General features: G+C 44.4%; 46 protein-coding genes (2 of these 46 running past the window's edge). 28 read left to right on the top strand and 18 right to left on the bottom strand.

Annotated features, from left to right (window positions below):
- Positions 1 to 81, top strand: the end of a protein-coding gene (locus DXN05_RS19120; protein ID WP_147313994.1) for a hypothetical protein. It extends 1,194 nt beyond the left edge of the window; the window shows 81 of its 1,275 coding nt (coding positions 1,195-1,275); the start codon falls outside the window, past its left edge; the stop codon is at positions 79 to 81.
- A 286-nt stretch (positions 82 to 367) separates the two neighbouring features.
- Here the strand turns inward: DXN05_RS19120 and DXN05_RS19115 are convergent, their stop codons facing one another.
- Positions 368 to 1,813 carry an undecaprenyl-phosphate glucose phosphotransferase gene (locus DXN05_RS19115; protein WP_116848887.1) on the bottom strand — a complete coding sequence of 482 codons (1,446 nt, stop codon included), beginning with the start codon at positions 1,811 to 1,813 and terminating at the stop codon, positions 368 to 370.
- Positions 1,814 to 2,120: 307 nt separating this feature from the next.
- On the opposite strand from DXN05_RS19115, the gene DXN05_RS19110 reads away from it, so the two are divergent.
- Together DXN05_RS19110 and DXN05_RS19105 are read left to right on the top strand one after the other, a co-directional pair.
- The gene (locus DXN05_RS19110; protein ID WP_158559341.1) at positions 2,121 to 4,391 is read left to right on the top strand and encodes a right-handed parallel beta-helix repeat-containing protein; all 2,271 of its coding nucleotides are present in this window, start codon (positions 2,121 to 2,123) and stop codon (positions 4,389 to 4,391) included.
- A gap of 140 nt (positions 4,392 to 4,531) precedes the next feature.
- Positions 4,532 to 5,227 (top strand): response regulator transcription factor, encoded by a 696-nt coding sequence (locus DXN05_RS19105; RefSeq protein WP_116848885.1) that lies wholly within the window; start codon positions 4,532 to 4,534, stop codon positions 5,225 to 5,227.
- Between the two features lie 263 nt (positions 5,228 to 5,490).
- Here the strand turns inward: DXN05_RS19105 and ruvB are convergent, their stop codons facing one another.
- Entirely contained in the window at positions 5,491 to 6,525 is a 1,035-nt protein-coding gene (ruvB, locus tag DXN05_RS19100; protein ID WP_116848884.1) for a Holliday junction branch migration DNA helicase RuvB, read from the bottom strand.
- Between the two features lie 163 nt (positions 6,526 to 6,688).
- Here ruvB and DXN05_RS19095 point away from each other — a divergent pair, with 163 nt between their 5' ends.
- The 3 genes from DXN05_RS19095 (at position 6,689) to DXN05_RS19085 (ending at position 9,624) form a co-directional block, all read left to right on the top strand.
- Positions 6,689 to 7,282 (top strand): thioredoxin family protein, encoded by a 594-nt coding sequence (locus tag DXN05_RS19095; RefSeq protein ID WP_116848883.1) that lies wholly within the window; start codon positions 6,689 to 6,691, stop codon positions 7,280 to 7,282.
- A 118-nt stretch (positions 7,283 to 7,400) separates the two neighbouring features.
- A complete protein-coding gene (locus DXN05_RS19090; RefSeq protein WP_116848949.1) occupies positions 7,401 to 8,861 on the top strand; it encodes a RapZ C-terminal domain-containing protein in 1,461 nt (486 codons plus the stop codon).
- Positions 8,862 to 8,907: 46 nt separating this feature from the next.
- On the top strand, positions 8,908 to 9,624 hold the full coding sequence (locus tag DXN05_RS19085; RefSeq protein WP_116848882.1) for a nucleotidyltransferase family protein: 717 nt from the start codon (positions 8,908 to 8,910) through the stop codon (positions 9,622 to 9,624).
- Between the two features lie 55 nt (positions 9,625 to 9,679).
- Here the strand turns inward: DXN05_RS19085 and DXN05_RS19080 are convergent, their stop codons facing one another.
- Together DXN05_RS19080 and DXN05_RS19075 are read right to left on the bottom strand one after the other, a co-directional pair.
- Positions 9,680 to 10,069, bottom strand: coding sequence for a GxxExxY protein (locus DXN05_RS19080; protein ID WP_116848881.1), 390 nt, complete (start codon positions 10,067 to 10,069; stop codon positions 9,680 to 9,682).
- Between the two features lie 61 nt (positions 10,070 to 10,130).
- Positions 10,131 to 11,285 carry an acyltransferase family protein gene (locus tag DXN05_RS19075; RefSeq protein WP_116848880.1) on the bottom strand — a complete coding sequence of 385 codons (1,155 nt, stop codon included), beginning with the start codon at positions 11,283 to 11,285 and terminating at the stop codon, positions 10,131 to 10,133.
- Between the two features lie 247 nt (positions 11,286 to 11,532).
- Between DXN05_RS19075 and DXN05_RS19070 the strand changes: the two genes are divergently transcribed.
- The 22 genes from DXN05_RS19070 to DXN05_RS18965 all read left to right on the top strand — a co-directional run bounded on the left by DXN05_RS19070 (position 11,533) and on the right by DXN05_RS18965 (position 40,630).
- A complete protein-coding gene (locus DXN05_RS19070; RefSeq protein ID WP_116848879.1) occupies positions 11,533 to 13,950 on the top strand; it encodes an SLBB domain-containing protein in 2,418 nt (805 codons plus the stop codon).
- 245 nt (positions 13,951 to 14,195) lie between these two features.
- Positions 14,196 to 15,344: a glycosyltransferase family 4 protein gene (locus DXN05_RS19065; protein ID WP_116848878.1), complete on the top strand. Its 1,149-nt coding sequence runs from the start codon at positions 14,196 to 14,198 to the stop codon at positions 15,342 to 15,344.
- The gene (locus DXN05_RS19060) at positions 15,341 to 16,801 is read left to right on the top strand and encodes a flippase (RefSeq protein ID WP_116848877.1); all 1,461 of its coding nucleotides are present in this window, start codon (positions 15,341 to 15,343) and stop codon (positions 16,799 to 16,801) included. Before DXN05_RS19065 ends, DXN05_RS19060 begins: the two co-directional genes overlap by 4 nt.
- Positions 16,802 to 16,806: 5 nt before the next feature.
- Positions 16,807 to 17,844, top strand: coding sequence for a hypothetical protein (locus tag DXN05_RS19055; RefSeq protein WP_116848876.1), 1,038 nt, complete (start codon positions 16,807 to 16,809; stop codon positions 17,842 to 17,844).
- 159 nt (positions 17,845 to 18,003) lie between these two features.
- Positions 18,004 to 19,023, top strand: coding sequence for a glycosyltransferase family 2 protein (locus DXN05_RS19050; protein ID WP_116848875.1), 1,020 nt, complete (start codon positions 18,004 to 18,006; stop codon positions 19,021 to 19,023).
- Between the two features lie 548 nt (positions 19,024 to 19,571).
- A complete protein-coding gene (locus tag DXN05_RS19045) occupies positions 19,572 to 22,016 on the top strand; it encodes an SLBB domain-containing protein (RefSeq protein ID WP_147313992.1) in 2,445 nt (814 codons plus the stop codon).
- A gap of 92 nt (positions 22,017 to 22,108) precedes the next feature.
- The gene (locus tag DXN05_RS19040; protein ID WP_116848873.1) at positions 22,109 to 23,170 is read left to right on the top strand and encodes a lipopolysaccharide biosynthesis protein; all 1,062 of its coding nucleotides are present in this window, start codon (positions 22,109 to 22,111) and stop codon (positions 23,168 to 23,170) included.
- A gap of 33 nt (positions 23,171 to 23,203) precedes the next feature.
- Entirely contained in the window at positions 23,204 to 24,634 is a 1,431-nt protein-coding gene (locus DXN05_RS19035; RefSeq protein WP_116848872.1) for a flippase, read from the top strand.
- A 7-nt stretch (positions 24,635 to 24,641) separates the two neighbouring features.
- Positions 24,642 to 25,940 carry a glycosyltransferase gene (locus DXN05_RS19030; RefSeq protein ID WP_116848871.1) on the top strand — a complete coding sequence of 433 codons (1,299 nt, stop codon included), beginning with the start codon at positions 24,642 to 24,644 and terminating at the stop codon, positions 25,938 to 25,940.
- The gene (locus DXN05_RS19025) at positions 25,933 to 27,213 is read left to right on the top strand and encodes an EpsG family protein (protein WP_158559339.1); all 1,281 of its coding nucleotides are present in this window, start codon (positions 25,933 to 25,935) and stop codon (positions 27,211 to 27,213) included. Before DXN05_RS19030 ends, DXN05_RS19025 begins: the two co-directional genes overlap by 8 nt.
- On the top strand, positions 27,210 to 28,394 hold the full coding sequence (locus DXN05_RS19020; protein WP_116848869.1) for a hypothetical protein: 1,185 nt from the start codon (positions 27,210 to 27,212) through the stop codon (positions 28,392 to 28,394). The genes DXN05_RS19025 and DXN05_RS19020 overlap by 4 nt, the downstream gene beginning before the upstream one ends.
- Positions 28,391 to 30,145, top strand: coding sequence for a DUF4091 domain-containing protein (locus DXN05_RS19015; protein ID WP_116848868.1), 1,755 nt, complete (start codon positions 28,391 to 28,393; stop codon positions 30,143 to 30,145). Before DXN05_RS19020 ends, DXN05_RS19015 begins: the two co-directional genes overlap by 4 nt.
- Before the next feature lie 48 nt (positions 30,146 to 30,193).
- Positions 30,194 to 30,991 carry a glycosyltransferase family 2 protein gene (locus tag DXN05_RS19010; RefSeq protein ID WP_116848867.1) on the top strand — a complete coding sequence of 266 codons (798 nt, stop codon included), beginning with the start codon at positions 30,194 to 30,196 and terminating at the stop codon, positions 30,989 to 30,991.
- 2 nt (positions 30,992 to 30,993) lie between these two features.
- A complete protein-coding gene (locus DXN05_RS19005; protein WP_116848866.1) occupies positions 30,994 to 31,584 on the top strand; it encodes a DapH/DapD/GlmU-related protein in 591 nt (196 codons plus the stop codon).
- Between the two features lie 58 nt (positions 31,585 to 31,642).
- Entirely contained in the window at positions 31,643 to 32,479 is an 837-nt protein-coding gene (locus DXN05_RS19000; protein ID WP_211330101.1) for a glycosyltransferase family 2 protein, read from the top strand.
- 96 nt (positions 32,480 to 32,575) lie between these two features.
- Positions 32,576 to 33,691 (top strand): GDP-mannose 4,6-dehydratase, encoded by a 1,116-nt coding sequence (gmd, locus tag DXN05_RS18995; RefSeq protein WP_116848865.1) that lies wholly within the window; start codon positions 32,576 to 32,578, stop codon positions 33,689 to 33,691.
- Positions 33,692 to 33,705: 14 nt separating this feature from the next.
- Complete coding sequence (locus tag DXN05_RS18990) at positions 33,706 to 34,638, top strand: GDP-L-fucose synthase family protein (RefSeq protein ID WP_116848864.1); 933 nt, start codon at positions 33,706 to 33,708, stop codon at positions 34,636 to 34,638.
- An 11-nt stretch (positions 34,639 to 34,649) separates the two neighbouring features.
- Complete coding sequence (rfbB, locus tag DXN05_RS18985) at positions 34,650 to 35,702, top strand: dTDP-glucose 4,6-dehydratase (protein ID WP_116848863.1); 1,053 nt, start codon at positions 34,650 to 34,652, stop codon at positions 35,700 to 35,702.
- A gap of 69 nt (positions 35,703 to 35,771) precedes the next feature.
- A complete protein-coding gene (rfbC, locus tag DXN05_RS18980) occupies positions 35,772 to 36,332 on the top strand; it encodes a dTDP-4-dehydrorhamnose 3,5-epimerase (protein WP_116848862.1) in 561 nt (186 codons plus the stop codon).
- Between the two features lie 27 nt (positions 36,333 to 36,359).
- On the top strand, positions 36,360 to 37,217 hold the full coding sequence (rfbA, locus tag DXN05_RS18975) for a glucose-1-phosphate thymidylyltransferase RfbA (RefSeq protein WP_116848861.1): 858 nt from the start codon (positions 36,360 to 36,362) through the stop codon (positions 37,215 to 37,217).
- A gap of 243 nt (positions 37,218 to 37,460) precedes the next feature.
- Complete coding sequence (locus DXN05_RS18970) at positions 37,461 to 38,924, top strand: capsule assembly Wzi family protein (RefSeq protein ID WP_158559337.1); 1,464 nt, start codon at positions 37,461 to 37,463, stop codon at positions 38,922 to 38,924.
- 38 nt (positions 38,925 to 38,962) lie between these two features.
- Positions 38,963 to 40,630: a capsule assembly Wzi family protein gene (locus tag DXN05_RS18965; RefSeq protein ID WP_158559335.1), complete on the top strand. Its 1,668-nt coding sequence runs from the start codon at positions 38,963 to 38,965 to the stop codon at positions 40,628 to 40,630.
- Here the strand turns inward: DXN05_RS18965 and DXN05_RS18960 are convergent.
- From DXN05_RS18960 to DXN05_RS18895, 14 genes are all read right to left on the bottom strand, one after another.
- Positions 40,627 to 41,703, bottom strand: coding sequence for a hypothetical protein (locus DXN05_RS18960; protein WP_116848858.1), 1,077 nt, complete (start codon positions 41,701 to 41,703; stop codon positions 40,627 to 40,629). The two genes, DXN05_RS18965 and DXN05_RS18960, sit on opposite strands and share 4 nt — an antisense overlap.
- A 3-nt stretch (positions 41,704 to 41,706) precedes the next feature.
- Positions 41,707 to 43,989, bottom strand: coding sequence for an SLBB domain-containing protein (locus DXN05_RS18955; RefSeq protein ID WP_158559333.1), 2,283 nt, complete (start codon positions 43,987 to 43,989; stop codon positions 41,707 to 41,709).
- A 25-nt stretch (positions 43,990 to 44,014) separates the two neighbouring features.
- A complete protein-coding gene (locus DXN05_RS18950) occupies positions 44,015 to 45,676 on the bottom strand; it encodes a capsule assembly Wzi family protein (RefSeq protein ID WP_116848856.1) in 1,662 nt (553 codons plus the stop codon).
- On the bottom strand, positions 45,666 to 47,066 hold the full coding sequence (locus tag DXN05_RS18945) for an undecaprenyl-phosphate glucose phosphotransferase (protein ID WP_116848855.1): 1,401 nt from the start codon (positions 47,064 to 47,066) through the stop codon (positions 45,666 to 45,668). Before DXN05_RS18945 ends, DXN05_RS18950 begins: the two co-directional genes overlap by 11 nt.
- Positions 47,067 to 47,133: 67 nt before the next feature.
- Positions 47,134 to 48,117 carry an NAD-dependent epimerase/dehydratase family protein gene (locus tag DXN05_RS18940; protein WP_116848854.1) on the bottom strand — a complete coding sequence of 328 codons (984 nt, stop codon included), beginning with the start codon at positions 48,115 to 48,117 and terminating at the stop codon, positions 47,134 to 47,136.
- Positions 48,117 to 48,884, bottom strand: coding sequence for a WecB/TagA/CpsF family glycosyltransferase (locus tag DXN05_RS18935; protein ID WP_116848853.1), 768 nt, complete (start codon positions 48,882 to 48,884; stop codon positions 48,117 to 48,119). The genes DXN05_RS18940 and DXN05_RS18935 overlap by 1 nt, the downstream gene beginning before the upstream one ends.
- A gap of 15 nt (positions 48,885 to 48,899) precedes the next feature.
- Positions 48,900 to 49,892 (bottom strand): NAD-dependent epimerase/dehydratase family protein, encoded by a 993-nt coding sequence (locus DXN05_RS18930; RefSeq protein WP_116848852.1) that lies wholly within the window; start codon positions 49,890 to 49,892, stop codon positions 48,900 to 48,902.
- On the bottom strand, positions 49,889 to 50,971 hold the full coding sequence (locus DXN05_RS18925) for a glycosyltransferase family 4 protein (protein ID WP_116848851.1): 1,083 nt from the start codon (positions 50,969 to 50,971) through the stop codon (positions 49,889 to 49,891). Before DXN05_RS18925 ends, DXN05_RS18930 begins: the two co-directional genes overlap by 4 nt.
- A complete protein-coding gene (locus DXN05_RS18920; RefSeq protein WP_158559331.1) occupies positions 50,968 to 52,023 on the bottom strand; it encodes a glycosyltransferase family 4 protein in 1,056 nt (351 codons plus the stop codon). Before DXN05_RS18920 ends, DXN05_RS18925 begins: the two co-directional genes overlap by 4 nt.
- Positions 51,998 to 53,296, bottom strand: coding sequence for an O-antigen ligase family protein (locus DXN05_RS18915; RefSeq protein WP_147313990.1), 1,299 nt, complete (start codon positions 53,294 to 53,296; stop codon positions 51,998 to 52,000). The genes DXN05_RS18920 and DXN05_RS18915 overlap by 26 nt, the downstream gene beginning before the upstream one ends.
- Before the next feature lie 155 nt (positions 53,297 to 53,451).
- Positions 53,452 to 54,375: a glycosyltransferase family 2 protein gene (locus DXN05_RS18910; RefSeq protein ID WP_116848848.1), complete on the bottom strand. Its 924-nt coding sequence runs from the start codon at positions 54,373 to 54,375 to the stop codon at positions 53,452 to 53,454.
- A 12-nt stretch (positions 54,376 to 54,387) separates the two neighbouring features.
- Entirely contained in the window at positions 54,388 to 55,353 is a 966-nt protein-coding gene (locus DXN05_RS18905) for a class I SAM-dependent methyltransferase (protein ID WP_116848847.1), read from the bottom strand.
- A 31-nt stretch (positions 55,354 to 55,384) separates the two neighbouring features.
- Positions 55,385 to 56,314, bottom strand: a complete 930-nt coding sequence (locus DXN05_RS18900; RefSeq protein ID WP_158559329.1) for a glycosyltransferase family 2 protein — start codon at positions 56,312 to 56,314, stop codon at positions 55,385 to 55,387.
- 1 nt (position 56,315) lies between these two features.
- Positions 56,316 to 57,671, bottom strand: partial view of a flippase gene (locus DXN05_RS18895; protein ID WP_116848845.1) — the 3' portion only. It continues 81 nt past the right edge of the window; the window shows 1,356 of its 1,437 coding nt (coding positions 82-1,437); its start codon lies beyond the right edge, outside the window; the stop codon is at positions 56,316 to 56,318.

Genomic DNA, 57,671 nt, shown 5'->3' with positions numbered 1-57,671 from the left:
TATTTGTCGCTGTGGATTTTGCTGGCGTTTCCTTACTTCTATGACAGGATGAGTTTTACGTACCAGACGAGGTATCGATGAAGCTTTTAGCTGATAGCGATTAGCTGGAGATTGAGTGCGAAGATTGGAGGCGAAGGTTTTGAACCGCAAAGGGCGCGGAGACTTTACGCTAAGTGCGCAGAGACTTGCGGCGAGTTAAAGGCGTATGGGGTGACACAGACGCCGGCAATAGGATAAGCACAAAGGGCATAGGACACAGATGCTGGTGATATACGATATACATAAAAAATCACCGCAAGCTGCGGTGATTTTTTTATCGTTAGCGGTTCGGTTCGGTATAATAGAATAGGTAAGTGTCAGTGTAAAGTTAGAATGCCATTTCTTCTCCTTTAAATACGTTGAATACGGTTTTGAATATGATCTTCACGTCGAGCCAGATGCTCCAGTGTTCCATGTACCAGATATCGTGTTCCACTCTTTTTTCCATGAGGTCGTTTGTTTCAGTAGCACCCCGGAAGCCTTTTACCTGTGCCCAGCCGGTAATGCCCGGTTTAACAAAGTGACGTACCATGAATTTGCTGATGATAGAGCTGTATTGCTCTGTGTGTGTAAGCATGTGCGGTCTTGGGCCAACCACGCTCATATCACCGAGTAAAACATTCACAAACTGAGGCAATTCATCCATACTGGTTTTGCGTAAAAAGCGGCCCAGTGCGGTAACACGCGCATCGTTAACGGTGGCCTGTTTGGAATCGCTTTCCTTGTTCACCGTCATGGTGCGAAATTTATAACACCAGAAAGGTTTGTTATCCTGGCCGGAACGCAGCTGTTTAAAAATAATTGGTCCGCGTGAGCTGATTTTAATGAGTAAGGCCACAATCGGAAACAGCCAGCTCATCACAAAAACAAGCACGGCTGCACTGAACAGGATATCGAAGAAGCGTTTGAATAACTGGTTGCGGGTATCTTCCAGCGGCTCATCGCGCAGGGAGATAACCGGGAAATGATTCATGTAGTTGATATGGTAGGGCGACTGCAGGATGTGCGCAAAATCGGGTACGAATTTAATACGCAGGCAATGTTGGTCAGCCACATTTACCAGGGCTTTGACTTCCTGGTTATCATCCGGCAGCAGGGTAGAGTAAATTTCACGCACATCGTTTTTGATGGCATAGCTCATAATATCTTTTACAGAACCTTTAATTAATTGGTTGAGATTGCTTTTGGGAGCAGTAACACCGGGTGCCCCGCCTGGTGTAATCTGCGGTGTTAAAGCCTGTATGCGGGTGATTTCATCATCAAAAAAACCGCTGAATTCAAAAGCGGTCTTCTGTCCTGAGAAATATTCTGCCAGTTTTTTACCTGTTTCATTGAAACCGATAATGGCAATCTTCTTGCGGTTACGGGTATTTTTAACAAAATGCTGGATGATTTTCTTGAGTAACAACCTGCTTACACAGATACATACAATAAACTGTAACATGAAATACCAGGAGAAGCCTAAAGTAATTTCATCCTGTTTTACAATCACCTGGTATAAACCAAAGAACAGCACAAATACCAGTAAGGCATTAATGGTGGTGTTTTTCACGTGAGAGTAACGGCCGGTAGATCTGTAATTGTACATCTTTAAAATGGCGGTCATAGACAACCATATCAAATTCACAATGTATATGAGGTTGATTCTCGTGTCTGGCTGCATCAGGTTGTAAGAATCAAAAATCTTAAAAGCAGTGAATAGTGCGCCGTTCAGCAATATGAAATCCAATAACAATAGTGATATCCGCACTATGTAATCAAATCTTGAACTCATGGTAAGGGGCTTTTACTGGAAATAAATAGGCGGGCTTAGCGTTAAAACCAAGTATTAAAGCGCAAGGACTGTGCCTAAATTTTAATCTGTGTATATATGCTTGTAAATCATGTTGTTATTTGTTTTTCAGTGTTTGAGCACTGAAAAAAGTGAAGGAATAAATCAGGCTGCAGGCGGCTTGTTTAATATTCTGTTAGAGATTGCTGGTATAATTATCGCATACTTAATCAGCAAACGGATACAGTTTATGCAGGGATATTTACGGAAGCATTCATATGTAGTTTTATTGGTATGTTTATTTCTCTCCATGGGTTTGCAGGCCCAGAAAGCCAAAAGGGTCAAGCAGAAATCACTACAGGCACAGCACATGGATGGCGCGGATTCAAACCGCGTAATAATTGTGCATTCTATTGAAGACATGCAGCAGCTGGCCGATTCTTCCCTTGCCGTATTACTCACCGATACCCTGCGTGGCGGATTATTTTATTATTCGGCTGATACAACTACCGATGGGGGTACGGCGTTTCGCTCGGTACTGCCCGGTGCAGGCAGCTGGAAAAGACAATACGAGAAAACAGGCGGCATCAATGTTCGTTGGTTTGGTGCACGTGGTGATGGTGTTACCAACGATGCACCTGCCCTGCAGCAAGCCATTAACAAGGCAGCTGCACAGCTAACGCCGGTGCTGGTGCCGGATGGTACTTATTTCATACCGGGTTATATTACCCTGCTGCTGCCTTCGAATACTTACCTGAAGGGGCAGGACAAAGAATCTACCCGTTTTGTTACAGATACTGTTTACACTGATGCTGCGCCCATGATGCTGAAGGGCAAGGGTAATCATATTCATATTGCCAATATCGGTTTTGATGGTGGCCGCCGCGGTACACGCAGCACACAGCATGCAGGCCGCTACTCTATCGTTAACCTGAATTTTGATACAGAGCCTGCCAATGATATACTGATTGAACATTGCGGCTTTGCCAATGTATTTGGTCGTGCGTTGTTGTACAGGGCATCGCAGGTGCGTATTAATGATTGTGATTTTGAGCATATTGGTCGCTACAATATTGACTTTGCTACGGTGGACGGCGCTATCAGCAATTTTGCACGCGAGGGCTGTTCAGATGTATCTATCACCAACTGCCGTTTCAGGGATATAGGTACGCACTGCATTTCTTCTTATAAAATAAGCGGGTTAACCATTGCAGACAACAAGCTGGAACATATTTCGGGTATAGGCATGGCTAACCAGGAATGTGAACACGTAAAAGTTACAGGCAATGGGGTATACTACTCCGGCGATAACGGTATGGACTTTCAGCGCTGTAAGCAGGTGCTGATCAGTGATAACTATTTTTTGAATGCAGGCGATAACAACGCAGGCCGTATTGGTTCGGGTGCTGCCATATTCTTTGGTGATGATTACAGTACCGCCAATGCAAGCAATACCGTTATCAGCAACAACTTTATCCGGGGTAGCTTCTCGTACGAGCATCTTGGCGATACGGCTGCCACGTTTCAAAACTGCGGCATGTATATCATTGATGCCAACCACGTAAAAATAAGCGACAATAACATACAGGGCATTGGCGAACCGCGTAAAAACATGCAGCAGCCGCTGTCTATTGAAGATGGCAATGGCATTATGATCATCAATACGGCCAAGGGAGAAAGCCACGATATACTGGTGCAGGGCAATACCCTTACCAATCTTAAGTGCAATGCCATTTACATCAATGGCCAGTCGCGCGAGATCAAGATCAAAGACAATTACATCAACACCTTTGGTTTGCATGGTGTATATATGTGTGCGGTGGGCACCAACCTGTACAGCCAGATAGAAGGTAATACCATTATTGATGGCAAGAACATTTTCAGGCGTGACGTGGCTGCTGATATCTTTATTAAGGCAGAGAATGCCTGGATCACCAATTTCAGTATCACCAATAACCAGATCCGCAACAACCGCAGGGCCAACTACCAGTCGCGCAACGATACGGTATTCACCACGCACGGCATTTATTTTACGGCAGACGGGTTTGGCAAGTTCAATAACCTCATTGTATCGAACAACCAGATACATGGGCATATGAAAGACGAGATCGGCTTTTCGGACAAGATTTCTGAATACAGCATTCTGAAGGATACCTACTTTCCGGCAGTATCGTTTAACAACAATTACTCGGGCAGTACCGATGATTACCCGGGTGTAATTATACCGGGTTTAAACCAGGCGCGCAAGCCGCGTATTGTTACCGAGAGCTTTAGTGAACATGAGCCGGATTATGGAAATTATACGGCGGGCTCTATTATCCGCAACATTTATCCCGGTAACAGTGTTTATGCATGGGTGGCCACCAATTCAGGGTTTGCTGCTACGGCCCGCTGGCACTCGGGTGCGGTATATACCGATGGACAAACGGTGTATTATGATGCCGATGTGTTTTTGTGTAAAAAAGGCGGTGTGAGCGGCCGGGAAGTACCCAGGGCTTCAGACAAGATGATTAATGATGGCTCGGTGCAATGGCAATACATGGGGAAAAAAGTGTATTTTAAAGAACTGCATTTGCGGTGAACATTGCCGGTGCCGGGTTACAGGACAGCAAAACATGCGGTTGCCGTTTTATTGTAAGGCGGGGTAAATTATGCCGTCTGCAACTATTGTGATATCTTTTGTAATTAATCTTATATTTTAGTCTAATAAATTATAAACACATGGAAGGAAAGAAATACAAGATTCTGCTTTGTGAGGATGATCAGAACCTGGGAATGGTATTGAAAAATTATCTGGAACTGAATGATTACGACGTAACGCTTGAAAGGGATGGCCGCCTGGGGCTGGCTGCTTTTCAGCGTGAAAAGTTTGATATATGCCTGCTCGATGTAATGATGCCCAATATGGACGGCTTTACACTGGCAGAAGAGATCAGGGATATTGACCCTGAGGTGCCGCTGTTTTTCCTGAGCGCCAAAACCATGAAAGACGATATCATCCAGGGGTATAAACTGGGTGCTGATGATTATATCACCAAGCCGTTCGACAGCGAGGTGCTGCTGATGAAAATCAAAGCCATCCTGAAACGCAATGATGAAATTACCAAGGAAAACGAGAACGTGGAGTTTGACCTGGGTAAGTACCACTTTAACCCCAAGCTGCGTGAATTAACCCACGATGGCAAAACGCAAACGCTTTCTCCCAAAGAGAACGAGTTGCTGAAGATGCTGGCAGAACACAAAAACGACCTGCTGCCCAGGGAACGTGCGCTGAAGAAGATATGGGGCAGCGATACGTATTTCAACGGCCGCAGCATGGACGTGTATATTGCGAAGCTGCGCAAATACCTTAAAGATGATGAGCACATCGAAATAGTAAACATACACGGCAATGGCTTCCGTTTGGTGGCGCCTTAGTTGGTGTGTGGTGTAGGTAAAAGGCTGGCCCATTGGGCCAGCTTTTTTGTTTGGAACATGCCGTCAGGCGTGAGTCGTGAGTGATCTGAGCGAGCCTGATTTACCTGCGCTGCCCATGCCGGTGTCTCCACCGGCATGCTTCAAACTTGCGGCTGTGAAGGCACAGCCGCAGGCAGGACGCATCGGCTACCCCGGGGAAATTTTATTCTCCCCGGTTCTTTGCAGTGATCATTTTGCGTATGCCGGTGGCAATGGGCCTTTGACTAAACGCCGCCAAACAAATCGGGTGTGCCACCCAGCGGTTTTTTACCGAGATGGTCGTAGGCTTTGCGCGTTACTTCCCTGCCGCGCGGGGTGCGTTGCAGGAAGCCCTCCTGTATCAGGAAGGGTTCATATACTTCTTCTAGGGTGCCGGGCTCTTCGCCTACGGCGGTGGCAATGGTGGTGATGCCTACGGGGCCGCCCCTGAACTTTTCGATAATGGCATTGAGAATACGGTTGTCCATTTCATCGAGGCCGTGCTCATCTACATTCAGGGCTTTTAGGCCATGCTGGGTAATGCCGAGGTCGATGGTGCCATCGTTCAGCACCTGGGCAAAGTCGCGCACACGGCGCAGCAGTCCGTTGGCAATACGGGGTGTACCGCGGCTGCGGCGGGCTATTTCAAAGGCCGCATCTGAGCTGATGCTGGTATTGAGTATGGCTGCGCTGCGTTCAATGATTTTACGCAGGGTTTCTGCATGATAGTATTCGAGGCGCGATTTAATGCCAAAGCGCGACAGCAGGGGCGCTGTGAGCAAACCGCTGCGGGTGGTGGCGCCGATGAGCGTAAAGGGGTTGAGGTTAATTTGTATGCTGCGCGCATTGGGGCCGCTGTCGATCATGATATCGATGCGGAAATCTTCCATAGCGGCATACATATATTCCTCCACCACGGTGCTGAGGCGGTGAATTTCATCGATAAACAATACATCATTCGGCTCAAGCCCGGTAAGCAAACCAGCCAGGTCGCCGGGTTTTTCAATTACCGGTCCGGATGTTTCCTTGATATTTACCCCCAGTTCATTGGCCACAATGCGGCTGAGGGTGGTTTTACCCAATCCGGGAGGGCCGTGAAACAGCACATGATCCAGGGCTTCGCCACGCATTTTGGCAGCGCGTATAAATATGGTCAGGTTTTCAATTAATTGCGACTGTCCTGAAAAATCATCGATCTCTTTCGGGCGTATATTGTTCTCGAACTCCTTCTCAGAAGCACTCAATTGCGCCTTTTCATTCTGTAAATTGGGATTGGACATGCTGTAAAATTAGCATTCGCGGGCTAAAACGCCAGCTCATAAAAAGACTATATCTAAATTGATCATTTTCAATGTAAATACGCTTAATATTTAGTAAAAGTTAATGTAATGATATGCCGGGAGATAGGCTGAAATAACTAGATTTGTGTTGCAACAATGAAACATGGAAAAAACGATTTCTGCTAAGTTCGATGAAAAAGCACTGACCTATCATTCCTACCTAACCTTACTGAACCAGCTGTTAACAGAGGGCAAAACTACGGGCGCCTACCAATCGCCCGAGTTAACGGAGCATGCCCGCTTAAACATCGGCCGTATGCAGAATGTAATGCAGACGGTGGCGATTGTTCCTGAAATCAAAGAAAAGATAGCGGCCATTACCGGTCCGCAAACCTGGTACGTACTTACCGAAGGCTGGTGCGGCGATGCTGCTCAAAGCATACCCGTAATGCATGCGATTGCCCAGCTGAACCCGAATATTACCTTCAAACTGCTGCTGCGCGATGAGAATCCGGATATCATGGATTGTTACCTGCAATACGGCAAGAGCCGCAGCATTCCCAAGCTTATTGTATACTGCCGCAACCACAACCGCGAGCTGTTTAACTGGGGTCCGCGCCCGGTAGCTTTACAGGAAATTTATGACGACCTGCGTGAAAGCCAGGCTCCGTTTGAAATTATCGCAGATAAGATACACAGCTGGTACGCGGAGGACAAAACGCATTCTATTCAGCAGGAGCTGTTTGAGCTGCTGTAAGCTGCGTGGTGCCCGCGTTTCGCGCCTAATGATAAAATAAAGGCTCAACCTTTGCTGAAACGGTTGTTTTACAATTATTTTGGCACGTAATCCTTTATTTTTACCCGAAATCTTTTGCATGGAGCAGGTTATTGAAGCTATCAGGGAATTGTTTCCGTCTTTCAGCAACGCAGCAATACAAAGAATAGAAAAGCTGCCCCAATCGGGCAGTGACCGCATTTATTTCCGCATTTATACAACAGCGGGCGACACCTTTATTGCCACCTATAACCTGAATGTAAAAGAGAACAACACGTTTATTTACTACAGCAATCACTTTGGACTGCACCAGTTGCCGGTACCCAGGATATTTGCCTGTAACGAAGCGCAGGATCTATACATCCAGGAAGACCTTGGCACCGAATCGCTGCTGAACAAACTGGAGCAATATGGTCACAATGACTATACTTACGGACTGTTTAAAAAAAGCCTTGCACAGCTGGCCAGGCTGCAGATAAAGGGGCATGCCGGGCTTGATTACAACTACACACTCACAGCCCGCGAATTTGGCAAGCAAGCCATTATGAGCGATCTGCTGTACTGCAAATACTATTTCCTCGACACGCTGAAACTGCCATACGACAAGCAAGGCATGCTGGACGATTTCGAGGCTCTCAGCACCTACCTTACCCGCACCGAATACAAATACTTTATGTTCCGCGACTTCCAGAGCCGCAACATTATTGTAAACAACGATGAGGTGTATTTTATCGATTACCAGGGTGGTATGCAGGGTGCATTGCAGTATGATGTTGCATCGCTGTTATGGCAGGCCAAGGCAGAGCTGAGTGATGAATGGAAAACCAGCCTGCTTGATTATTACATGGATGAGCTGGATACCTTACTGGAAAACCCGGTTGACCGGGTGAGCTTTGTTAGTCAATACAACGGCTACGTGCTGATACGCCTGCTGCAGGTGTTGGGTGCTTACGGGTTCAGGGGGCTGTTTGAAAGGAAAGCGCATTTTCTTGCCAGTATTCCGCTGGCGCTGCGTAACCTGAAATGGTTTGTAGAAAACAAACGCATTGGCATTACCCTGCCGGTATTTGACAAAGTGCTGCGCACCATTGTACAGGAAGATATCATCAGCCGGTTTGAAACAACTGTGGCAGATGAAAACACGCCGCTGGTGGTAAAGGTGAACAGCTTCTCGTACAAAAAGGGCATACCGGCCGATACTTCTGCAAACGGCGGCGGTTTTGTGTTTGACTGCAGGGGTATTTTAAACCCCGGCCGTTTTGATGAATACAAACCACTGAGCGGCCAGGACAAGCCTGTGCAGGATTTCCTGGAACAACGCACCCGCATGAACGAGTTTTTGAACAGCGTATTTGATATTGTTGATATAAACGTGGAAGATTATATCCGCCGTGGTTTTGACAGCCTGATGATTAACTTCGGCTGTACCGGCGGCCAGCACAGGAGTGTGTTTGCAGCAGAGCAAACGGCCCGTCACCTGCGCAATAAATACAAGGTGAAAGTAGTGCTGGAGCATACCAACAGTAAGAACTGGGTAGGCGGTGCAGGCAGTGAATTGTAGTGTGTAAGTCCATCTCTGCGCGCAGCGCATCCAAAAAACTGAACAGATGAAAGCAATGATATTTGCTGCCGGTATCGGCAGCCGTTTAAAGCCGTGGACAAACCATCACCCCAAGGCGCTGGCGCTGGTAAACGGGAAAAGCCTGCTGCAGCGCAATGTGCAATACCTGCAGCAGTACGGTATCAGTGATCTTATTATCAATGTGCATCATTTTGCAGACCAGGTGCTGCAGGCCATTGATGCAGCCAAAGGCTGGGGCAGCCATATTACTATCTCCGACGAAACCGGCGCCCTGCTTGAAACCGGCGGTGGACTGAAAAAGGCGGCCGGCTTTTTTGCACCGGGTGAGGACTTTGTGGTGCTCAATGCCGATATTTTAACCGACCTTGACCTGCATGCGATGATTGCATTACACGAGCATACCAAGGCGCTGGCTACACTGGCCACGAGTAACCGCAGCAGTTCGCGTTATTTTTTGTTTAATGAAGCGCAGCAGCTGTGCGGCTGGGAGAATGTGACTACCGGTGAGCGGAAGATAGTACGTGTATCGGAGCAGTTGCAGCAGAAGGCTTTCAGTGGTTTGCATGTGATTAACAGCAGGCTGTTGCCAATGATTGCGCAAACAGGCAAGTTTTCGATGGTGGATGTGTACCTGTCGCTGGCTGCGGACAACGCCATACTGGCTTTTGACCATTCGGGAAGCAGGTTTATAGATGTAGGCAAGCCGGAGAGTGTAGCGAAGGCTGAGGTGTTGTTTGCGTAGCGCTTTTTTAAACCGCAAAGGGCGCTAAGATTTTACGCAGAGATCACTGAGCTTTTTAAAGGTTATTGACTACTCTTCTAATGCCGGATTTCAACAGTAGCACATTGAAATTGATCAGGAGACCTAGCTTGTAGTTGCCCAATTTAAGATAGGTAAGTGTTTGCGCCAGGTGAATATCATTGAGCGTGTCAACACTTTTTATTTCCAATACCAATTTATTCTCAACTATAATGTCCATCCGGTATCCACAATCGAGTTTTACTTCTTCAAAGATCAGGGGCATAGCCTGTTCCTTTGTTGCGAATAATCCATCTTTCAGAATTGAATAATAGAGGCATTCCTTATAGGCGTTTTCTAATAAGCCAGGCCCCAATTCTTTGTGTACATGAATGGCTTTGCCAATTACCCTGGCGGCCAGGTCATTTTCGTTTAGTTGGATGTTCATGGTTAGCTTTTTTGCGTCCTTTGCGTAAAATCTTGGCGCACGTTGCGGTTAAAATACAACTTTACACCTTGATATAAATTTTCTTTTTATCCAGCACATAGCCAATAAACCAATAGAAGGTTACGAGTATAATAGCATACAGCAGTGAGCCGTTGCGGGGATCGGCGGAGATGTTTTTGCATACATGCTCGTAGAACCAGCTGAATGGCGAGTTGTACAAAGGCTTGCCATCGGGCGCTATGCCGGCAGGTATGCGGATGAGGCCGAGCAGGCGTGGCAGGAAGCCGCTCAGTACAAAAATGAATAAGGGGTTTTTTCCGAATACATCAAATACACGGCTCCATTTGCCCTGCGCCTGCTTAAACTCGATGAGGTAAATTAACGTGGCAAGACAAAGCATGGCCATGCCTGTGGTGTGTATAACAAAACTGCTGGTCCATATTTTTTTGTTGAGCGGGAAGTTCATATCCCACCAGTAGCCCGCCAGCAGCAGCATGGCGCCTGCTACATAAAGGTTCGAGAGCATCTCGTACGTTTTGCCTTTTTGCTGAATATACTGCCCTACAAAATAACCAAACACCACCTGTGTAATGGCAGGCAGTGTACTGGCGAGCCCTTCAGGGTCAAAAGCAATACCCTCACCGTGGTACATATGACTTTCGCCCAGTATGGCAAGATCAAACGAGGTGCCGAAAAAGCCGTTAAGGCTGTAAGGGCTGCCCGGTGTGCCCAGCCACCAGCAAAGAAACCAGTACAACAGCAGCAGCGTTACACTGATAACAAACGCCCCCCTGGTTTTAAAGAAATAAATAAGGCAGGAGCCGAGGAAATAACAGAGTGAAATACGCTGCAGCACACCCAGTATGCGCACATTGTGCCAGGGCTTGCCTACAAGCATGTCGCCATCCCATTTCACAAAAGGCATCCAGTTTAAAAAAAGTCCGATCGCAAAAATGAGTACTGTTCTGCGGATCACCTTTTTCAGGAATGCCGCGGTGCCGGCCTGCTCAAAGCGGGGCATCACAAAAGCGAGGGCATTACCTACTGCGAACAGGAAAAACGGGAAAACCAGGTCGGTAAGGGTGCATCCATGCCAGGGAGCATGTTCCAGCGGGGTATAAATGGCATTCCACGAGCCAGGGTTGTTTACAAGTATCATTAGGGCTACCGTAGCGCCACGGAACACATCGAGGGAGTAATAGCGGGCATTGCTCATGCTTGCAATATTTTGTATTGTAGGGGTTTGTACCGGCAAAAGGTAAAAAATAAAATTACAATTAAGTTTTTCCTGATATGCAGGCGGCGATAAATAAAATATATATTTGTCCAGAGCACGTAATTATCCCCCTCAGACAGTTCTAAGCCAGCCACCTTATCCTCTTAAAAACCGCCGCCAATCCTTACAAAAATCTTATAGGATCATCCCCCCGTTTTGAGCTGAATGCTATAACACACCTCATTGTATGATGCAACCGAAACTGTTTTTGGTGCTATTGGCAGTGCTATTGTATTGCTATACGTACGCCCAGGAAATCGTAAAAAACACTGACCTCAGCCAGATTGAGGTAGACCAGCTCACTGATGAACAAATAATGCAATACCACCAGAAGTTTGTGGCATCGGGTTTTACAGAAGAACAGGGGCTGGGAATGATGGCATCGCGCGGGATGCCGCAGACCGAACTGGACAAGTTAAAAGCACGCCTCCGGCAGCTGGCTACTGCAGGTGACCGGTATACCGGCACACGTACCAGGGATTCATCTATGCAGGATAATATGCTCAAAAAAACATCCCTATCACGCAAGGAAGTAAAGGAAGGGCCACAGGTATTTGGTGCAGACTTATTCAGCTCGCACAGCCTCAGTTTTGAACCGGATATGAATATGGCTACCCCCTTGAATTATATACTGGGTGTAACCGATGGACTGCAGGTTACCATTTACGGAACGCAGGAAGCCAATTACAAGTTGCAGGTATCGCCTGAAGGTGGTGTTTATATTCCCAATGTAGGCATGGTACAGGTGGCCGGGCAAACGGTTGAAGCGGCTACGCAGCTCATCAGGCAGCGTATGGGCAGTACGGCTTATCCTACCCTTAAATCAGGCAGCTCCAGCCTGTCGGTAAGTCTCAGTAAAATCAAAAGTATTCATGTAACCATTGTTGGTGCGTTTAAGCCGGGAACTTATACCGTATCGTCGTTAAGTACGGCATTTAACGCCTTGTATGCGGCGGGCGGGCCTGCCGGCAACGGCAGTTACCGGGAAATAGAACTGCTGCGCAATAACAAGGTTTTTCATTTGATAGACCTGTATCGTTTTTTGCTGAAAGGAGACCAGTCTGATAATATTCATCTTGAAGACAATGATGTAATCCGCATACCGGTTTACCGCACACGTGTTTGTGTGAACGGTGAAGTAAAACGTCCCGGTATTTATGAAATGCTGCCGGGTGAGCACCTGAACGATTTGATTGATTTTGCTGCAGGTTTCAGCGACAGTGCATTCAGGGCTTACATTAGTGTAGTGCAGCTGAATGGGGTGGAGCGTGCCATGCACGATGTGTATGAAACAGCATACACCGCATACATGCCCCAATCGGGCGATGTGTTTACGGTAGGTAAAATACTCAGTCGCTTCAGCAACAGGGTTAGCATAGAAGGGGCAGTGTACAGGCCAGGTGCCTATGAGCTGGTGCAGGGCTTAACACTGGCTGGTTTAATCAGGAAAGCATACGGGTTAAGGGAAGATGCTTATGTAATACGCGGGCAGCTGATACGCAGGCAGGAAGATTTAACGCAGATGATGATTCCCTTCGATGTAAAAGCTGTGCTGGCAAACGGTTCAGTTGCTGATATGGCTTTACAGCGGGAAGATAAAGTGCTGATAAGTTCGGTAAATGATTTGCGCGACAGCTTTGTGGTAACCATACAAGGTGAAATACGGCATCCCGGTGATTTTCCTTATGTGGACAGTATTTCGCTGAAAGACCTGATTATACAGGCAGGTGGTTTTACGGATGCTGCATTGGCGCAGACCATAGAAATAGGGCGTATTATCAAACGAAGCAACCTGCGCGATTCAGATATACAGATAAGCCAGGTAATGGAAATAAGCAGCGGTGACGATCTTGCCGTTGGCTCTGCCAACCTGCGGCTGAAACCTTTTGATGTGGTAACCATACGCCGCAAACCCGGCTACCGCAAAGTGGGTGTTGCAACAGCTACAGGGGAGGTACAGTTTCCTGGTCCGTATGTAATTGAAAAAGCAGATGAACGCATCAGCAGCCTGATGAAAAGGGCGGGTGGTTTTGCACCCTTTGCATATGCAGAAGGTGCCTATCTCAAACGCCTGCGGCCGGTAACTACAACCAGTGAAATAAAGCAGGAGAAGGCGATAAAAATTGAGCAATCACTGAAAGACACCTCGGGTGCTGTTGCGGCGTCGGTTACGAGGGCGTATGACCAGATTCCGTTAAATCTGAAACATATTGTGGCGCATCCCGGTCAGGACGATGACCTGATGTTGCAGCAGGGTGATGAACTGTTTGTGCCCAAGCAGGATGCGCAGGTGCATATAACGGGTGAAGTATTATCGCCTACGCAATTGCCTTATAACCCCGATTATTCCATGGATGATTATATACGGGCTGCAGGGGGTTATACCGATGATGCACGGAAGAAAAAAACGTATATCCTGCTTGCCAATGGCAAGGCACGTACATCGCATGGATTTATTTTCAGAAGCAGTCCCAAACCCGAACCAGGATCGGAGATAATTGTTCCCAAATCGAAAACAAGACGGGGATTATCTACCGGCGAAATAGTGGGCTTTTCCGGCATAATTATATCGCTTGCGAGCGTAGTTGTGGCTTTACTGCGCTGATATTTTAAAAAATCAATATTTCAGGATTAAATCTGGCAATCCGGTCAAAACCAGCATGGTATTTGTTTACGGGGGTAGGGGATTTTGTGTATATTAGCTGAAATGCCTCCAATCATCCTTTTCAAGCCGCCTGCCTATTGAAAAACCTGCATCTGGGTAAAAAGATGGGCCCTTAACAACTTTAAAAACAATGGCGCTGTTATACATTGCAGCCTGCCATCGCCCTGTAATTTAACCAGACAAGTATGAAGATCGCGATTGATGGGGCCGGATTTCCGAGAAACCCCACCGGTGTAACCAATATTACTATTTCTATTGCCAATGCGCTGGCAACGGCCAACCCAGACTGGGAAATTTACCTGTTAACCAATGGTGAAGTGCATGCTGATGTGCAGAAGATGATACATAAACTGCCCAACCTTACCCTTATTGTTGAACCGCTGCCTGTATTACAATCCTACGCCATTTTCTGGTCGTTGTTTAAAGTGAACCTGCTGGTAAAAAAAATAAAGCCCGATTATTTTATAGCGCCCAACTTCCTGGTATCGCCATTTTTCTTTCAGCATAAAATACCAACGATTGTATTTGTGCACGACCTGGTGCACCGGAAGTTCAGGGATACCATGAAACGCATCACCAAACTGCACATGGATTCGCTGTTTAAATATTCCCTGCGTAAAACAAACGTGATCTGGTGTAACAGCAATTATACCAGCAAGGAACTGAGCAATCATTTTGCGCGTATTGTTAAACGCAAGAAAGTATTCACCGGGAGTGCGCTGAACGACAGTTTCCTGGAGAAGGTGAAATTGTCGCACAACAACGAAAGTTATATTGAACGAATAACCAGCAAACGCAAGCCCTACCTGTTGTTTGTGGGTACACTGGCACCGCGTAAAAACCTGATATTTTTGCTGCACCTGTATAAAAAACTCAGTGAATCATTTACACTGGTAATAGTAGGTGCCAAAGGCTGGGGTGCAGCTTCAGATGAAATCATCAACCTGTTGAAAGAGCCTGGTTATCCAAAAGATGATATAGTTTTTCCCGGTTATGTTACCGTGGAGCAACTGATTAATATTTATAAAAACGCCTTCCTGTTTATTTCTACTTCACTGGATGAAGGACTGGGATTGCCGCAGCTGGAAGCCATGGCCTGCGGTTGCCCGGTTATTTCACCGCATAACTCGGCTATGATTGAAGTAGTGGAAGGCGCAGGTATTACGGTGAGAGGATGGGAAGAGGCAGACTGGCTGCAGGCCATAGAAACCATTAAAGCAAACCGGGAAATGTATAAGCAAAAAGGATTTGAACGCGTGGCTGCTTACAGCTGGACGGAAGTGATTAACCGTTTTAAACAGGATGTACTGGAGGATCAGGAGGCGATAAAATGATCAAGAAGAACCTGTTTTATAATTCGCTTCTTTCTGTAAGTCAGCTCCTGTTTCCGCTGATCACCTTTCCCTATGCATCCCGTATACTGGGGCCGCATGGCATTGGTACGGTAAATTTTATCGACAGCTTTACGCAGTATTTTATCTTGTTTTCGGCACTTGGCATCCCGGTTTACGGGGTACGCGAAATTGCAAAAAGCAAGCACGAGCCTGATGGCAAACTGTCGAAAACATTTAATGAAATATTTACGCTGCACGTACTGTCTGCATGCGTGTTTTCGGTGCTGTACCTGGTTTTGGCGCTATCGCTGCCATCCCTGCGCAAGCACTTTGATATTGTACTGGTAGGCATTGGCATGCTGCTTTTTTCTGCCGGTTCTATTGAATGGTTTTTCCAGGGAATGGAGCAGTTCGGGTTTATTACCGCACGTTCCATTACCGTAAGAAGTATATCGGTGATAGCCTTGTTTGTGTTTATGCACGCAGGTGCACCGCCCGTTGTTTATTATAGCATATCGGCAGGCGGTTATATACTGAACAGCATCTGCAACCTGTTTTTCCTGCGTAAGTATGTGCAGGTAAAGCCTGTGCTGAATATTAAGCAGCACATCAGGCCATTGGTAGTGATACTGGGGTCGAACCTGGCGATTAGTGTGTACCTGTTCATGGATAACATTATCCTGGGTTTTATAAAAGGTGAAACTGCGGTAGGCTTTTATTCACTCGCCGTGCGTATTGTACGCATTCCCTTTGCGGTGCTCAATGCAGCCGGTGCGGTAATAGTGCCGCAGGTTAGCCAGGCCTACAGCCGTGGTGATATACCTGCACTGAATTCGCTGGCTGACAAATCGTTCAGCTTTACCTGTGTGGCAGGTATACCTATTGCAATGGGGCTTTTTGTGGCATCACCTTTTTTGGTGCATTTATTTGGTGGCGACAATTTCAGTGAATCGGTAATCGTGCTGCAGTTGTTATCGCCCGTGATTATTATCATTGGTTTAAGCAGTTTGTTTGGCATGCAGCTGCTTACACCTATGGGAAAAGAGAAATACCTGTTGCGTGCGGTGGTAGTGGGTATGGTGATTAGCCTGGTAGTGAACCTTTGTATCATCCCTTTTTTCTCGTACAAGGGTGCGGCTGTAACCAACCTGTTAACCGAATGTGCGGTAACCGCCACTTCATTTTATTTTGTGAGACGATATGTGAAACTGCAAATGCACCTGAACATATTTTTTCAATGCCTGCCAGGTGCCTTGTTGTTTATCCCGATAGCATGGGGTATGCGCGCGCTGCCCATTAATTATACTTTACGCGAAATACTAATTATTGCTGCCTGTATGCTAACCTATGGGGTGTACGTATGGTTTTTTGTACGTAACCAATATATAACCAGTGCCAAGCAAATGGTGCTGCAAAAAATACCGGGTAAACTGAATTTCTTTTATAAACAGCATTAACTTTTATGAGTAACAAGTACCAGTTTTGTATCCGCTTTTTAAATACAACTACCAATAGTGCCGCTACCAAGGCAATTATTGATTGTAATAATATATTCAGTGCTGCAGGGTATAAAGATTATACCGTTACTGTATGGGATAATGCCAACCGGGCAAAGTATTTCCCGCATTTGTTCAGCCAGCTGCTGAAATTTTACCGTAGCATTCAGCGTGGTTCAACGGTAATTATACAGTACCCGTTATTAAGCATCAATAATGTATTCGGTCCTTATTTTATCCGGTTGCTGCGGATGAAAAAGGTGAAATTTTATTGCGTGGTGCACGATATTGAATCGCTGCGTACAGGCGGTAAAGACAAGGCTGCCATTGATAAGGAAATCAGCAACCTCAATTACTACGATGCGGTGATTGTGCACAATCCTTCTATGCTGAGCTGGCTGAAGGAACATGGTGTTACAACCCGCATGATTCCGCTGATGCTGTTCGATTACCTGGTGCAAACGCCTGCCAATGCTGCTGCACCCAGACCGTTTTCGCCCAAAATTGTATTTGCAGGTAACCTGGCTAAAAGCAATTTTATATACAAGGTAAAAGAAATTAACTGGGATTTTAATGTGTACGGCCCCAATTTTAAACCGGAACAATCTTTAAACGGAAACCTGGTTTGGCGCGGGGAGTTTTCTGCCGAAGAAGTGGTGCACAAAATGGAAGGCAGCTTTGGCCTGATATGGGATGGTGAAAAAATAGATTCGTTTGATGAGGTACTGGGTAATTATCTCAAATTTAATAACCCGCACAAATGCTCACTGTACCTGGCTGCCGGGCTGCCGGTAATTGTGCCCAGGCAGTCGGCCATTGCAGCATTTGTACAGGCCAATAATGTCGGCCTGCTTATTGATAACTTATATGATCTGAATAACTTCCGGGTAGATGAAGCATCGTACGCTACCATGCAGCAGAATGTGCTGAAAGTGCGTGACCTGATAACCGGGGGAGCTTACCTGCAGCAGGCATTACAGGCTGCTGAAAATGCCGGGCATTAAATAGTATAAACAACATTTGTACCCGCACACACCCTTTTAAAATACAGGCTGAACATGCGTCTGTGCTGAACTGTAAAAAGAGCGGTACAGGGAAATGGAACAATTGACAGGCTGATACGAAAAACACAGATAACGTTCACAAACGAATATAGTCCTCCTATGCCGAGAATAAGCGTAATATTACCCGTATACAACGGTGCACTGTATATTGGAGAAGCTGTGCAAAGCATACTCAGTCAATCGTACAGCGATTTTGAACTGATTGTGATCAACGATGCTTCTACCGATAAAACACTGGAAGTGCTGGGGAACTTTACCGACCCCAGGCTGCGTATAGTTACCAATGAACAAAACCTGCGCGTGGTAAAATCCCTGAACAAAGGCATGGCACTGGCCCAGGGTGAGCTGGTAGCCCGCATGGATGGCGATGATATTGCCCATCCGCTGCGCTTTGAAATGCAGGTAGCCTATCTTGATGCACATCCTGAAGTTGATTTCTGCGGTACCTGGGTAGAAGTGTTTGGTGCACAGCAAATGATTTCAAAATGTTCAGAGAAACACGATTTGATTAAAGCGCATTTGTTTTTTCTCAACAGCATCTACCATCCCTCAGTCATGTTCAGGCGCCAGCGTTTTGTAGAGCACAACCTGCAATACGACGAATCGTTTACCAATGCAGAAGACTATGGTTTGTGGGCAAAAGCGATAGACGTAATTCAACTGGCCAATGTACCCAAAGTGTTGCTGAAATACCGGGTGCACGATTCAAATGTGTCGGTGCTGAAAGACAGCAATCGCAAGGTGCTGGATGAAATACATTACCGGGTATACAAAGATTTCCTGGATAAACTGAAAATTAACTACAATGAAAGCGACCTGGCAACGCACCGCGCACTGGCCATTCGCGAGGTTGATGTAAGCACTGAGGAACAGCTGCTCACGTATCTGCGCTGGATGGAGAAGGTATACAAAGCCAACCAGGCAACACATTACTTTAATAAAACCGCCCTGCAGGTAGTGCTGATGGGCTGTTTTAATGAACTGATGAAACGCTCGAAGTCATCTTTCCGTAAAAGCCGTATGGTGTTGCGGAGTGCGCGGTCTATATTCAGTCCGGCTGATTATGTAAGCATCTGGCGGTATAAATTATCATTGAAATTTACTTCGGGGAAAGTGTAACCTGAGTGGGGCTGCGGTCCCCATCGTTTTCCCGGGTTGTGCGCATGTTATTATCAGTAGCGCATATATTACCAGCTTAGCAGCACGCCAGTGCTGCTTTTTTGTGTGCTGCAGGCAGAGCAGTGCCGGGCAGGCCTACCCCAAGCCTTCTCCGGTAAACAGGGGCTATTTACCAGGGAATCCCGGACAAAAATCCAGCCGGTATACAAGTCAGGCAATGGCGTTTAATTTGCCTGTTATTCTATTTATCAAAGAAATCTGTAACCGAACTCACATTAAGGCTCCAAAATGCGTATTATAGTAGGCGAATAAAATGAACGTAATCTGCCTCAAAAACAATCAATTGGCTGATTATCAGTTATTTGAATATGTTTCTCCATTTGGATAAGGTTAAATTTGCAATTGCAGGGCTAAGGTATATATTTGCGCAATTTAAGTTGGGGCTTAATATGCCCTGATCTAAAGTGCTTCTCTCATAAGCACTTAACTGCTTGGCCACATATGTGGGTGAGGTGGCGGAGCTGTATAAATTTGAAACTACTGAAGTAATGAAGATGATTAAATGTTTGCGCTATCTAATTATAGTGGCGATGATCGTGTTTTCGGTGGAAAGCAAAGCGCAGGATATCCTGAAGATGAATGACTTAACCCAAGTACATGTTGATCAGCTTTCTGATGCGCAGATACAGCAGTTGCAGCAGCAGTTACAATCTTCAGGTTATACACTTGATCAGGCATTGCAGATAGCTGTAGCAAAAGGACTTCCTTCTGCAGAAGCCAATAAACTCAAAGCACGTCTTTCCCAGGGTGCTATTGGAACAAATGGAACCCAGAAACAGGGAAAAACAGATAGCTTGTCTAATCGTCATCGTCGTAACAATAATTATGATAGTTTGTACCGCGACACTTCGGTACGCACTTTCATTGATCCTAAAATATTTGGTGCAGAACTTTTCAATAATACCTCTCTGACATTCAATCCTAATAGCAACAGCATAGCTACACCTTTTAATTACATCTTGGGCCCGGGCGATGATATGGACATTACAGTTTATGGTGTCCAGGAAACTTCCATCAGCACCGAGGTTACCAAGGAGGGAAATGTAAAAATTCCGAATGTAGGCCAGGTGAGAATAACAGGATTATCTATTGAGGAAGCTACTGCTAAAATTAAGCAGATAATGGAATCTACAGCTTATGGAAGCCTGCGTTCCGGCAGCTCTAAGCTGGCGGTAAATATTGGTGGCGTGCGGGGATTGCATGTAACCGTGATCGGCGCTAATATTCCTGGTAACTATACCCTGTCTTCACTCAGTTCTGTGTACAATGCGTTATACCTGGCTGGTGGTCCTAATAAAAACGGCAGTTTCCGCAAAATAGAACTGGTTCGTAATAATAAAGTGGAACGTACCATTGATTTATACCGCTTTCTCGTGAATGGCGACCAAAGTGATAATGTGCGCTTAAAAGACAATGATGTTATTCGCATTCCTGCATATACTACAAGAACAGAGTTGAAAGGTGAGGTTAAACGCCCCGGATATTTTGAAGTACTTCCTGGCGAATCGTTTGCAAGATTGTTGGAGTTCGCTTCAGGTTTTACAGATACTGCGTATAAGGCATCGGTTACGGTGAGCCGGTATACTGATAAGGAGCGACAGATTAAGGATGTACTGGCAGCGGATTATGCTTCGTTTATGCCTGCGGCAGGCGACGTATATGAAATTGGCAAAATTCTTAAACGTTTCAGCAATCGTGTAACCATACAAGGTGCTGTTTTCCGCCCCGCTTCATATGAATTGAAACCTGACATGCATGTGGCGGACTTGATTCGTCGTGCAGACGGCCTGAAAGAAGAAGCTTTTAGCGGCAGGGGGCAGGTTGTTCGCCTGAAGGAAGATTTTTCAAAAGAAGTAATCACCTTCAACATTAAGGCGGCATTGAATGGCTCAGCAGCAGACAATGTGGAATTGAAAAGGGAAGATGAGGTGATTATCTCTTCAATTTTCGACCTGCGCGATGAGTACAAAGTAACCATCCTGGGAGAAGTTCGTGTGCCCGGTGTATATGGATATGGAGACAGCTTAACACTGAAAGATCTGATTGTACTGGCAGGTGGCTTTACCGATGCAGCTTACCCGCAGCGGATAGAAGTAGCGCGTTTACTGCGCAGGGACACACTTACTGCCAGTGATGTGAGAGCCAGTGATATTATAGAATTAAACAATGGCGGCGACTTAAGCGACCAAAGTAAAAACGTACAGCTGAGTCCTTTCGATATTGTAACCATCCGCCGCAAGCCTGGTCCAAGAGAGCAGGAGTCGATAATCATGTCCGGACAAATTCAATACCCCGGGCCTTATGTAATTGCCGACCGTTCTGAACGTGTAAGCAGTGTTATTAAACGTGCAGGTGGTTTTACACCCGAAGCTTACGTGGAAGGAGCCTATCTGAAACGTTATCCTACTGAGAAAGAGCGTGAGCTTAAGAGGATGAAAATTGCCAAATTGCAACAGGCTTTGCTGGATACTTCAAAACGCGCACTGATTGAAGACGAATTTGATCAGCTGCCACTTGATTTGCCTGCAATTATGGCGAAACCCAACTCGACCGAAGACATCGTATTAAAGCCCAGGGATGAGATTATTGTACCCAAATTTGATGCAGAAGTGAAAGTGAGTGGTGGCGTATTGCTGCCAACACAAATTCCTTACCGCAACAATTATACGGTGAAAGACTACATTTCATCTGCCGGCGGTTTGGCCCCTGATGTAATACGCCGGAAAATTTATGTGCTGTATGCTAATGGAAGCGCCAAGGCTACCAAACACTTCCTTTTTATTAAGACTTATCCAAAAGTTAAACCAGGATCGGAAGTGGTGGTACCGCGTAAGCCGCCGCGCAAAAATAATTCAGGTGAGCTGATAGGCATTGCCAGTGCGGTTGCGTCTATTGCTTTGGTGATCGTAACATTAATCAATAACGTTCATTAACAAGCCCTATAATATCATTTCATCGAATTAACTACCCTAAACAGTTGGCTTGTTTACCGGCATAACCGCGTAGGGCAAACATTTATAAATATATGAAGGCAGAGCAAGATGAAGTTTCTTTGAAAGACCTGCTGCTAAAGATCATTAATGTAGTTCGCTATTTGTTGTCTAAATGGGTGGTGTTTTTGATTTTCGGCATTATAGGCGGCGGCCTGGGAATAGTCTATGCGGTATTGCAAAAACCTGTTTATACGGGAGGACTAACATTTGTACTGTCGAATGATTCAAAGCCTTCAGGCGGCCTGGCAAGTTTGGCAGGCCAGTTCGGTCTTGATATGGGAGCGCTTAGCGGTGGCAATGGCGCTTTTGAAGGCGAAAATATTATTGAGCTGCTGAAATCGCGCAGGATTATTAAAGGGGCCATTTTTAAAACAGTTCCCGAAGCCAATGAGACACTTATTAATATTATAGGTGAAAAAGGACCTTTCTTTAAAAAATGGGCAAAAGATAAATATCTGCAGCAGTTTATTCCGTTTCCACGATCTGCTGATAGCGTAAATGGAGTTCAGGATAGCTTAGTTACCGTAATCCATACTTATATAGTAAAGCAATATCTTACCATAAATAAACCTGATAAAAAGCTAAGTTTTTACCAGGTTACCACAAACTCTCCTGTTGAAGCAGTGTCTATACATTTAACCAAAAATGTAGTGGATGAAGCCGCCAAAATGTACATCGAAACCAAAACAAAAACTGCTCACGATAACCTGGCTATGTTGCAACACGAAGCAGACAGTTTGCGTGAAAAGCTTGGAGGAGCCATCTACTCATCTGCTAACAAGGTAGATGAAACATTTAATTTGAACCCTGCGTTACAGGTGAGGAGAGCGCCCATTCAGCAGGGGCAGGTACAAACCCAGGTATTGGGAACTGCTTACGGAGAAGTGGTTAAAAACCTGGAAATAGCAAAAATTACACTGCAAAAAGAGATGCCTTTATACCAGGTAATAGATGCTCCGTCCCAGCCGCTCGTTAAGGTAAAAACAAGTAAGGCTAAAACAGGAGCAATAGGAATATTGCTTGCATTAGTTTTAACTGCCGGCTATCTTTTAATGCGCAGAATGTTTACTATCGATACAAAGGAGACCATTTAACAGAATTTGCATTATTGCAGGGAGACATAAACTGTGGCAACAGTAAGAAAAAACTTCGTTTACAATACCATACTAACTACAAGTAATATTTTATTCCCCATCATTTCTTTTCCTTATGCGTCGCGCATTTTAGGACCCGAAGGAATAGGAAAGGTTCAATTTGTATCAAATTTCGTTCAGTATTTTGTATTGGTGGCTGGTTTAGGTATTCCGGTATATGGGATTAGAGAAGTAGCGAAACGGCGTGAAAATGCTGCTGATTTAAACAGCTTTATTTCTCAGCTGATTATCCTGAACATTGCCACATCACTGGTTATGTCGATGGTTTACCTGGCAATTGTGTGCATAGTACCATCGTTATTCAAAGATTTTACCTACTACCTGATTGCCTGTGCAACACTTGTTTTAAGTTTTTGTAATGTGGACTGGCTCTTTTCAGGATTGGAGAAATTCCGCTTTATCACCTTACGTTCGGTAATTGTAAAAGCAATATCGTTGGTTGCTTTATTTTTTCTTGTTAGAACAGGAAATGATAAAATCAACTACCTGTGGATTATCGTTGGTACTGTGGTATTAAACAACTTATGGAATATATGGTCTGCACGGGCTTTCCTATTCAGGTCGCCCATTGTAATCAAAGACATTAAGAAGCACTTGTTGCCGCTGTTTTTTATATTCAGCACTTTTGCGGCAGTGAGCATTTACACAATTTTAGACACCATCATTCTTGGGTTTCTTACCAATGATGAATCTGTAGGGTACTACACTGCTGCCAGCAGGTTGAATAAATTAGTTATTCCATTATTGATATCGCTGGGTACCGTATTAATTCCACAAATTTCACAGGCGTTTAAAGAGAATCAATTAGCTGAGGCAAAAAGACTGATAAAGGAAAGTTTAAATTTCATCATCCTTGCAGGTATTCCAATAACCGTAGGTTTAATAGCAGTTGCTCCTGAGCTGGTTGTCATTTTTTCGGGTGCGCAGTTTGTTCCGGCTATAACAACCATGCAGCTTTTTGCGCCTGCAATATTGATTATTGCGTTGAGTAATGTTTTGGCATTGCAAACATTAACGCCTGCAGGCCGCGACAAATACGTTACTGTTTCGGTATTGGGAGGGGTTGTTTTTAGCCTGATCGCCAATTTTGTACTGATCAGATTTTATGGATTTAATGGCGCAGCAGTAGCCAATGTGCTCACTGAAATAATAGTATTGATCTGCCTGTTCTTTTTTACAAGGAGAGTGATAAAAATTGATTTCGATTTCCGGCTCTTTATACAATCACTGCTTTCATCATTACTGTTTTTTCCCATTGCCATATTAAGCCGGATGATTGTAAAGAATATTTTCTGGGGATGCGGTATTACTATAATCGCCTCGGTTGTAGTGTATGGCGTATTGCAGCTGTTTGTTTTCAGAAATGAAAACCTGGTAAGATCCGTTAACATCAGAAAAAAATAAGCAGGGTATGATTATAAGCGAGCCAATAATTTCTGTAATTACCATTGTTTACAACGATGTTAAAAATATAAAGGCAACACTGGATAGTGTTTTAAACCAAACCTACAAAAACATTGAATATATTGTTATTGACGGTGGTTCAAAAGACGGAACAGCCGATGTAATCAAAAGCATATCGAACCAGCTTGGTTACTGGGTGAGCGAGCCGGATAAGGGCATATATGATGCAATGAATAAAGGCATTGCTAAAGCCACTGGAAACTGGATTATATTCATGAATTGCGGAGATACATTTTTTTCACCCAAAACTGTTGAGCATGTATTTGGCAACAGCAGTTTTGATGAAAGGGATTTTATATACGGCAGCTCCAAATATTATAAGGCAAACGGGAATATATTTGATAAGCACGTGCCTTATGGGATGGATGATATATGGAGAGGACCCAATTTCAGGCATGGCGCTTTATTTGCGCCAACTGCAATTATGCAGGAATATGCTTTTGATGTAAGCGACAAGAATTTAAAAGTATCTGCTGATTTTGACTTTATCTATAAAAGTTATAAGCGTGGGCATAAGTTTGTAGAAGTAAAAGAAACGATACTGCTGTTCCAGGAAGACGGTGTATCAAACAATTATCTCAAATGCTTAAACGACAATCTCTACATAATTAAAAAGTATGGAGATGCAACACCGTCGAAAAGAGCTTACTATTCTAAATTAAAATTTAAACTGTACACAAAGAACTTTCTGAAAAAAAGTTTTCTTGCGAAGCCGCTTCATTTTATAATACAGTTTATTTATAGTTATTTCCCAAATTATGTGCTGAATGTTGTGCCATTTTATTCGCTGCGGCATTTTTATTACCGCCGTATACTCAAAATAAAACTGGGGCAAAATTCAAGCATACACCTGGGGGTACAGGTTTTTGGCAGGCAAATAAGCATTGGATCCAATACCACGATAAACAGAAAGGTACATTTAGACGGCAGAGGCAAGCTGCAGATTGGCGATAATGTTTCTATATCACAGGATTGTTTTCTGATCACCGCCGACCACGATTATAACACTGCAACATTCAGCTACAGATCCGGAGAAATTCAGATCCAGGATTATGCCTGGCTGGGCACAAGGGTAACTGTTTTACCCAATGTGGTAATAGGGCAGGGAGCAGTTGTATGCGCAGGGGCGGTTGTAACCAAGCCTGTTGAACCGTACACTGTTGTAGCCGGTGTGCCTGCACGTGAAATAGGAAAGCGAAATCCGAACTTAACATATCATCCCGTCGATTTTACCTATTGTGACTAAAGCAATTGCCAACATATCGGAAAAACAAACGCTGCTGTTGCTGAGCGCTTCAATCATACTGGTTTGGTTTATAGCGCCGGTATTGAGCATTTTTGCGATTCTGGGTTATCTGATCGTTACCGGGAATCAAAAACAGCAATTTTTTATACTGCTGGTATCACTAAGCTTCGGGCTTATTGCCTACACCGGCCAATCAATAGGTCCTGATCCCACTGATATTTCACGTTACCATAACGGTTATAACCTGCTCAGTGATACCAATAGTTTTTCCAGTTTCCTGGTGTTATTTGTAGTAGATGGCGGAGGTAACCCGATTTTTTACCTGGTAAATTTCGTGTTGTCCAGGATATTTCCGCACAACCCGCAGATACTTGTATTGGTTTGGGTTACTATCACTTATTATTTTACAACGCTCTCTGTGATAAAAGCGATGGAATATCTGAAAATAGATATTGCATCATGGATGTATATCGGTATTATAGGTATCGTTGTATTAGGCATCATTCCGTTTTTTACGGTAACAGAAATTATTAAACAATGCTCGTCCATCGCCATATTTACCTATGCGCTGATGAAGAAATTGCTTAAAGAAAAGCGTGCTTTCTTATACCTGGTCATCTCACTGCTTGTTCACAGTTCCTCTTTAATGGTCGCATGGATTTATTTTGTATATGAGAAAAAAAACATTGCAAAATGGATGTTAGTAATATTGATGACGAGTGTGCTGCTGGCTTTTTTCAATCTTAATGTAATACTGTCTGTAGTGCTTTCTCCGATTGTGGGAGACGCTGCATTATCAAGGGTTAAAGAGTATGAGAATGTTGAAGTTTGGTCAATCAGCTTCAGGCATTACAGCTGCTTTGCTGTATTTCTGCTAAGCATTTTGCCTTCATACTATTATTATAAAAAAGCGCCAACAACTGATGAGAATGCACCGGCGATCAGGAATATGCTTAATATTTTGTGTCTGGTATTGTGCGTGTTGTTAATTAATCATGGCAATGTGCACAATTTTGTGAGGTATATTTATGGCTTATTCCCCTTTTATATTCTTGCCGTTATTTTATTGTTGAGTACCAAAATAGCCAGAGATCAAAAGTATTTTCTTGTATTGCTGATTTCAGCCTTTTTTACCTATTCTAATTTCAAGTTATTGTCTGTGCAAACTTCTGAGGATGTTAACTATGCCAATTCCTATTTCAATAACTCTTTACTAAACATGGTAACATCTAACGTGATAGATTTTTTAAGTTTTACAATAAGGCAGGAATGAAGATTGTAGTTGCTGATTTTTACAGGGCTGGTAAGGAGCATTATATATTTAACGCATCATTGGTGAAAATATGTACGCAGCTCGCTGATGTTACAGCTGTTCGTTTCATTGCCGATAGTCATCAAACTAACGCATACAGCATATCACACGGTGAAGAGGACGCCAATGGCGTTACATTGAAAGCCTTAACTGTACCTGCAAAAGTGGGCGGCAAACATTGGATAAAAAAGATCGGGTTCGAAATAATTCAATCATTCAGGCTGCTTTGCGCAAGCTCTACAGAAGAGACTGTTATTTTTTCTTCATTGTCTCCCGTAACAAGTGTGTTTGTTAAGTTTTTTGGGTTTTTATGGAAAGGCAAAAACGTATTGATCACATTGCACGGCGATGTTGATTTTATACAGCAGAATAAAACAGGCATGCGCAATTTGCTGGGCAAGTGTTTTAAAGCCAGTTTCCGGATAAAACGAAAAAACGTTAAATACCTCGCACTTTCGTTCCCAATAAGCAATAATTTAATAAAAGAGCATTATTTAAACAGCAACGAGCTTTTTTGGATCAATCATCCCTATTTTTTTAAAAAGCACAGTTTGCATAAAGAACCTGGAAAACCTGTACGCATAGGTCACATAGGCGTAGCAAGCCAGGAGAAGCATACACACTACATTTTTGATGTAGCCCAACGCCTGGCAACATACATTTCGAACGGTGCATTGCATTTCTCGCTGGTTGGTATGGCTGTTAATATCAGTGATTTTTCTAACGGTTATGTAGAAGGTGGCAATACTGCCGGGGAAATGCTTAGCAAGGAACAGTTTGATAAAAAAATTGAGGAACTGGATTATGCGGTATTTTTCTATAGCGATGAACACTACAAGTTTTGCAGCAGTGGCGCAATATTGGATGCTATTAATCATGAAATCCCTGTCATCGCTTTAAAAACGGAAGGGTTTTCGTATATTTTTTCGAAAGCGGCGGGGAGAATGGGTTTCCTGTGTAATGATTTAAATGAAATGACCGCATTAATCGAAGATATAACGAACGGGAAAGTATCAAAGGATGAATATGATGACATGAGAAACACGATTGCTGATTACAAGCACCAGTTCTCTATAGAATATGTGAAAGATCAGCTTGTAGGGCAGAAAGGGTTTATTGATTTTATCAAAGGCAACAGATGATATTTTTTAATAAAATAAAAACAACAAGGCATATCGCAGTATGGGTGCAAACTTTATTTGCTTTGCCTGCTATTTTTATTGGCGTATCAAGTGCATCTTGCCAGCTTAACGAAGCGCATGCAAGCGGCATTACTATCAGTTATCAGCATTCGCTGGAGAAAATATTTAGAGAGAGCAATCTTGGGAAAACCGATACACTTCCTGTAATTGATGTGGCGAAAGGTGAAGTAGCTTCTTTACAGTACATTATTAACGGCGACAAAGATATTACCGATGTTGACGTTCACTTTAACAGCAACGAACAAAACAAGGATATCCTGTCCGGTGCACGTGCGTACTATGAAGGGTTTGTTCGCGCTATGATATTTGCCGATAAACGATCGCGCGATTTTTTGCCTGCGCACGACAATGAATACCCAGACCCGCTATACTCATTTCCCTGCAAACAAATTACAGCAAATCAAAACCAGCCCTGCTGGATCAGTATTCCGGTTGGTGCCAATGCCAAAACTGGGGACTATAAATGCTCGGTAACATTCACGGGTAAATACAAGGGGCAGTCATTTATGTTAACCAGGCGCTTTATTGTAAAAGTGTACCCGGTTGTTTTGAGCAAGGATGATATATTGAGTGTTAGTAACTGGTTTGCATTTGAAACGCCACAAAACGAGTACAAGAAAACATTCAAAAGGATGAATGCCGGTGCAGATGTGCCTTATAATTCTGAGTTGTATTGGGGATATCTGAAAAAATATGCAGCAATCATGTCCGCACACGGGCAAAATGTTTTTTACCTGAGTCCTGTGCATTTGGTGACTTATAAAAGAGATGGCAACAAGTGGGGCTTTGATTTTTCGTTTTTTGACAAAGTAGCAGGCACGCTGCAGGCTAATACAAAATTGAAGTTTATTGAAGGCGGGGCACTTGCTTTAAGGGGGAATGGCTGGGAAGGTAACTTCAGGATGTTGTTTCCTCACCAGGAGAATGGCACTTGGGGTGTGGGGTTGCAGGATCTAAGTAACCCTGATGTACAACAATTTTATAAGGCATTTATGCCTGCATTGTGTGCACATTTGAAAGAGAAAGGATGGGATAAGATATACATACAGCATATTGCAGACGAACCAATTGATGCAAATGCAGATTCTTATATCAGCATCAGCAAATTTATCAGGGCGCAGCTAACCTGTAACCTGAAATTTATTGATGCAGTGCAAACAACAAAAGTTGCAGGATACGTGGATATATGGGTTCCGCAGCTCGATTTTTTTGACAAGAACGCTGCCTTTTTCGAGAACCGGCGCCGCAGCTATAACGAAACTGTTTGGTTTTATACATCGGCTTTCCCGCAAGGTAATTATGCCAACAGGTTTATAGAGCTGCCCCTGGCAAAGGTTAGATTGCTTCACTGGATCAATTTTAAATACAATGCATCAGGCTATTTGCATTGGGGTTTTAACTTCTGGGATGATAACCTGCTGATGCAGCATAAATCGGGTTCAGATGGCTTGCCGGCAGGCGACGCATGGATTGTATATCCTGGCAATAATGAAGTGTTGAGTTCTATACGGTTTGAAACCATGCGCGACGGTATAAATGATTATACACTTTTGCGCATGTTGCAGAAGCAAAATGCCGCGGCTGCACAGGTGCTTGTTAACAAAATTGTATTGAGTTACGATAATTACAATACAGATGCGGCCACCATACTTGCTATTCATAAGCAACTATTGGTGGCACTGTCTAAATAAGCAAGGCGTATTAACTATTAACCGGCCAAACTTTTTTTATTTTAAAAGATGAAATTTCCCAAGGTGTCTGTTGTTATTCCGATGTACAACAGCGAGAAAACAATAGCAAGAACAATTGATTCAGTATTTAAACAAACCTATAAAAATTGGGAATTAATCATTGTTAATGATGGCTCGGTTGACACATCTGAGGCAATCGTCAGGGAAATAATAAGTAAAAACACGCAGTTCAGTATTCAACTGATAGTAAAAGAGAACGGTGGCGTATCTACAGCCCGCAACGCCGGTATGCGTGCAGCAACGGGTGATTACATTGCTTTATTGGATGCTGATGACGAATGGTTGCCGCACAAGCTTGAAATGCAAATAAAGGTATTAACTGAAGACAGTAGTATCGATTTCCTTGGCTCTGCCAGGAATGGTGAAAAATACACCCGCTTTCTTTGGAAAAAATTTGATTACCTGACGCCAATTTCAGCAAGAATACTGTTGTACAGAACATTTTTTGTTACGCCAACGGTTATTTTCAAAAAGAAAATTCTGGAGGAAGTAGGCTTTTTTGATGAAACGCAAAGGTATGCAGAAGAAGGAAATTACTGGATACGTGTAAGCAAAAGTCATCACTGTGTTTTACAGAATGAAAGCCTTGTAATAACCGGTGGCGGTAAGCCTCATTTTGGTTTTTCCGGTCTTTCCTCAAATATGAAGGGAATGGAAAAAGGCGAGCTTAAAAATATGCGCGACGGGCTGAACCTGGGTGTTATTGGTAAATTTGAATATCTATTTTTGGTAACTTATTCGCTGGCTAAATATGTAAGACGGATCCTAATTGTCAAATTACGATAAGTATGCTAAAACGATACGGTTTATTTGGTGCGTTACGAGTTTTTTTGTCGCTTGTTTACACGAAGATTTTCTTTCCGCAGGCTCGCCTTATCAGAGTTCCGTTTGATATAAGAAACAGGAAGTTTATAAGAATAGGGAAAGACTTCACAACCGGCTATGGCTGCAGGATTGAGGTATTTCCACGTAGTGAAGCATCTGGTACCTGCATGGCGATAGGAGATAATGTACAGATTAACGATTACGTTCATATCTCTGCTGTAGAATCGCTTACAATCGGCAATAACGTGCTTATTGCAAGTAAGGTTTTTATTTCAGACCATAATCACGGCAGCTATACACTTGAGAGCAGCGATTCACCGCTTTCTATTCCGGCAAACAGGCCCTTGCCCTCAAAACCGGTAAGAATTGAAGACAATGTATGGATAGGTGAATCGGTATGCGTGTTGCCGGGTGTTACTATTGGTGCCGGTTGCGTTATTGGCGCCTTATCTGTGGTAACGCGCTCTATTCCGCCTTATTCAATTGCTGTAGGTAGCCCTGCAAAAGTTGTGAAAGTTTTTAATATGGAAACACAGGTATGGGAATCTGTGTAGTTTTTTATCATGTATTTACCGGTTATGGCCGGCTGCAAACCATCTACTGATTTGGCCTATGAAGAGTGATATTGACATTGCCGTTTCGATCGTATTATATAAATCTGAGCGCGATGCGATCCAGCAGTTGTTGTCCGATATTTTCGGATGCAACAAAAAGATATTCATATTGCTGATTGATAATTCACCGACTGATGATTTAAAGACTTGCACCAATGATCCAAGGGTGAAATATATATTTAATAATGCCAATCTGGGCTATGGAGCTGCGCACAATATCGGCCTTGAAGAAAGCAGTAAAAGAGGGATAAAGTACCACCTGGTTGTCAATCCTGATATTTCTTTTCAGAGCAATGTACTGAGTACGCTTTACGATTTTATGGATAATCATGAAGAAGTAGGTTTGGTGATGCCGAAAGTATGTTATGAAGATGGGTCTTTGCAACGTTTATGTAAGCTGTTGCCTACACCTTTTGATTTAATAGGAAGAAGGTTTTTTCCTGCATCGCTGGTTAAAAATAGCAATATGCGGTATGAGCTTCATACGTTTGAATACAATACTATTCTGGATACTGCTTGCTTGTCGGGTTGCTTCATGTTTCTCAGGACTGATGTATTAAAAAAATCAGGATTGTTTGATCCTCGCTATTTTATGTACCTAGAAGATTATGATCTTGTAAGAAGAATACACCGTTTTTCCAAAACTATATGTTATCCGTTTGTATCTATTACCCATGGGCACAAAAAAGAATCATATCAAAATAAAACTCTCTTAAAAATACACCTGAAATCGGCAATAAGCTACTTTAATAAATGGGGTTGGTTTTTTGACAAAGAAAGAAAGATTGTTAACAAGCAGGTACTTTCCAATCTTAATAAAAGTACTGTGATTTAGCAACGCGATATACAAAGCAGAATTTTGCTTATAAAACGTACACTCGATGTAAACAATCAGATACAGGAATACGATATTTTTATCTAATTTTTATTTATGGAGAAAATTGCACTTATAACAGGCATTACTGGTCAAGACGGAGCCTACCTGGCAGAGTTACTTTTGTCAAAAGGCTATGAGGTACACGGCATTAAAAGAAGAAGCTCCCTATTCAATACCGAGCGCATAGATCATTTATACCAGGATCCGCACGAGAAAAATGTGCGCTTTACGCTACATTATGGAGATCTTACGGATTCTACCAATCTCATCCGCATTATCCAGGAAGTGCAGCCTGATGAAATATACAACCTGGGCGCAATGAGCCATGTTAAAGTGAGCTTTGATACGCCCGAGTATACTGCCAATGCCGACGGTATTGGCACCCTGCGTATCCTGGAAGCGGTGCGATTGCTGGGGCTGACTAAAAAAGTGAAAATTTACCAGGCGTCTACATCTGAGCTATACGGCCTGGTGCAGGAAGTGCCGCAGAAAGAAACAACGCCTTTCTACCCCCGCTCGCCTTATGCGGTAGCCAAATTGTATGCCTACTGGATTACGGTTAATTACCGTGAAGCCTATGGCATGTATGCCTGCAATGGCATATTGTTTAATCACGAGAGCCCGCTGCGCGGCGAAACTTTTGTTACACGGAAAATTACCCGTGGGGTAGCTAAAATTGCCCTGGGCATGCAGGATAAGCTGTTTATGGGTAATATTGATGCCAAAAGGGATTGGGGCCATGCAAAAGATTATGTAGAAGCCATGTGGCTTATATTGCAGCAGGATAAACCGGAAGATTATGTAATTGCTACGGGTGTAACAACGGAAGTACGTGAATTTATCCGCCTGGCATTTGCTGAACTGGGTATTGTTATTGAGTTCAAAGGTAAAGACGCCGATGAAAAAGGCTATGTTGTATCATGCAGCAATCTTGCATATCAGCTTGAGGCAGGTAAAGAAGTAGTGGCGATAGACCCCCGTTATTACAGGCCTACTGAAGTAGAATTACTGATCGGTGATCCTTCAAAATCGAATAAACAACTTGGCTGGAAGCCGAAATACGATCTGAAAGGCCTGGTACATGAAATGGTGCACGCAGATGTAGATCTCTTTAAAAAAGAAAAGCTGCTGCAGGAAGCAGGCTTTAAAGTAAAAAATCAATTCGAATAACAACCCTTATATCCATGGAAAAGACAGCGAAGATTTTTGTTGCCGGGCACAGAGGAATGGTTGGTTCTGCTATTTTGCGCAAGTTGCAGAAAGAAGGATACAGCAATATTGTAGTAAAAACCTCTGCCGAGCTCGATCTCCGGAACCAGCAGGCTGTAGCCGGCTTTTTTGAAAAAGAGAAACCGGCCTACGTGTTCCTGGCCGCAGCCAAAGTTGGGGGCATTGTAGCAAATAATACCTACCGGGCAGATTTCATTTATGAAAACCTGATGATAGAAGCCAATGTAATACATTCGGCTTATGAAAATAAAGTGGAAAAACTGATGTTTCTCGGCTCTTCCTGCATTTATCCCAAACTGGCTCCCCAGCCACTGAAGGAGGAATACCTGTTAACAGGTTTGCTGGAACCAACTAACCAGCCATATGCTATTGCTAAAATTACCGGCATAGAGTTATGCAACGCCTACCGCGCACAATACGGTTGTAATTTTATCTCGGTAATGCCAACGAACCTGTATGGTCCCAACGACAATTACGACCTGCAGAAATCGCACGTATTACCGGCTTTACTGCGTAAATTTATTACCGCCAAAAAACAGCAGCTGCCCAGCGTTGAAATATGGGGTACAGGAACGCCATTGCGCGAATTTCTGCATGCCGATGACCTGGCCGGGGCTTGTATGTTTCTGATGGAAAATTACAACGAAGCCGGATTGGTAAATGTGGGCGTAGGGGAAGATATTACTATTGCTGACCTTGCCAGGCTGGTAAAATCGATTGTAGGCTATGAAGGTGACATTGTATTTAATACAGAAAAACCGGATGGCACCCCCAGGAAACTGATGGATGTAAGTAAATTGCATGCCATGGGCTGGAAAGCTTCTACTACCCTGCAGCAGGGAATTACTGCGGTGTACGAAGAAATAAAAAATAAAGAATTCAACTAATACGTTTGTTCATGTCCAAATCCATTCTCATTACAGGCGGTGCAGGTTTTATAGGTTCACACGTAGTACGCCTGTTTGTAAACAAATATCCTTCGTATAAAATTGTCAACCTCGATGCCCTTACCTATGCAGGCAACCTGGAAAACCTGAAGGATATCGAACATGCTGCCAACTATGTTTTTGAGAAAGCCAATATACTGGATGCAGATGTAATAGGTGAATTATTTGAAAAACATGGCATTACCGATGTTATTCACCTCGCAGCTGAATCGCACGTAGACCGTTCTATTCACTCCCCGCTTGATTTTGTATATACCAATATCATCGGAACCGTTAACCTGCTGAACGTAGCGAAGGAAGCCTGGAAAGGCAATTATGCCAGCCACCGTTTTCACCATGTTTCAACCGATGAAGTATTTGGCACATTGGGCGATACAGGTTTCTTTACCGAAACCACAGCCTATGAACCCAATTCACCCTATTCGGCGAGTAAAGCAGGCTCTGACCATTTCGTTCGCGCTTACGGCGAAACCTATGGCCTGGGTTATGTAATTACCAATTGCTCCAATAACTACGGACCCAATCATTTTCCTGAGAAACTGATTCCGTTGTTCATCAATAACATCATCAACAAAAAGCCGCTGCCGGTTTATGGCAAAGGCGAAAACACCAGGGACTGGCTGTTTGTGATAGACCATGCCCGTGCCATAGATATTGTTTTTCATGAAGGTAAAAACCACGATTCTTACAATGTTGGCGGGTTTAACGAATGGAAAAACATTGACCTTGTTAAACTGCTGTGTAAACAAATGGATGAAAAACTGGGCAGGGCAGCAGGTGAAAGCGAGCAACTGATCAGTTATGTAAAAGACAGGCCTGGCCATGATTTGCGTTACGCCATCGATGCAGGCAAAATAAACAAAGAACTGGGCTGGAAACCATCGGTAACATTTGAAGAAGGACTGAGCCAGACGATCGACTGGTACCTCAGTAACCAGGAATGGTTAAACCATGTTACTTCAGGTGCCTATAAAACCTATTACGCACAACAATACGAAGCATAATTAGTCATGCCCTGTTTCACTAAGAACAGGGCATGCTGCTATTGGCAGATATGCATAAAGATCTTTACTATGAAAGTTGAGCAAACTGCCCTTGAAGGCTGTTTTATTATACATGATACCGTTTTCCCTGACAGCCGTGGCTATTTTTTCGAGAGTTTTAACCAGCAGAAATTTGCTGATTTAACAGGCCATACCATTCCTTTTGTACAGGATAACCAGTCACACTCCAGCCGGGGCGTACTGCGTGGTTTGCATTTCCAGAAAGGTGATGCTGCACAATCGAAATTGGTGCGTGTATTAAAAGGCAAAGTACTGGATGTGGCGGTTGACCTGCGCCCGGGTTCTGCAACTTTTGGTAAGCATGTGGCTGTAGAGCTGAGCGAAGATTCGCATACCCAATTGTTTGTACCACGCGGTTTTGCGCATGGCTTTGCTGTGCTGAGTGCAGAAGCCACATTTTTCTACAAATGCGATAATTTCTACAATAAGCCTGCAGAAGGAGGGATCATATACAATGATGCGTCCATTAACATCAACTGGCAGTTGGCACAGGATGAAATACTGTTGTCAGATAAAGATCTTTTGCTGCCTACTTTAAAAGAATACAGCGCTTCAATGGCCAACGCATAAACTGCGGCCACATAAAAAGGAAAAAGTATGAAAGGAATTATTCTTGCCGGCGGGTCCGGAACACGTTTATATCCCATTACAAGGGGTATCAGCAAGCAGTTAATGCCTATTTACGATAAACCGATGATTTACTATCCACTATCGGTGCTGATGCTCGCGGGCATAAAAGAAATACTGATTATCACTACGCCGGAAGATTCCGATCAGTTTCAACGTTTGCTGGGTGATGGTAAAGCAGTAGGTTGTTCATTTGAATATGCTGTGCAAGAGAAACCCAATGGCCTGGCACAGGCTTTTGTAATAGGCGAGAAGTTTGTTGGAAAAGAAAAAGTAGCACTCATCCTCGGTGATAATATTTTCTGGGGAGCAGGCTTCAGTCAACTGGTGCAATCGTTCAATAATGTAGAAGGCGGCGCTATTTTCGCATACGAAGTACACGATCCTGAACGTTATGGGGTGGTTGAGTTTGACAATAACTTCAAAGCATTGAGTATTGAAGAAAAACCTTCCAAACCCAAATCAAACTACGCAGTGCCTGGTTTGTATTTTTACGATAATAGCGTTGTGGAGATTGCCAAAAACATACAGCCATCCGCACGCGGTGAATATGAAATTACCGATGTAAACAGGGTTTACCTTGAACAGGGCAAGTTGCAGGTAGGTGTTATGAATCGTGGCGTGGCGTGGCTTGATACGGGTACATTTGATTCGCTGAGTGATGCCTGTGAATTTGTGCGGGTAATTGAAAAACGCCAGTCAACCAAGGTGGGGTGCATTGAAGAAGTGGCTTACCGTATGGGCTTTATTGATCATGAACAGCTGATGAAGCTGGCAGATATTTATGCCAAGAGCGGGTACGGCGTTTACCTGCGGAATATCAAATAACAATTGCGCGGGAGCCATTGCCGGCAAATAGAAGAACGGTGATATAATTAAGGGGCGACTATTGTGGATGTGCAATAACAGCTAAATTGCACTCAAACCGAGGAAATAAATAAACTGATACAAATGCTTAAGCGCGTCTTCGCCTTGTTTGGCTTGAACTGTGTTGCTGTAATGTCCCTACGGGCGCAAAGTATTCCAATCGGGGCTCAGGGAACTGACGATGGTATTAGGTCTTTGCAGATAATGGGGCAATACGACATTACCAATTCGCTTAGCGCAAGACCCTTTTATTTTTCCCGGAAATTTACTACCGATAGCCTGTACCGGCTTATAGATTCCAGTTATACCAGAACAAACTCTTTTAAAAGCCATATCAGCCTTGGCAAATCGGTTTATGCCGAAATACTGCCTGTTAGCTGGCAGCAGCAATATAATTCACATCATCCGTATGGCTGGAGTGATGGAGCAATGATTCCCGGTAAAGGCTACCAAACAATGGTATCTGCGGGTGTATTTATTAAAGCCGGTCCTTTGAGCGTGCAACTTCGCCCTGAATTTGTATATGCAGCCAATCCCCGGTTTGCTTATAACAGCGAATATGGCGGAGTGCCGCTGGCGAATTATAAACATTTGTTTCCAGGCCAATCCAGTATACGCCTTACTGTTGGGCCGGTATCAGCAGGTATTTCAACAGAAAATATGTGGTGGGGGCCAGGCGTTTACAATTCACTTGTAATGACCAACAACGCTCCTGGTATGCCACACCTGGTGCTGAATAGTTCAAAGCCACTTAAAACGGGTATCGGCAGCTTTGAATGGGAACTGGTGGCAGGTAAACTGGTGGATGATTCCAAAAACATACTGTACCAAAATTATTACATGAAGCCCACTGTGGTGTTTGGCTTTCCTGCAGATACAGTAAACCATGACTGGCGCTATTTCAATGGCATTGTTTTAACCTATAGCCCCAAATGGACGCCTGGCCTGTTTCTCGGTATTACAAGGGCTTTCCAGACATTTCACAACGACTTACAACTTAACCAGCGCGGCTTTTTTAATAAATACCTTCCTGTAATCAGCCCTTTCCAGAAGGATATGAACGAGAACGAAGATTCGTTGCGGCGTGACCAGGTTACGTCATTGTTTCTTCGCTGGGTGTTTCCCAGGGCTCAGTTTGAAGTGTATGGCGAATATGGATTTAACGATCACGCATATGATACACGCGATTTCTTTTTATCACCAACGCACGCTGCGGCCTATGTACTTGGGTTGAAAAAAATATTCCCGCTGCACAACAATCAGCGCCTGGAAACCGGGTTCGAATTAACGCAGTTACAGCAAAGCCCCGATTATCTTGTTCGTGAAGCTTATAACTGGTACTGGCATGGCCAGATATACCAGGGCTACACCAACTACAACCAGATTTTAGGATCGGGTATTGGTGCTGGTAATAACCTGCAAACTTTTACTGCTACCTGGGTAAAGGGTTTTAAACGACTGGGTATAATGCTGGAGAGAATGGAGAATGATCCGATTTACCACAATGTTAAATGGACTGATATGTCGGTTGGATTTAATGGCCAGATTGCTTACAGGCATTGGTTATTCAGTGGCCTGCTTCAGTTTGTCAGCAGCCACAACTATGCCTGGGAAAAAGGCTCGGCGTTCAATTTTCATGGCATCGTAACGGCGGGTTATCGTTTGTAAAATCCATGGCACACGCGATACAGTCTAATATCAGGAAAATGAAAAAACAGCAAATCAAAGCGCTTCCTATACTTACCTGCCTGGTGCTGGCATGTTTACTGAAAGGCAGGTCACAAACTATAGTGCTGCCGCAGGGGCTTGACCTGATGCGGCGCAGCCAGCTGGCAGGGCTTACTGATTCTACTATTTCCGGAACCTTAAACATGCTTGAGGTGCCGGTAGCCACGCTGGATTCAATAGCGCCTTACAAGTCAAAAAACAACGGCATATTGTTTCAGCAGGATAACAACAAGGTGCAGTTGTTGCCTGTACAATTAACGCAGCAGGTAAATCTTAAACTGCCGTATGCCTGGAACATTGCACCCATGATTCCAGCAAAAGGCTACCAGGCATTGTTAAGCCCGGGTGTGTACGCACAGTTTGGTAAACATATTACTGTGCAGGTGAGCCCGCAACTGGTATATGCTGCCAACCCCGATTACCTCAATGCACCCAAAGAATTTGTGCCTGTAGAGTGGAGCACTTACAGTCATTGGACGAATACGATAGACATGCCAGAGCATTTCGGCGGCAAAAACTATGTACACCTCTATCCTGGTCAATCAAGCATACGCTACAACACCGGTAAAATTTCAATAGGTGTTTCTACGGAAAACATGTGGTGGGGACCAGGTACTTATAATGCACTTATATTGAGCAATAATGCACCTGGTTTTTTACACGGTACCATTAATACCATTAAGCCCATTGAAACAGGTATTGGTTCATTTGAAGGCCAGGTGATTGCAGGCAAGCTTGACAATACATCCTATCCATCACCAGGTGAGTATGCGGTATACAATGGTGCATTTTTAAATGATCCTAAGTTTAATCAATGGCGTTATATGACGGGGATGATTGTTACCTGGCAGCCTAAATGGGTAAAACATCTTTCGCTGGGCATCGCCAAAGCTTCTTACCAATACCATTCAAAACTTACCTCCCCGCTTGATTTTCTGCCGTTGCAGGGCTTTTTTGGCAAAGCGGTAACACGCTCTGAAAAAGAAGGCTCAAAGGCATCCATGGGGTCTTTGTTTGTGCGCTACTGGATGCCATCGGAAAAAGCAGAAATATACATTGAATATGGCCGTGGTGACCGCTCGCTGATGCCCACCGGCATTTTCCAGGATCACCAGTATCCCAGGGCATATGTAATGGGTATACGCAAGCTGTTCGACAACCGCGATGGCAGCCACATTCAGCTGTTGCTGGAACTGTGCCAGATGCAATTGCCTACCGGTGATCTTACCATGAACAACCCGCAGAGTTGGTATACGCATTCCTATGTGCGGCAGGGCTACACACAAGATGGCCGCGTGCTGGGCGCTGGTATTGGTCCGGGCAGCAACAGCCAAACCCTGGAAGTTAGTTGGATCAAGGGCAGCAAAAAACTGGGGGTTAAATTAGAACGTTACCTGCACAACAACGACCTGTACTACTATACTTTTAGTTACATACAGGATTACACCCGTAAATGGGTTGATTTGTCAACCACCTTTAATGCAGAATGGAACTACAAACAATTTGTATTTTCAGGCAACCTGGGCTTTATCCGCGCGCTGGATTACCAGTGGCAGGTATTAAGAACAGACGGTAATGAGAAATTTTACAGGGGGTATGATGTTTTCCATCTTAACGGAACGGTATCGGCTGCCTTCCGGTTTTAAGAATCCGGAAGGCGTTTGCTCGTCTGAAACAATAGTAGCAATGCTATAGCCAAAGTACATAAAGCAGCACCGGCGAAACCGGTAACGTACCATTTGCTTTCATTGCGCTTCAGCGGCAGGTCGGGATTATCAATAATCTGTACTACGGGCGTTTCCTGGGCCAGGGCAGTTTTACTCAGTTCCAGGTTTTTTACCACTTCCGCATAAATAGTGGTGAGCAGCAATTTTTCCCTCGAAGTTATTTCCGCAGACGCTACAGGGCCTGCATATGCAGGGTTCGCATCCAGCAGCATTATATCACTTTGCGATGAAGACAGCGTTTTATGGTTCAGCAGCGTACTTATACTGTCTGCCCGCTGCTGCAGCCTGTCTACATTCACTTTCAGCCTGTGCGTTTTGGTATCTATATAAAAATTAATAGTTCCACTCAACAGCCGCTCGCAAAAAAGCTGGCTTAATTTCTCTTCACGCATGCTCACATCCAGCTGAAAAATGTTCAGCTTCTTATCCGGCTTGTTGATTGCCAAACTACCCTCCACAATGCTTTTAATAATTCGTTGCATCAGGCTGTCCTGCAGGCGTGTAAAATGACTATTAACCGGGAATTGAACCAGCTGCTGTACCTTTTTGTGATGCAGCCATTTCTCTTTCAATTGATATATCTCTGCATATTTATCGGCAAGGGAATAGTTGCCGGTGTCGTTATAAGGCGTGAGCAGTGTGCGGCGAACAAAAGAAGGGCTTTTCACCAGCGCCTGTATATTATCACCAGCCAGCATGCCGCTGCCGCCAGACAAGCCACCCATATCGATTCCCAGGCCAGACAAGGCTGACATTAGTGAACCTCCGGCTGTTTTAGTATCTTCCATTACAAAGCTCATACTTGCCGTATAAGTAACCGGCTTAATGGCTGCATATATCCCACCCAATAAAGCACCCACTGCTGCTGCTGCCAGCAATTTTTTCCAGTGATGCAACACCTGCATGCCTGCATTCGTCCATTGATGCCAGGTTTGAGCAAGAGAAAATTCCCTGTCTTCAAAATTCATATCGTTTCCGGTAGTCTGCTGCATGCATTAGTTTTTTAATACGCTGATGAGCGCGATCAGGGCGGTGAAAATACTTGTATAAGCTGCAATGGATGTTGCAGTAAACAGGCCGTTAGGGTACAATGATTTTTCCGGAACCACAATTTTACTGCCTGGCAATACTTTGGGATATCTTCTGAAAAACAGGAAGTGTTTTATTTTTCTGTTGATGCCATTACTGTACTGAATATAGGCCTTTTTAAGTTTGCCATTATCGGTAACGCCCCCTGCAGCTGAGATGTAATCCATAAAGTGACTTGAACTATAACTAACGATCTGTTGGTTAAACACCTGGCCATCCACTTCAACAAAAGATTCGTTACGTGGCACATACAGGCTGTCGCCGGGTTGCAGCAAAAATGGTTCATGATTATCGGGCGAGGAAAAAATATCTGTTCCAACACGCAGGTGGTTGCGGTATACCTGCAGGTTTTTAAACGCGCCAAAGGGGCTAACTCCACCGGCACGTTCAATTATATCCTGCACGGCTTCGTTGCGTTTTTCAAGTGTGTATTCGCCGGGGTATAACACCTCTCCGGTTACTTTTATATTGCCAAGCACACGGTAGTTCAGCAGTTGCGGCACAAAAATATAGTCCATAGGCTGCAGCACATAACGGCTGTCATTGCTGGTCAATGCAGAATCAACCTGCAGGGTAACCAGGTGTATCAGCTGGTTGGCAAGTGTATCTGACGTGTTTTTTTCAAGCCTGTTTATTTCTATGCGCTGGTTAGCAGCACTAATGGTAAAGCCACCAGCCATAATAACCAGGTCTTCGAGACGCATGCCCTGCCTGTAGGTAAATGTGCCGGGACTGCGAACAGCTCCGCCGATAGCTACCGACGGGCTGGCGGTGATGTCATCTTTATCGAATATGTAAACCGAATCTTCTTTTACCAGGGCAATAGGTGCCTGCCTGCCGTTTAATACCATTTCAGGGTTAAAAGAAAACATTTCCCTTTCTCCCTCCGGTTTTCTGCGTTTGATATATCCCCTGTTTAAAAAGGCAGTTTCCAGTAGCCCATTGGCTTGCTGCAATAATTGCTGCAGTGTCATGCCTTCAGTTAGCTCGTAGGTGCCGGGGTGTTTCACTGCGCCGGAAAGTATAATGCGGTTTTCAAAACGGCCTGCTATCCTGTCAATAAAAACAGAATCGGCATTGCGTGGCAGAAAATAATTAAAATCTGTTGCAGCAACACTTCTCGCCCTTTTTTCCTGCGTGCCGTTTTCTATTATACTCAGGCGCTCGCGGTAAGCATTATCAGCAAATCCGCCTGCCATGGTCAATGCATCGCCCAGGGTTTCTTTATCCAGCAGTTCGTAAACAGCCGGGCGTTTTATTTCGCCTGAGATAGTTATCCTTTTCTGGTAAACAGGAAAGCGGATAATATCCTGGTCTTCAAGCCGCAGATTGTTTTCAAAAATGCCTTTTTGCAGGAAATTGTAGAAATCAACTGTTGCTACCGGTTTGTTGTTGCGGATGAGTTCAATGCGCCTCAGGGAGCCGTTGGCCGACGGGCCGCCTGAAAGATACAATACATTAAAAAAGCCGGCTGCAGATGAAACTGTGTAAGTGCCCTGGCGTTCAGCCTCGCCTACAATAGAAACATGAATGGTTTTAAGCTGCCCGAGCGTTACCAGCAGCTGTGTTTTACCGGATGCCAGTGCCGGATAAGCGGGCAATAGCTTACTGCGTATACGCTGCTGGGCCTGTTCAATAGTTAAGCCAGATACCGCAATAACGCCGGCATAAGGCAGTTTTACATTACCTTCTGGCGTTACTTTAGCCGAAAGGTCGTTTTCGTTTAAACCGGTAACGGCAATCAGCAATTCATCACCCGGGCCAAGTACATAACCGGCCGGTGTGGCCATTTGTACATTCGGCGCAAAAGAACGGTTGGGTGTATTGAAAAAGTCGTAACCATAAAAGTTAAGCTTTTTGGGAGGTTCGGGTGCTTCTTTCAGCCAAACAGTATCCCGTACAACTGCCGGCATGCTATCCGGCTTATTGCCAGATGAACCCTGCATTCTTTTCCTGAAATTACCAATATCGTTGGCGCTCATGCCCCGCTGCTGCAGCATGCTGTTGATATCAGCGTCTGACATGCCCGATTTCCGGGCCTGCTGGTATAGTTGAATAAGCTGCTGATCCTGTGTATTGTTCTTGCCTGCCTGCGGAATAGCCTGTGCCCCGCTGCTCAGTGAAATAAACGATAGTAATATAATCAGCGCCACTGCGCCGAAGACATTCGCTGAATGTGATAGCTTCATGTGTTTCTGATCTCTGAATAAAAAATTATAAGCCATATTGAATGCCAAGGTGTAAAATCTGCTGTTTGGTACGAAGCCCGGTTACCTGGTTGTTTTCATTATACAGGTTCAGGTAGCCTTGCAGGTAAAGATTGTGAATCCATTGGTATGAACATTGAAAAAGCCACTCTTTGGTACTAAACTGCCTGTCAAACAAAAACGGGGGTTGGGGTTCAGCAAAGTATTGCTGGTCAATGGTACCCGGTCCGCCCTTGCGGGTTGCCTGAAATTGAACGAGGCATTTTACTTTGGCGAAGGGGGTGTACGAAGCGCCAATAATAAAACGATCACTATTGCTGCCAAGCCAGTCTCCCAGGCTAAGCGAATGATTGGTGTAATTCTGCGCCGGATTGAGGTTGCGGTAAACAAACGGGTTAATGCGGGTATACTCGGCGTTTAGTGTAAGATAAGGAATAAAGCAATCTGTAACAGAAGCGCCAACATTATATCCCAGTTGATTGCGGCTTTTGTTTTTATCAAATACGTCGGCGATTTTTATTTCATCTATTAACAGGGTACTGTATAAGTGTGTTTTAGGTATAAGGTTACGCGCACTGGCCAGGAAGAAAAACTGCCCGTTGGCGCCTGCCAGCAAATCGTTGTTGCTGTTGGCATTGTCGTAAACCTTGAAAAACATTAGCGGAAACAGGTAACCGATATCAAGTCTGTCACTGTAAACGATCGATTCCCCCAAACTAAAGTCCAGCCCGGAAACAGGGTGCACAGTAAAGCTGTGCTGTGCCATGAATTTACTGATATAGATATTTCTTTTACCGCCGTAAGCTGTGTTGCCGTAGCTGTATGTGCGACCGGAATCTAGCAGGTCAGAGTTAAGCCAGGCATGCGTATAATTAAAGCTAAGCCATTTAAATGGCTGGTAATCGAGGCGTAGGTACGGGTAGGCAGGCGATTTATCAGATAATACCAGCCGGCTGTTGATACCGTAGCCCCAAAGCAGGTAATCCTGCCCGGCGCTGATGCTGCCATTGCGCCATTGATATGTAATGCTTCCCCTGATATCAGAATAGTTGTGGCGGTTGATAGAATCTGACTGCAATACATAACCCGGGCTGGGCGAATAAGCATGCTGAAGCGTTTGCCTGCCGCTGCCGCTCTGGGTTACATCGCGCCCATAGAACTGAAAACCAACGTGTTTCCCGATTTTGCCCCAGAATTGCAAGCCTATACTTCTTTCTGTATAGCTTTCCCCGTTTCCTGCCGTTATGGCACCGCCTGCAATAGGGTCGGCATAAATTGCCACATCTTTATTGTTGGCGCTAAAGGCCCGCCAGCGGCCATAGCTATCGTTTTGAAACAGGTGAACTTCCTTGCCGCCTGTTACAAGGGTATCGGCCGGGTTGGAATATTCTTTCAGGTAATAATGCAGTTCTTTTCTTTCTACCGGTGATAAGGAGGCTTCCTGTTGCAGCAATTGTTGCAGGTTGTTGCCTATTTTTTCACGGGTAACAGGCCTGATAATGTCATCAAAATGTATCAGGCCCTTCTGTGCCATGCGGTAGAGATAATTGTAAATTTCGTTGCGGTAGTTTTCCCATACAGGCTGGGCTTTTACACCAGCCGCAGGTAACAGAAACAGGCATAAGCAGGCAATACATATGGTAAACAAAGGGTACTTTCTAATAGGCATTTTGATCTCCTCTTATGATATTAATAACGGTTTGAAGAATAATCTGCATATCCAGTCCAAAAGTCCACCGGTGAATATAATACAGATCGAAATTCACCCTGCGTTGCATTGAACCGGATTGCTTTGTTTCGCCCCGGCAGCCATTTACCTGTGCCCAGCCTGAAATACCAGGTTTTACCATATGACGCATCATGTAATTTTCCACTACATGAATAGATTCAAGATTCAATGGAGTAGGGTGCGGTCTTGGCCCAACTACCGACATGCTGCCCATTAACACGTTCCAGAACTGCGGCAGCTCGTCGAGATTGGTTTTGCGAAGATAACGTCCCAGTTTGGTAACGCGCGGATCGTCTTTGGTGGCCTGCAGGTAAGCACCGCTGGCATCTGTATCTGTACTGGCAGCCACCATAGTTCTGAACTTGTAACAAACAATGCGTTTATTGTTCAACCCCCACCGTTCCTGTTTAAAAAGGCTGGGGCCTTTCGAGGTGAGCCTGATAAGCAAGGCTATCAGCGGCAGCAGCCAGATGCCTATTGCGGCAAAAAAGCAAAGTGAAAAAAATATGTCAAAGCTGCGTTTCAGCAGTTTGTTTTCAAGCTTATCCAGTGGCAGCGGACGCACGTTGATTACCGGCAGCAGGCCGATATTGTTCACCTGCGTTGAAGCAGAAGTATACTGGCTTAAATCAGGAATAATACGGGCCTTGGTAGCATTAGAATCACATACTTCCATACAATAGTGTATTTGCTGATGTTGGGCGCTGGGCAAAGCAATAATTACCTCATCAATGGGGCGCTGCTTTAGAACATTACCAAGGTTTTCAATATTGCCCAGGTAAGGGGCGCCATTGAGTTTAAACGTGCTATTGTCTAAAAAGCCCACACACTTATACCCGTAATAATAATATTTATTAATGGTCTCGTAGAAATCGTAGGCCGCAGCAGTGGCGCCTACTACCAGTATGTTGTCGAACAGTTTTCCTTTGTAAATACCTACGTGAATGTATTTACGGATAATGTATTTGGCCAGTGTAAGCAATACAAATACATTACCCATCAGCAGCGGGAAGAAATAAATAGAAAACTGTACATAGTTTTTTAGAAAATAGGATGCAGAGCTAAGAAACAGGCCAAACAGGAACAGGTTATAAAAAATATATACAATCTGTTCTGAAAATTTATCTGAGCGTTTGTCTGTATAAACCTTCGAAAATATACCGGACATAAACCAGGCTCCCAGAATTATCAGCGAAAAAAGGTAATAACTCACGCTATTGGGCAGCAATTGCCTGTTGCCAATAGCAAGGGCCCCCCAGTAGGCTATCAGCAATAAGGGAATATCGATCAGGTATCTTAAAGTTGCATATCTATTGTATGCTTTAGCCATTGAAATAAGTGTAATACAACGGTAGCCAAAACAGCTGCTGCCGCCTGGCAGCAGCAGCCGGTAAAAATTAAATATAAGTAGGCTGATCTACTTTCACTTTCACCTGTGCATTAATCCAGGCATAGGTTTTAGCCAGCCCGTCTTTTAAAGGAACAGACGGTGCCCATTTCAGTTTTTCGTAAATCAGCTTGTTATCAGAGCGTCTTCCGCGTACCCCTTCCGGCCCGGGAATATTGTGGATGTGTATTTCTTTGCCGGCAATAGCAGCAATCATATGAGCCAGCTGGTTTACAGATACCATTTCCTCAGAACCTATGTTTACGGGACCTTCAAAATCACTTTGCATTAAGCGACGTACGCCTTCCAGGCATTCGTCGATATACAAAAACGAGCGTGTTTGCTTGCCATCGCCCCATACCTCTATCTGGCCGCGATCCTCAGCTTCGGCAATTTTGCGGCAGAGTGCTGCAGGTACTTTTTCCTTACCGCCGGTCCAGGTGCCTTCCGGCCCAAAAATATTATGAAACCTGGCAATGCGTACATTAAGTCCGTAGTTACGGCTGTAGGCCAGGAACATACGTTCACTGAACAATTTTTCCCAGCCATAATCGCTGTCTGGTGCTGCGGGGTAGGCTGAATGTTCTGCACAGTTGGGATTATCGGGGTCGTTTTGGTTGTAAGCAGGATATATACAGGCAGAGGAAGAATAAAACAGCTTTTTTACACCGGCTTTTACAGAGAGCTCTGCGATATTCAGGTTTACAAGGGCTGAATTATGCATTACGTTTGCATCATTTTCGCCGGTGAAAATATAACCGGCCCCACCCATATCTGCTGCCAGTTGATATACTTCATCGAACGGTTTGTTTAAAACATCTGCAACAACAACAGGATTAGTTAAATCGCCAATAATAAATTCATTTGCGGCCGAGGCTGCAAATTCGTTAGGTTTAAGGTCAATGCCGCGCACCCAGAAACCTTCACTTTTTAGTTTTTTTACAAGATGCCCTCCAATAAAGCCGCCTGCACCACAAACTAGAGCTGTTTTCATTATAAAGAGTGTTTTGAACTTTTTATGCCTAATAATTCCTTTAGGTTCATATAAAGAAACAAGGGAACTACTGTGAAATATCTTTTATACAGCCGACTGGGCTCCATTGTCAGCCTGAAAAACCATTCCATTCCCGCTTTCTGTATCCAGGCCGGAGCCTGTTTTACATTACCGGTATGGAAATCAAAGGCAGCTCCAACCGTAAACACAGCGTGAACACGGATGTATTTTTGCAGCCTTCTGGCAAAATATTCTTGTTTGGGGGTGCTGAGGCCAATCCATACAATGTCAGCCTGTGAGCAATGTATAAGGTCAGCTAAATCAATTAGTTCCTCCTCGGTCATATCCCTGAAAGGAGGACAAAAAGTGCCTACAATATAATCGTTTTTCAGTTTTATATTACAAACATTTTTCAATTCATTGGCTACTCCCTCTTTGCCTCCGCAAAAAAAATGTTTGATGCCTGTTTGCGCCGTAGCTTCAATTACAGACAAAAAAACATCCGGGCCATAACACCGCCGCATTTGTTTATGCCCTTTCGCCCTGCCAATCCATACACCCGGCATACCATCCGGCAGGTTCGTATGAAAATGGTGCAGGGTTTCCATAAACGCACGATGCTGGTTGGCCAGCACAATACCATGTGCGCCAGTAGCGCTCACAAGCCTGGTTGTGCGGGGTTTTCCCTGAAGGATGTCATCGATAATTGCCTTCGTAAAAGTGGGAATATCAGATGTATAAAGCGGAACCCCCAATACATTTACCATAGCCTGCGTGTTGAATTATATTTTTTCTTTATTCCAGAAAGGAACCAGCCAGTCTGTTGTTATTTTTACACCTTCCTGCAATGAAAATCTCGATTGGCCAAGTACACTGAACGTTTTTTCCATCGGCGCAGGATTTTCCTGGGTCATGCTTTTATACCTTGACAGGGTAATAGGAAAGCTGATACCACATTGCTGCAAACCACTACCTACTACTGCCAGCGCATAAATACAGCCCGAAGGTATAACTCTTACCGGTTTACGGTTAATCGCTATTGAAAAGGCGTTCACCCATTCAAACAGGTTCATGGGAGCATCGCCCACATAAAATGTTTGCCGGGAAACGGCAGCTTCATTTTTTCTTTTTATAATCTCCAGTACCTGCAAACAAACATTGTTTACAAAGCCATACGAACGGATTACCTGCTGGCGGCCCGGATGAAAATATTTGCCATTGCGCAGCACTTTCCAGAATTCATAGGGATAACGTAAATGCCAGGGACCCCATACATTGGTGGGGCGTATGATGCTCCAGTTAAAGTTGTAATTGCCGTTACGCAGCTGTTTTTCTGCGATAACCTTGGCTTCACCGTACACCGTATGGGGGGCATAATCAATGTCTGAAACGGGCTGCTGCCCGTTGCCCTGGTGTACAAACTGGGTAGAAGTGTGCACCAGAAAACCTGTTTTAAATTGTTCGCAAAGTTCAAATACATGCTGCGAACCCGTAGTAACGGTCGGGTAGTCGCTCAGGGTCATATGAGGCAGGCAGGCAGTTTCTGCAGCAAGGTGAAAAACGATATCAGGCTGGTTTTCCCGGTATACGGCTTCCAATGCCTGACGGTCTAGTATATTTACGTTTACCCAGGTTTCATTTTTGTTCAATGGTATTTTGGGCGCCTGAATGTCAACTATGGTAACTGCGTACGCTTCCGTAGTCTCATACCTGAGCATTTCAATAAAATTTGTACCAATGAAACCATTGCCCCCGGTTATTAAAAATTTAGTCATTTAAACTGATTAAAATTTTTAATGACAGACGATTCGAAAATAGCCTGTGTATATTTTGTTTCATAAGTTTCTCTTGCGTTGACAGACAGCTTCGTGTATAATTCATTATCAGCGATTAGTGAAAGCACTGATATTGTCATTCCTTGAATATCATGCCAATTATGCAAAAAGCCGTTGTACCCGTCAATTACCTGGTCAGGTATACCCCGCCAGGTGCTTGCTACCACCGGCATCCCGTAGGAAAATGCTTCCAGTATCACCGTAGGGAAGTTTTCCGCTTCAAAAAAAGAGGGGAACAATAACAGGCCGGCCCTGTTAAAACAGGCAGCCTTGTTTGCTCCCAGCTGAACACCTGCATAGTGCAATATGCCATCACTGATCGCTTGCTCAACCGCGTTCTTTTCTTTTTCACCTCCTAACTCACCCACTACCAGGCCTGTAATAGCTGCATCTTTTTCCCTGCATGCCCTGATTACCTCGATGAAACTGAGCAGGCCTTTACTTTCACTGCATTTGCCTATAAAAAGCACTTCCTTTGACTGCACTCCGTTTCGCACGCTGCGGCTAACCGGCTCCTGCACGCCCGACGGGATAACAACGATTTGCTTTGCCTTTAAAAATACAGGGTCTTTTTTCCCGTACTCACTCAGGCAAATGGCATAATCGCTTTTAAAATAAGCCAGGCGGTAAAAGGGTTTAAGTAATGGATGCAAACCGGCATACAATTCTGAAATACCGCCTGCATGGTAATGAAACACCGTTTTAAAGCCCAGCAGCCGTACAGGTAGTAGCAATGCTATATCCCTGAGCATGGCGGCCTTTCCTCTTCCTGCGGGTGGATAATACACCAATCCTGGCCTGTATACGATGAGCTGAACAATTATTTTGCAAAAAACAGCGACCAGTTTCGCCAGTTTCCTGGGGGTAAAGATACCCATGTTATGCGTTGTCTCGCTGAAATCCATGCGTACAAAGCGAAAATTGAAGCGATTCTGCTCCAGGCAGCGCATCATTTTTTCGATGTTAATGCTCTGACCTCCGTAAGGCGGAGGGATTTGTCCGATAATCAGTAGTTTCATGCCACTGCCATTTTAAACACTTCAAATAATTCGGCAGCGGCTTTCTCCCATGAAAACAATGCCAGTCTTTCTTTACCTTTTAATTGTAATTGTTCTTTCAGGGCAGGTGTGTCTATTACCAGTTTTATTTTATTACAGATATCCTTTTCGTCAAAAGGGTTGAATGTGAGTACAGCATCGCCTCCTACTTCAGGCAGGCAGGTATTGTTGGCAACCAGTACCGGCAGGTTAAACCTGAATGCTTCTAATACGGGAATACCGAAACCTTCGTTTACAGAAGGAAAAACATACATGTCTGCATGTGCATAGGCATGTGCCAGCTCTTCATTTGTGAGATAACCGGGAACCAGCACATGTTGCTCCAGTTGCAATATTTTAATCAGTTCTGCCACTTCGCCGGCACTGTCGGAGTGTGTTTTTCCGCTGCCTTTGCCAACAAGTACCAGTTTGTAGCCGGTATAACCTTCATTAAGCAGCATTTTGTAAGCCTTTATAAGCGCCGGCAGGTTTTTACGTTTTTCCATTACCCCTACATGCAAAATGTAACGGCAGTTTTGCGCACCCTGTAATTGGGCAGGTAATGCGGTAGCTGTATCGGTAACCGGAAAGGTTTTGGGGCCTTCAAAAATGGTCACCAGTTTTTCTTTGGGTATACGGGTAAAATGATGCACCCGTTCACGGGCATAATTGGTGGGCACTACCACGTACTTACAACGCCTGGCGGCCGGCAGGGCAAGTAGTTTAAACATGACCAGCCAAATACGGTTGTAATGTTGCGGGTATTCGAAAAAAAATGCATCGTGAAAAACCTGAACGGTTTTAAATCCCGGGGTTACCAATGGTGTGAAATAATCGTTACAGAAAAGAATATCACATTTTTTTCGCCAGGCTTTAAACGGAAGTGTTACCTGTTTCCAAAACTGCATTTGCAGATGCGACAGCAGCAGCAGCGCCTTGTTGCGCCCCGAATATACCGGTAACGAGGTGTCGAAAAAGTGAAAAGTATGATTGGAGTAAGCGCCCGATTTAAATTGCCTGCACGTCTCTTCCAATGTTGTCCTCTGACCTGTTTCGGCCAGCTTCAAATCCCGGATATCTATTCCTATAATCATTGGCTTGCATCTTTAAATTAACCAAAAAGCCCGAGAAGAACCACCCAATATAACTGATATACAGGTAAGATTCAGCTTCAGCGGTAAAAAGTGGTATAAACAAACTAATTTTCAACAGAAAAACAAACACTGCCGTTTTATGTATCTTACCGCCGGGACTTTTATACATGCGTGCAGCGGTGATAATAATATTAAAGTATATCATCAGGTACAGGAATAAACCAATCAGCCCAATCTGTACCGATAAAATAATAAACTGGCTTTCGCCGCCAACGCTCAAACCGGCAGTAGCTGCGGTGCGGCCCGAAGATCCAAGGCCCAGGCCAAGCGGGTGTTGAATAATGGCATCAAGACCATTTTGCCACTCAATAAGATGCGCCACGCTGGACGAATTGCTGAAATCGATACTATTGATAATAAAATCGTATAAATCTCCCTTTAACAATAACAGGAAAAGCAGTACACCCACAGCTGCACCGTAGTGAATTATTTTCAGCCAGCGCTTTTTACCGGCCAGCCAGGCATAGGCATAGGGGATAGAAAAGAAGCTGGCCAGGGATGCCCTTGACAGCGCAAAAATGACGGAAAATACTGTAGCAGCAAACGCAACAACAAGCAGGCGGGTTAATACAATGCGTTTGTTTATTACAGCAAGCGCTATTAATGCAGACAGTGTAATGAGGTTTGAAGCCGCATGCTCCAGCGGGTTGGCAAAAAAACTGGCAAAACGTTTAAGGCCGTTTTCAATTTCAAAAGTCCAGGTAAGGCCATAGTTGCCTGCGGGCTTCAGGTCGTAAAAGTAGTAGTTGAAATCGGCATAGCCTGTAACGGTTTGAAGATGCGTATAGGGTACTACCTCAAATACCAGTACAATGGCTGCTGCAATGGTCACCAGACATATATAATGAAAGTATTCTGTAATGTTTACAGAAGCGACGCGGATAAGCCGGCCGGCAAAATAAATGAATGGGAAAAAAGACAGTGTTTTAAAGGCCAGCAGCTTTTCGTACAGTGGGAAATTGCCCACAGGTAATACCACGTACAACATGCTGTAAGCTGCATAAGCCAGCACCAGTTTGTCAATTTTATCGAGCTTTACCGCGCGGTGAACAGAAAAAATAATAGTGGCCAGTGCAATTAATATAGTAAGCTCTTTAAAAGCCTGCAGTATGGGAATATATTTGCCGTATCCATACATTAATGTAACAGACATCGTAGTAATGTAAATGGGAAGCCCGAAGATGATAAAGAGCAGCATTTTGTGTACCCTGCCATGCAAAATATGGTAGAGTGCAATGAAGAATAACGACACATATATTACTGGAAAAATCAGGAACATTGTAAGATGTTGGTTATCGTGTCTCTGTCTTAGTCATTAGTATATTTTATGCCATACAGCAGCCCGTCTTTGACTGCACGGCAGGTTGCACGCAATTTGGCGAAACGAAAACGAGCCACAAAATAGCTCATTACACCTGTTATGTAAAAAAAATTAAACAGCAGTGCAGTGGGCGCAAATGGCAGCGGCACATACTTTTTCAGTATCCAGATGCGGTTGCGCTGGTTATAATAGTGTACAGATGCATTGATAAAACCTTCTGCATCTTTCTTTTCCTTTTTGTTAGACATGCCGGCGATATGGTAAATTACTGCGTTGGGCACATAGGCAAGCTGGTAACCCAGTTTCCGTATCCTGAAAGAAAAATCCACATCTTCGCTGTACATAAACATATTGCCGGCCAGCAAACCGGTTTGCTGTAAAACAGTATTGCGAATCAGCAGCGCGCAACCGGTAATCCAGTGTACCTGCTTTGTTTGCAGATGCACAGCCTGCACAGGTTTGTTATGGCCGGGCACAGAGGTATAACCCCATATCTTGTTAAAATACGAGCCGCCATTCCATACCAGGCTGCGGTTGTGGTTAAAATAAATGAGCGGCTGAACTGCACCGGTACCGGGATGGCTGTTCAAGTAATTCATCAGGGCAGATAAAAAGCCTGGTTCGGCAAGGGTATCGTTGTTTAGTAAAAGCGTATGGGTATATTGATGAGCCAGCGAATAACGGATGCCGATATTATTGCCGCCCGAAAAACCGGTATTAGTGGCCGATTGCAGCAAAATAATATCCTGGTGGGCTTCTTTTAGCTGCCTGCCCGAACCATCGGGCGAAGCATTGTCTACTACAATAATATCGAATGCGCGGTACGTCAGGTTGCGTAAAGATGCAATGCAGTTGCTGGTATAAGCAAATCCATTCCAGTTTACGAGTATGATAGCTACTTTTTGCTGCATGCCGGTTATGAATTAATACCTGAAGCCTTTGTACAGCAAAAGCAATTCTTTATCACTTAGCGTATAACCTTCTTCTTTTGTGCCAAGAAAATAATATGCGCATGCTGCATCATACGAGCCTTTGGACTGGCCCAGGATATAATCAAAATATTTCAGCCAGAATACCAGGAAATTTACACCGTAGCTCATTGCCTTGTCTACGGTTTTGGTAGGGGCGAAGCTGGTGATAAAATAGCGCAGCGACCATGCGGCCGCAGAGCCTGCACCGGCTACCAGCCCCGCGCCGGATTGTTTGAAATGCCTGAAAAGCCTGCGATGTCCCAAAAAGGTGAACCGGTGAAAATCGTACTGCCCGCCATGCACCTGTTGCATAAAAGGCGTTTCGGCATACACCTGTCCACCGGGTTTCAATACCCTGTAAATTTCTTTAACACACAAAAATGGGTCTAACACATGCTCCAGAACGGCCTGTGCTATTACCAGGTCGAATGTGTTTTCTTTAAAAGGAATATTGTGGGCATCCAGTATAACATTGGTATTGGGGCCATGCGCTACATCCGATTCAACAAGTACGGTATCCTTGCCAAGTTCGTTTTTCAGGAACTGAATACCATTGCCGTCGATGCTGCCACCCACTATCAGTATGCGTACTTCGGTTTTATGTTTAAGTGAAGCGGCAAGGAGACTGTAGTTTTTTTTGCTTGCCCGGTTAAGGGTAATATCGGGCTGTACTTTTTTCAGGAATTTCCGGAGCGGACTTTTGTATGCTTTAAAAAAAATATCCGGTGCTTCGCCGCTCAGGAAATCTGTTTGCTGAAATGTTTCACTGGCGGGATTGATCAGTACAGGCACGCCATTTACCACAGGGTACCTGCATCCGCAAGCCGGGTTTACACATTGAAAAAAAGAAGCTGCAGAAGTTAAACTGCTTTTACACACCACACACATCACAAAAGGCTCAAATGCTAAATACGACATTTATAGGTTATTTTTCAATACGGTAATAGTTTTAGCGCCATCTTCCCTGCCATTTGCCGGCAAAAAAGAATTCCAGTGCAATACGCTTTACGATAAACGGTTTGCCGTTTAGTTTCAGGTAACGGCGTAATACGCGCTGAACATGCGGGGGTAACTGTTTTTGATAGGTATTATAAAAAAGCGTTACCATGGAAATATATTCTTTCAACGGGTCGTTAGTGCCCAGTAACCATCTGATGTTGCGGCCAATGCGTGCAATCATGCTTTTCTTTTGCGAGTTGTCAAAAGTAACATTGCTGGCGTGTTTTCGGTAGGCTATTAGTGGCTCTGTTATACCTATTGCATTTCCCAGGCTGAAGGCGGTCAGCGCCAGCCAGGCATCGTGATTGAGTTTGCCTTTATAGGGCATTTCCATCAGGAATTCACGCATAGTTGAATTTATTAATGTGGTGCAACCGAAAACGAAATTAGCAAATAAGAATGTATGCAGGCAGTGGCGGTATTTATGATAGCCAAACACTTCCCAGGCAGTACCCGGCAATTGTTTGCCTTCAGCATCTATCAGCAACAGGTTGCTGTATACCAGGCATGGCTGCAGATTATTGGCAGGCATGGCGTGCAGGGCTTTTTCAAGTTTATCAGGCAGCCATATATCATCCTGGTCGGCAAAAGCGATATAATTGTTGGGTTTTGCTGCCGCCGCAGCACGCTGGAAATTACCGATAACCCCCAGTCTTACCGTATTTGTAAAATATTGCAGCAACCCTTGTTCGCGGTAGGTTTCGAGTATCTGCAGGGTTTCATCGGTAGAGCTGTCATCGTATACAATAATTTCTGCCGGCTGCAGGGTTTGCGCCAGTATGGAATCTAGCTGTTGCCGCAGGTAGGTGGCGCCATTACAGGTCGCCATCACAACAGATATGCCTTGTATGGGTATGGTGTTAGCTGCGGCAGTCAACAAATCAGAATTTTTTGTAAACATACGTAAACGCCTGCACTACCAGTTCGTTTCTAAACAGCACCATTTGCAGCAGGCCATAAATTATGGCGCACATGGCTACAGTAACAAGCAATACCTGTACCGGGGACAAATGAAGCAGGTGAACACCCCAGGTTACAGCAATGAAAGGGATACAGCATGCTGCTGCTTTAAGCAATAGTATCCAGTTGTAGGTAAAAGTGTAGTGTTTTTTTACAGCGCGCCAGTAAAGCCAGGTTACCATGCATTCGGCCAGCACATTGGCAATGGCGCCGCCTGTTTCCCTGAAATGCGGTACCAGTAAAAAGTTGGCACCTATGCTTACCGCAACACCACCCAGCACTGCAACAATCATTTCCTTGCTTTTATTGCCCGGTATTAATATCTGGAAAAGGAATAAATGGCCCAACCCAATAAAAACAGGAAGCGGTGATAGCAATTGCATGGCAAAGGTGGCCGGCAGAAAGCGGCGCCCGGAAAATACAACCAGGAATTCAGGAGCCAGCAACACCAGTCCTGCCAGGATGGGGATCGAAAAAAAAATAACGAAGTTAAACGACTTGTTCAGGAGCTTTTGCACTTCGTTCATATTATGCTGCGCAAAATGCAAACTGATTTTAGGTATCAGCACCACACCGAGCGAAGTAACAAAGTACAATGTTATTTTGGCCAGCTTAACAGCAGCTGTATACAAACCAACGGCAGTATCATCTGACAAAAACCCCAATAATACAGTATCCCACACCGTGTACAGGCTGGCAGCGGCTGTGGTGCTGAAAATATACAGCAGCAGCTTTAAATGCCGCAGCGGGTACAGGTTGTGGGTGGTAAAGGAAACGCTTCTGAATGTATAGAAAAAGCTAATGATGTTGTTGCCTACAATTGAAAAGATAGTAATAAGCAGGTAATTAAAGTAATCAGCAGGCGTTTTCACAAACAGGAACAATGCGATAAGCGAAAGCAGTTTTATAAAAGCCGACCGTAAAGTAATAGCCCGGAACTCTTCGATGCCCGAATAATACCAGTCTGCCGCCGTAAAAGCCAGAATAATAATAAGCACGGCGTATTGATACAGGTGTAAATCGTTTTTAAAATAGGGAAAGCTGTAGATGATGATGAAGTAAAGCAGGGTGCATATTATGCTGGCAATAAAATAAACCAGTGTAAGCTCTGAATACACGATTTGCATTTTATGTGGCTGACTGCGGGTGGCGGCAATTTCCTTTACGCCATAAATCGGGATGCCCAGGGCAGCTATCATTGAAAAATACTGGGCAAAAGAGCTTACAAACTGTACTTTACCAATGCCTTCCGGGCCCAAAAGATGCGACGCATAAGG

Origin of the sequence: Deminuibacter soli, assembly GCF_003412455.1 — a bacterium.
Lineage (GTDB): Bacteria > Bacteroidota > Bacteroidia > Chitinophagales > Chitinophagaceae > Deminuibacter > Deminuibacter soli.
Note: the sequence above shows the minus strand (reverse complement) of the source record. Positions and strands in the feature narration are given on the sequence as shown.

Bases quoted from the DNA above. Each gene is read 5' to 3' on its own strand.
- DXN05_RS18915 (WP_147313990.1), bottom strand. From the start codon at position 53,296: ATGTCTGTTACATTAATGTATGGATACGGCAAATATATTCCCATACTG.
- DXN05_RS18910 (WP_116848848.1), bottom strand. From the start codon at position 54,375: ATGCAGCAAAAAGTAGCTATCATACTCGTAAACTGGAATGGATTTGCT.
- DXN05_RS19010 (WP_116848867.1), top strand. From the start codon at position 30,194: ATGAAATTTCCCAAGGTGTCTGTTGTTATTCCGATGTACAACAGCGAG.
- DXN05_RS18990 (WP_116848864.1), top strand. From the start codon at position 33,706: ATGGAAAAGACAGCGAAGATTTTTGTTGCCGGGCACAGAGGAATGGTT.
- DXN05_RS19065 (WP_116848878.1), top strand. From the start codon at position 14,196: ATGAAGATCGCGATTGATGGGGCCGGATTTCCGAGAAACCCCACCGGT.
- DXN05_RS19015 (WP_116848868.1), top strand. From the start codon at position 28,391: ATGATATTTTTTAATAAAATAAAAACAACAAGGCATATCGCAGTATGG.
- DXN05_RS19050 (WP_116848875.1), top strand. From the start codon at position 18,004: ATGCCGAGAATAAGCGTAATATTACCCGTATACAACGGTGCACTGTAT.
- DXN05_RS19060 (WP_116848877.1), top strand. From the start codon at position 15,341: ATGATCAAGAAGAACCTGTTTTATAATTCGCTTCTTTCTGTAAGTCAG.
- DXN05_RS18940 (WP_116848854.1), bottom strand. From the start codon at position 48,117: ATGAAAACAGCTCTAGTTTGTGGTGCAGGCGGCTTTATTGGAGGGCAT.
- DXN05_RS19000 (WP_211330101.1), top strand. From the start codon at position 31,643: ATGAAGAGTGATATTGACATTGCCGTTTCGATCGTATTATATAAATCT.
- DXN05_RS19040 (WP_116848873.1), top strand. From the start codon at position 22,109: ATGAAGGCAGAGCAAGATGAAGTTTCTTTGAAAGACCTGCTGCTAAAG.
- rfbC (WP_116848862.1), top strand. From the start codon at position 35,772: ATGAAAGTTGAGCAAACTGCCCTTGAAGGCTGTTTTATTATACATGAT.
- DXN05_RS19110 (WP_158559341.1), top strand. From the start codon at position 2,121: ATGGGTTTGCAGGCCCAGAAAGCCAAAAGGGTCAAGCAGAAATCACTA.
- DXN05_RS18905 (WP_116848847.1), bottom strand. From the start codon at position 55,353: ATGTCGTATTTAGCATTTGAGCCTTTTGTGATGTGTGTGGTGTGTAAA.
- DXN05_RS19115 (WP_116848887.1), bottom strand. From the start codon at position 1,813: ATGAGTTCAAGATTTGATTACATAGTGCGGATATCACTATTGTTATTG.
- DXN05_RS18965 (WP_158559335.1), top strand. From the start codon at position 38,963: ATGAAAAAACAGCAAATCAAAGCGCTTCCTATACTTACCTGCCTGGTG.
- ruvB (WP_116848884.1), bottom strand. From the start codon at position 6,525: ATGTCCAATCCCAATTTACAGAATGAAAAGGCGCAATTGAGTGCTTCT.
- DXN05_RS19105 (WP_116848885.1), top strand. From the start codon at position 4,532: ATGGAAGGAAAGAAATACAAGATTCTGCTTTGTGAGGATGATCAGAAC.
- DXN05_RS19085 (WP_116848882.1), top strand. From the start codon at position 8,908: ATGAAAGCAATGATATTTGCTGCCGGTATCGGCAGCCGTTTAAAGCCG.
- rfbB (WP_116848863.1), top strand. From the start codon at position 34,650: ATGTCCAAATCCATTCTCATTACAGGCGGTGCAGGTTTTATAGGTTCA.
- DXN05_RS18945 (WP_116848855.1), bottom strand. From the start codon at position 47,066: ATGGCTAAAGCATACAATAGATATGCAACTTTAAGATACCTGATCGAT.
- DXN05_RS19005 (WP_116848866.1), top strand. From the start codon at position 30,994: ATGCTAAAACGATACGGTTTATTTGGTGCGTTACGAGTTTTTTTGTCG.
- DXN05_RS18960 (WP_116848858.1), bottom strand. From the start codon at position 41,703: ATGCAGCAGACTACCGGAAACGATATGAATTTTGAAGACAGGGAATTT.
- DXN05_RS19095 (WP_116848883.1), top strand. From the start codon at position 6,689: ATGGAAAAAACGATTTCTGCTAAGTTCGATGAAAAAGCACTGACCTAT.
- DXN05_RS18950 (WP_116848856.1), bottom strand. From the start codon at position 45,676: ATGCCTATTAGAAAGTACCCTTTGTTTACCATATGTATTGCCTGCTTA.
- rfbA (WP_116848861.1), top strand. From the start codon at position 36,360: ATGAAAGGAATTATTCTTGCCGGCGGGTCCGGAACACGTTTATATCCC.
- DXN05_RS18935 (WP_116848853.1), bottom strand. From the start codon at position 48,884: ATGGTAAATGTATTGGGGGTTCCGCTTTATACATCTGATATTCCCACT.
- DXN05_RS18925 (WP_116848851.1), bottom strand. From the start codon at position 50,971: ATGAAACTACTGATTATCGGACAAATCCCTCCGCCTTACGGAGGTCAG.
- DXN05_RS19045 (WP_147313992.1), top strand. From the start codon at position 19,572: ATGAAGATGATTAAATGTTTGCGCTATCTAATTATAGTGGCGATGATC.
- DXN05_RS18970 (WP_158559337.1), top strand. From the start codon at position 37,461: ATGGGGCAATACGACATTACCAATTCGCTTAGCGCAAGACCCTTTTAT.
- gmd (WP_116848865.1), top strand. From the start codon at position 32,576: ATGGAGAAAATTGCACTTATAACAGGCATTACTGGTCAAGACGGAGCC.
- DXN05_RS19090 (WP_116848949.1), top strand. From the start codon at position 7,401: ATGGAGCAGGTTATTGAAGCTATCAGGGAATTGTTTCCGTCTTTCAGC.
- DXN05_RS19030 (WP_116848871.1), top strand. From the start codon at position 24,642: ATGATTATAAGCGAGCCAATAATTTCTGTAATTACCATTGTTTACAAC.
- DXN05_RS19075 (WP_116848880.1), bottom strand. From the start codon at position 11,285: ATGAGCAATGCCCGCTATTACTCCCTCGATGTGTTCCGTGGCGCTACG.
- DXN05_RS19070 (WP_116848879.1), top strand. From the start codon at position 11,533: ATGATGCAACCGAAACTGTTTTTGGTGCTATTGGCAGTGCTATTGTAT.
- DXN05_RS18930 (WP_116848852.1), bottom strand. From the start codon at position 49,892: ATGACTAAATTTTTAATAACCGGGGGCAATGGTTTCATTGGTACAAAT.
- DXN05_RS19055 (WP_116848876.1), top strand. From the start codon at position 16,807: ATGAGTAACAAGTACCAGTTTTGTATCCGCTTTTTAAATACAACTACC.
- DXN05_RS18955 (WP_158559333.1), bottom strand. From the start codon at position 43,989: ATGAAGCTATCACATTCAGCGAATGTCTTCGGCGCAGTGGCGCTGATT.
- DXN05_RS19080 (WP_116848881.1), bottom strand. From the start codon at position 10,069: ATGAACATCCAACTAAACGAAAATGACCTGGCCGCCAGGGTAATTGGC.
- DXN05_RS19020 (WP_116848869.1), top strand. From the start codon at position 27,210: ATGAAGATTGTAGTTGCTGATTTTTACAGGGCTGGTAAGGAGCATTAT.